This window comes from Planococcus sp. NCCP-2050 (genome assembly GCF_023708025.1).
Lineage (GTDB): Bacteria > Bacillota > Bacilli > Bacillales_A > Planococcaceae > Planococcus.
Genome location: NZ_BRCX01000001.1, coordinates 115,343 through 171,163, shown reverse-complemented (window position 1 = coordinate 171,163; position 55,821 = coordinate 115,343). Strand labels below are relative to the sequence as shown.

General features: G+C 44.6%; 60 protein-coding genes and 1 pseudogene (2 of these 61 only partly in view). 28 read left to right on the top strand and 33 right to left on the bottom strand.

What is annotated here, in order from left to right; translation table 11 throughout:
• Together NFU07_RS00855 and NFU07_RS00850 are read right to left on the bottom strand one after the other, a co-directional pair.
• A protein-coding gene (locus tag NFU07_RS00855) for a Na-translocating system protein MpsC family protein (protein ID WP_246808908.1) crosses the window boundary here: on the bottom strand, positions 1-508 show its 5' portion. The gene continues 200 nt to the left of window position 1, outside the view; the window shows 508 of its 708 coding nt (coding positions 1-508); it begins with the start codon at positions 506-508; the stop codon falls past the left edge of the window.
• Positions 509-550: 42 nt separating this feature from the next.
• Entirely contained in the window at positions 551-1,417 is an 867-nt protein-coding gene (locus tag NFU07_RS00850) for an NAD(P)H-hydrate dehydratase (protein WP_251473303.1), read from the bottom strand.
• Positions 1,418-1,646: 229 nt separating this feature from the next.
• On the opposite strand from NFU07_RS00850, the gene yfkAB reads away from it, so the two are divergent.
• The 3 genes from yfkAB (at position 1,647) to NFU07_RS00835 (ending at position 4,054) form a co-directional block, all read left to right on the top strand.
• A complete protein-coding gene (gene yfkAB, locus NFU07_RS00845; protein ID WP_251473296.1) occupies positions 1,647-2,768 on the top strand; it encodes a radical SAM/CxCxxxxC motif protein YfkAB in 1,122 nt (373 codons plus the stop codon).
• A 130-nt stretch (positions 2,769-2,898) separates the two neighbouring features.
• Entirely contained in the window at positions 2,899-3,825 is a 927-nt protein-coding gene (locus tag NFU07_RS00840; protein WP_251473292.1) for an MBL fold metallo-hydrolase, read from the top strand.
• Between the two features lie 67 nt (positions 3,826-3,892).
• Positions 3,893-4,054, top strand: a complete 162-nt coding sequence (locus NFU07_RS00835) for a hypothetical protein (RefSeq protein WP_251473290.1) — start codon at positions 3,893-3,895, stop codon at positions 4,052-4,054.
• Positions 4,055-4,255: 201 nt separating this feature from the next.
• Here NFU07_RS00835 and ptsP read toward each other — a convergent pair whose 3' ends face one another.
• Entirely contained in the window at positions 4,256-5,971 is a 1,716-nt protein-coding gene (ptsP, locus tag NFU07_RS00830; RefSeq protein ID WP_235199169.1) for a phosphoenolpyruvate--protein phosphotransferase, read from the bottom strand.
• Positions 5,968-6,237 carry a phosphocarrier protein HPr gene (locus NFU07_RS00825; protein ID WP_235199168.1) on the bottom strand — a complete coding sequence of 90 codons (270 nt, stop codon included), beginning with the start codon at positions 6,235-6,237 and terminating at the stop codon, positions 5,968-5,970. Before NFU07_RS00825 ends, ptsP begins: the two co-directional genes overlap by 4 nt.
• A 177-nt stretch (positions 6,238-6,414) precedes the next feature.
• Between NFU07_RS00825 and NFU07_RS00820 the strand changes: the two genes are divergently transcribed.
• Genes NFU07_RS00820 through NFU07_RS00810 form a run of 3 tightly spaced genes read left to right on the top strand, consistent with a single transcriptional unit; the run spans position 6,415 to position 10,006 of the window.
• The gene (locus tag NFU07_RS00820) at positions 6,415-7,167 is read left to right on the top strand and encodes a DeoR/GlpR family DNA-binding transcription regulator (protein WP_251473289.1); all 753 of its coding nucleotides are present in this window, start codon (positions 6,415-6,417) and stop codon (positions 7,165-7,167) included.
• Positions 7,164-8,096: a 1-phosphofructokinase gene (pfkB, locus tag NFU07_RS00815; RefSeq protein WP_251473280.1), complete on the top strand. Its 933-nt coding sequence runs from the start codon at positions 7,164-7,166 to the stop codon at positions 8,094-8,096. Before NFU07_RS00820 ends, pfkB begins: the two co-directional genes overlap by 4 nt.
• Positions 8,093-10,006, top strand: a complete 1,914-nt coding sequence (locus tag NFU07_RS00810; protein WP_251473277.1) for a PTS fructose transporter subunit IIABC — start codon at positions 8,093-8,095, stop codon at positions 10,004-10,006. The genes pfkB and NFU07_RS00810 overlap by 4 nt, the downstream gene beginning before the upstream one ends.
• Before the next feature lie 47 nt (positions 10,007-10,053).
• Here NFU07_RS00810 and NFU07_RS00805 read toward each other — a convergent pair whose 3' ends face one another.
• On the bottom strand, positions 10,054-10,206 hold the full coding sequence (locus NFU07_RS00805) for a hypothetical protein (protein ID WP_251473275.1): 153 nt from the start codon (positions 10,204-10,206) through the stop codon (positions 10,054-10,056).
• A gap of 236 nt (positions 10,207-10,442) precedes the next feature.
• Here NFU07_RS00805 and NFU07_RS00800 point away from each other — a divergent pair, with 236 nt between their 5' ends.
• Positions 10,443-11,669 (top strand): AI-2E family transporter, encoded by a 1,227-nt coding sequence (locus NFU07_RS00800; protein WP_251473273.1) that lies wholly within the window; start codon positions 10,443-10,445, stop codon positions 11,667-11,669.
• 23 nt (positions 11,670-11,692) lie between these two features.
• On the opposite strand, the gene NFU07_RS00795 is transcribed toward NFU07_RS00800, so the two are convergent.
• Positions 11,693-11,896: a hypothetical protein gene (locus tag NFU07_RS00795; protein ID WP_251473272.1), complete on the bottom strand. Its 204-nt coding sequence runs from the start codon at positions 11,894-11,896 to the stop codon at positions 11,693-11,695.
• A 145-nt stretch (positions 11,897-12,041) separates the two neighbouring features.
• Here NFU07_RS00795 and NFU07_RS00790 point away from each other — a divergent pair, with 145 nt between their 5' ends.
• The 9 genes from NFU07_RS00790 (at position 12,042) to NFU07_RS00750 (ending at position 20,111) form a co-directional block, all read left to right on the top strand.
• A complete protein-coding gene (locus NFU07_RS00790) occupies positions 12,042-12,764 on the top strand; it encodes a 3-ketoacyl-ACP reductase (RefSeq protein ID WP_251473270.1) in 723 nt (240 codons plus the stop codon).
• Between the two features lie 131 nt (positions 12,765-12,895).
• Complete coding sequence (locus NFU07_RS00785; RefSeq protein ID WP_251473268.1) at positions 12,896-13,348, top strand: SRPBCC family protein; 453 nt, start codon at positions 12,896-12,898, stop codon at positions 13,346-13,348.
• Positions 13,349-13,778: 430 nt separating this feature from the next.
• A complete protein-coding gene (locus tag NFU07_RS00780; protein ID WP_251473265.1) occupies positions 13,779-14,168 on the top strand; it encodes a type II toxin-antitoxin system HicB family antitoxin in 390 nt (129 codons plus the stop codon).
• 315 nt (positions 14,169-14,483) lie between these two features.
• Entirely contained in the window at positions 14,484-14,996 is a 513-nt protein-coding gene (locus NFU07_RS00775; protein ID WP_251473262.1) for an AAA family ATPase, read from the top strand.
• A 157-nt stretch (positions 14,997-15,153) separates the two neighbouring features.
• Entirely contained in the window at positions 15,154-15,807 is a 654-nt protein-coding gene (locus tag NFU07_RS00770; protein WP_251473259.1) for a Yip1 family protein, read from the top strand.
• Positions 15,808-15,857: 50 nt separating this feature from the next.
• Complete coding sequence (locus tag NFU07_RS00765; protein WP_251473257.1) at positions 15,858-16,490, top strand: YIP1 family protein; 633 nt, start codon at positions 15,858-15,860, stop codon at positions 16,488-16,490.
• Between the two features lie 165 nt (positions 16,491-16,655).
• Entirely contained in the window at positions 16,656-17,477 is an 822-nt protein-coding gene (locus tag NFU07_RS00760; RefSeq protein ID WP_251473245.1) for an MBL fold metallo-hydrolase, read from the top strand.
• Positions 17,474-17,986 carry a GNAT family N-acetyltransferase gene (locus NFU07_RS00755; protein ID WP_251473243.1) on the top strand — a complete coding sequence of 171 codons (513 nt, stop codon included), beginning with the start codon at positions 17,474-17,476 and terminating at the stop codon, positions 17,984-17,986. Before NFU07_RS00760 ends, NFU07_RS00755 begins: the two co-directional genes overlap by 4 nt.
• Positions 17,987-18,104: 118 nt before the next feature.
• A complete protein-coding gene (locus NFU07_RS00750; protein WP_251473241.1) occupies positions 18,105-20,111 on the top strand; it encodes an ABC1 kinase family protein in 2,007 nt (668 codons plus the stop codon).
• A gap of 48 nt (positions 20,112-20,159) precedes the next feature.
• Here the strand turns inward: NFU07_RS00750 and NFU07_RS00745 are convergent, their stop codons facing one another.
• The gene (locus tag NFU07_RS00745; protein WP_251473239.1) at positions 20,160-20,348 is read right to left on the bottom strand and encodes a hypothetical protein; all 189 of its coding nucleotides are present in this window, start codon (positions 20,346-20,348) and stop codon (positions 20,160-20,162) included.
• Between the two features lie 189 nt (positions 20,349-20,537).
• Here NFU07_RS00745 and NFU07_RS00740 point away from each other — a divergent pair, with 189 nt between their 5' ends.
• Positions 20,538-21,383 (top strand): LAGLIDADG family homing endonuclease, encoded by an 846-nt coding sequence (locus tag NFU07_RS00740; protein WP_251473233.1) that lies wholly within the window; start codon positions 20,538-20,540, stop codon positions 21,381-21,383.
• Positions 21,384-21,722: 339 nt separating this feature from the next.
• Here the strand turns inward: NFU07_RS00740 and NFU07_RS00735 are convergent, their stop codons facing one another.
• The 6 genes and pseudogenes from NFU07_RS00735 to NFU07_RS00710 form a co-directional block, all read right to left on the bottom strand.
• On the bottom strand, positions 21,723-22,112 hold the full coding sequence (locus NFU07_RS00735; RefSeq protein ID WP_251473231.1) for a VOC family protein: 390 nt from the start codon (positions 22,110-22,112) through the stop codon (positions 21,723-21,725).
• Between the two features lie 119 nt (positions 22,113-22,231).
• Positions 22,232-22,809, bottom strand: a pseudogene (locus tag NFU07_RS17795) (ATP-binding cassette domain-containing protein); the annotation flags it as partial.
• A 100-nt stretch (positions 22,810-22,909) separates the two neighbouring features.
• Entirely contained in the window at positions 22,910-23,068 is a 159-nt protein-coding gene (locus tag NFU07_RS00725) for a hypothetical protein (protein WP_251473217.1), read from the bottom strand.
• A gap of 115 nt (positions 23,069-23,183) precedes the next feature.
• Entirely contained in the window at positions 23,184-23,576 is a 393-nt protein-coding gene (locus tag NFU07_RS00720) for a hypothetical protein (RefSeq protein WP_251473210.1), read from the bottom strand.
• Positions 23,577-24,147: 571 nt separating this feature from the next.
• Positions 24,148-24,663: a GNAT family N-acetyltransferase gene (locus NFU07_RS00715; protein WP_251473204.1), complete on the bottom strand. Its 516-nt coding sequence runs from the start codon at positions 24,661-24,663 to the stop codon at positions 24,148-24,150.
• Between the two features lie 100 nt (positions 24,664-24,763).
• Complete coding sequence (locus tag NFU07_RS00710) at positions 24,764-25,312, bottom strand: hypothetical protein (RefSeq protein ID WP_251473202.1); 549 nt, start codon at positions 25,310-25,312, stop codon at positions 24,764-24,766.
• Between the two features lie 296 nt (positions 25,313-25,608).
• Between NFU07_RS00710 and NFU07_RS00705 the strand changes: the two genes are divergently transcribed.
• The 4 genes from NFU07_RS00705 (at position 25,609) to NFU07_RS00690 (ending at position 30,550) form a co-directional block, all read left to right on the top strand.
• Positions 25,609-26,529, top strand: a complete 921-nt coding sequence (locus NFU07_RS00705; protein ID WP_251473199.1) for an iron-hydroxamate ABC transporter substrate-binding protein — start codon at positions 25,609-25,611, stop codon at positions 26,527-26,529.
• 166 nt (positions 26,530-26,695) lie between these two features.
• Positions 26,696-28,345, top strand: a complete 1,650-nt coding sequence (locus tag NFU07_RS00700; RefSeq protein ID WP_251473194.1) for an ATP-binding protein — start codon at positions 26,696-26,698, stop codon at positions 28,343-28,345.
• Entirely contained in the window at positions 28,342-29,052 is a 711-nt protein-coding gene (locus NFU07_RS00695) for a response regulator (RefSeq protein WP_251473186.1), read from the top strand. The genes NFU07_RS00700 and NFU07_RS00695 overlap by 4 nt, the downstream gene beginning before the upstream one ends.
• Before the next feature lie 175 nt (positions 29,053-29,227).
• A complete protein-coding gene (locus tag NFU07_RS00690; protein WP_251473183.1) occupies positions 29,228-30,550 on the top strand; it encodes a CitMHS family transporter in 1,323 nt (440 codons plus the stop codon).
• Between the two features lie 55 nt (positions 30,551-30,605).
• Here NFU07_RS00690 and arsC read toward each other — a convergent pair whose 3' ends face one another.
• From arsC to NFU07_RS00655, 7 genes are all read right to left on the bottom strand, one after another.
• On the bottom strand, positions 30,606-31,025 hold the full coding sequence (arsC, locus tag NFU07_RS00685) for an arsenate reductase (thioredoxin) (protein WP_251473180.1): 420 nt from the start codon (positions 31,023-31,025) through the stop codon (positions 30,606-30,608).
• A gap of 37 nt (positions 31,026-31,062) precedes the next feature.
• Positions 31,063-32,499 (bottom strand): DHA2 family efflux MFS transporter permease subunit, encoded by a 1,437-nt coding sequence (locus NFU07_RS00680; protein WP_251473177.1) that lies wholly within the window; start codon positions 32,497-32,499, stop codon positions 31,063-31,065.
• Positions 32,500-32,803: 304 nt separating this feature from the next.
• Positions 32,804-33,517, bottom strand: coding sequence for an HAD family hydrolase (locus NFU07_RS00675; RefSeq protein ID WP_309296761.1), 714 nt, complete (start codon positions 33,515-33,517; stop codon positions 32,804-32,806).
• Positions 33,490-35,085: a long-chain-fatty-acid--CoA ligase gene (locus tag NFU07_RS00670; protein WP_251473173.1), complete on the bottom strand. Its 1,596-nt coding sequence runs from the start codon at positions 35,083-35,085 to the stop codon at positions 33,490-33,492. Before NFU07_RS00670 ends, NFU07_RS00675 begins: the two co-directional genes overlap by 28 nt.
• 319 nt (positions 35,086-35,404) lie before the next feature.
• Complete coding sequence (gene parC / locus NFU07_RS00665; protein ID WP_251473171.1) at positions 35,405-37,834, bottom strand: DNA topoisomerase IV subunit A; 2,430 nt, start codon at positions 37,832-37,834, stop codon at positions 35,405-35,407.
• Entirely contained in the window at positions 37,831-39,801 is a 1,971-nt protein-coding gene (gene parE / locus NFU07_RS00660) for a DNA topoisomerase IV subunit B (RefSeq protein ID WP_251473168.1), read from the bottom strand. Before parE ends, parC begins: the two co-directional genes overlap by 4 nt.
• A gap of 120 nt (positions 39,802-39,921) precedes the next feature.
• The gene (locus tag NFU07_RS00655; RefSeq protein ID WP_235199141.1) at positions 39,922-40,329 is read right to left on the bottom strand and encodes a CoA-binding protein; all 408 of its coding nucleotides are present in this window, start codon (positions 40,327-40,329) and stop codon (positions 39,922-39,924) included.
• Between the two features lie 204 nt (positions 40,330-40,533).
• On the opposite strand from NFU07_RS00655, the gene plsY reads away from it, so the two are divergent.
• Together plsY and NFU07_RS00645 are read left to right on the top strand one after the other, a co-directional pair.
• Positions 40,534-41,127, top strand: a complete 594-nt coding sequence (gene plsY / locus NFU07_RS00650; protein WP_251473165.1) for a glycerol-3-phosphate 1-O-acyltransferase PlsY — start codon at positions 40,534-40,536, stop codon at positions 41,125-41,127.
• 25 nt (positions 41,128-41,152) lie between these two features.
• Positions 41,153-41,452: a HesB/YadR/YfhF family protein gene (locus NFU07_RS00645; protein ID WP_251473158.1), complete on the top strand. Its 300-nt coding sequence runs from the start codon at positions 41,153-41,155 to the stop codon at positions 41,450-41,452.
• A gap of 6 nt (positions 41,453-41,458) precedes the next feature.
• On the opposite strand, the gene NFU07_RS00640 is transcribed toward NFU07_RS00645, so the two are convergent.
• The 4 genes from NFU07_RS00640 to NFU07_RS00625 all read right to left on the bottom strand — a co-directional run bounded on the left by NFU07_RS00640 (position 41,459) and on the right by NFU07_RS00625 (position 45,771).
• The gene (locus NFU07_RS00640) at positions 41,459-41,767 is read right to left on the bottom strand and encodes a hypothetical protein (protein ID WP_251473155.1); all 309 of its coding nucleotides are present in this window, start codon (positions 41,765-41,767) and stop codon (positions 41,459-41,461) included.
• Positions 41,751-42,191 carry an acyl-CoA thioesterase gene (locus NFU07_RS00635; RefSeq protein ID WP_235199138.1) on the bottom strand — a complete coding sequence of 147 codons (441 nt, stop codon included), beginning with the start codon at positions 42,189-42,191 and terminating at the stop codon, positions 41,751-41,753. Before NFU07_RS00635 ends, NFU07_RS00640 begins: the two co-directional genes overlap by 17 nt.
• Positions 42,192-42,425: 234 nt before the next feature.
• Positions 42,426-45,137, bottom strand: a complete 2,712-nt coding sequence (acnA, locus tag NFU07_RS00630; RefSeq protein WP_285835915.1) for an aconitate hydratase AcnA — start codon at positions 45,135-45,137, stop codon at positions 42,426-42,428.
• Between the two features lie 127 nt (positions 45,138-45,264).
• Entirely contained in the window at positions 45,265-45,771 is a 507-nt protein-coding gene (locus tag NFU07_RS00625) for a DinB family protein (RefSeq protein WP_251473149.1), read from the bottom strand.
• 218 nt (positions 45,772-45,989) lie between these two features.
• Here NFU07_RS00625 and NFU07_RS00620 point away from each other — a divergent pair, with 218 nt between their 5' ends.
• The 3 genes from NFU07_RS00620 (at position 45,990) to NFU07_RS00610 (ending at position 48,010) form a co-directional block, all read left to right on the top strand.
• Positions 45,990-46,844 carry a site-specific integrase gene (locus NFU07_RS00620; RefSeq protein ID WP_251473145.1) on the top strand — a complete coding sequence of 285 codons (855 nt, stop codon included), beginning with the start codon at positions 45,990-45,992 and terminating at the stop codon, positions 46,842-46,844.
• 273 nt (positions 46,845-47,117) lie between these two features.
• Positions 47,118-47,660, top strand: a complete 543-nt coding sequence (locus tag NFU07_RS00615; RefSeq protein ID WP_251473138.1) for a cysteine hydrolase family protein — start codon at positions 47,118-47,120, stop codon at positions 47,658-47,660.
• 89 nt (positions 47,661-47,749) lie between these two features.
• On the top strand, positions 47,750-48,010 hold the full coding sequence (locus tag NFU07_RS00610; protein ID WP_251473135.1) for a GlsB/YeaQ/YmgE family stress response membrane protein: 261 nt from the start codon (positions 47,750-47,752) through the stop codon (positions 48,008-48,010).
• Between the two features lie 44 nt (positions 48,011-48,054).
• Here NFU07_RS00610 and NFU07_RS00605 read toward each other — a convergent pair whose 3' ends face one another.
• Positions 48,055-48,702: a lytic transglycosylase domain-containing protein gene (locus NFU07_RS00605; RefSeq protein ID WP_251473133.1), complete on the bottom strand. Its 648-nt coding sequence runs from the start codon at positions 48,700-48,702 to the stop codon at positions 48,055-48,057.
• Positions 48,703-48,850: 148 nt separating this feature from the next.
• Here NFU07_RS00605 and mscL point away from each other — a divergent pair, with 148 nt between their 5' ends.
• A complete protein-coding gene (gene mscL / locus NFU07_RS00600; RefSeq protein ID WP_251473113.1) occupies positions 48,851-49,240 on the top strand; it encodes a large conductance mechanosensitive channel protein MscL in 390 nt (129 codons plus the stop codon).
• A 13-nt stretch (positions 49,241-49,253) separates the two neighbouring features.
• Here mscL and NFU07_RS00595 read toward each other — a convergent pair whose 3' ends face one another.
• From NFU07_RS00595 to NFU07_RS00580, 4 genes are all read right to left on the bottom strand, one after another.
• Positions 49,254-49,796, bottom strand: coding sequence for an SCO family protein (locus NFU07_RS00595; protein WP_251477006.1), 543 nt, complete (start codon positions 49,794-49,796; stop codon positions 49,254-49,256).
• Between the two features lie 109 nt (positions 49,797-49,905).
• Positions 49,906-50,034, bottom strand: coding sequence for a YvrJ family protein (locus NFU07_RS00590; protein WP_251473109.1), 129 nt, complete (start codon positions 50,032-50,034; stop codon positions 49,906-49,908).
• Between the two features lie 57 nt (positions 50,035-50,091).
• Positions 50,092-50,307 carry a DUF2922 domain-containing protein gene (locus NFU07_RS00585; protein WP_251473108.1) on the bottom strand — a complete coding sequence of 72 codons (216 nt, stop codon included), beginning with the start codon at positions 50,305-50,307 and terminating at the stop codon, positions 50,092-50,094.
• Positions 50,308-50,335: 28 nt separating this feature from the next.
• Complete coding sequence (locus NFU07_RS00580; protein ID WP_251473105.1) at positions 50,336-50,554, bottom strand: DUF1659 domain-containing protein; 219 nt, start codon at positions 50,552-50,554, stop codon at positions 50,336-50,338.
• A gap of 121 nt (positions 50,555-50,675) precedes the next feature.
• Between NFU07_RS00580 and NFU07_RS00575 the strand changes: the two genes are divergently transcribed.
• Positions 50,676-51,128: a DUF2621 family protein gene (locus NFU07_RS00575; protein WP_235199128.1), complete on the top strand. Its 453-nt coding sequence runs from the start codon at positions 50,676-50,678 to the stop codon at positions 51,126-51,128.
• A gap of 17 nt (positions 51,129-51,145) precedes the next feature.
• Here the strand turns inward: NFU07_RS00575 and NFU07_RS00570 are convergent, their stop codons facing one another.
• The 4 genes from NFU07_RS00570 to NFU07_RS00555 all read right to left on the bottom strand — a co-directional run.
• Positions 51,146-51,646: a CcdC family protein gene (locus tag NFU07_RS00570; protein ID WP_251473102.1), complete on the bottom strand. Its 501-nt coding sequence runs from the start codon at positions 51,644-51,646 to the stop codon at positions 51,146-51,148.
• A 91-nt stretch (positions 51,647-51,737) separates the two neighbouring features.
• Positions 51,738-52,448, bottom strand: coding sequence for a cytochrome c biogenesis CcdA family protein (locus NFU07_RS00565; RefSeq protein WP_251473100.1), 711 nt, complete (start codon positions 52,446-52,448; stop codon positions 51,738-51,740).
• A gap of 325 nt (positions 52,449-52,773) precedes the next feature.
• Positions 52,774-54,549 (bottom strand): ABC transporter ATP-binding protein, encoded by a 1,776-nt coding sequence (locus tag NFU07_RS00560; RefSeq protein WP_251473097.1) that lies wholly within the window; start codon positions 54,547-54,549, stop codon positions 52,774-52,776.
• Positions 54,549-55,821 carry the 3' portion of an ABC transporter transmembrane domain-containing protein gene (locus tag NFU07_RS00555; RefSeq protein WP_251473094.1) on the bottom strand. 482 nt of this gene lie beyond the right edge of the window, so the window shows 1,273 of its 1,755 coding nt (coding positions 483-1,755); its start codon lies off the right edge, out of view; its stop codon occupies positions 54,549-54,551. Before NFU07_RS00555 ends, NFU07_RS00560 begins: the two co-directional genes overlap by 1 nt.

The following is a 55,821-nucleotide window of genomic DNA, read 5'->3' as shown; positions in this document are numbered from 1 at the left end:
CGAGCTGGATTAAGATTCCGGACCGTTCCACCAAAATCATGCGGTCATTCAACCAGACAAGCTTCGTCTGTTCTGGAGTTTTTTCAGCTTTTGCACTCGCTTTATTGATTTCGCCTTCAAAAGCCTTATGATCAACTTCTTTAGGCCACGGCATCTCTTTTTTTCCGTCATCCGCTTTAATCACACCGATGATCAAACCTGTTTCATTCTGCAAATCCCAGTCTGCATAGATTTCCTGAATTTCAAGGTTGGCAATTTTCCATAATTCCAAAATGATATCCGATCGCAACTCATTCAACAATAGATCCCGGATTTCCATAATGCGTTTCATTTCATTTTGTTTCAATAGAATTTTTTCCATCGGCCCTATAAATCCGCGAAGATGGATGGCTAAATAAGGACCATTGATAGCGACGAATACGGAAGTGGGGCCCTTGCCGAAATTGGTACGCAATAAAGTCGAGAAATAGCCGCCAATCAAAGATTCTGTTGTTTTTACTTTTGCCATAGCAATTCCTCCCGACACACATAAATTTTACTAACAGGTCTATTATTCCTCTGATGAAAGGCCCTCCAGGCTTTTCCAAACTTCCGGAAGCATAGAAGAGAGTTCGTGGGTCAATAAGGTATGGGGCGATTTCGTTTTCGTCCAATGTTCTGCGCATGCACCGTGCAAATAAACTGCATTTAATACCGCATGTTTCCAGTTGTCATGGCAGCACAGCATCCCGAGCATCATCCCAGTCAGCGTATCGCCTGTGCCGCCTTTTGAAAGTGCGGAATTGCCGGTCGGATTTGTCCAAGTTTCACCGTCCGGAAAGGCAATCACCGTTTTGGGACCTTTCAGGACGATTGTGGCATCGAGTTCTTTTGCTAAGCGTTTTGCATATTGTGCCTTATCTTTCGCGATGTGTTCTACCGGGATTCCACTGATTCTAGAGAACTCACCGGGATGCGGCGTCAAGATGGTGGGTGCATTTCTTATGGGATATGTCCGTTTTGATAAAGCTCCGGCATCGAGTATGACCGGAACTGTTGACTGGAATAATTTCATTAAGTTCTGTTCTATCTGGCTATCCGGAATTTTACCGGGACCGATGGCGATCGCTTTATATGCATCTAATTTAAAGTTGTTGGTAGAGAGTGTTTCTTCGATATTTCTTATATAGGTGGCTTCAGGCAGAGAAGGGAGGATCATCGGAATTACTTCCGATTCTGTTGCAATTTCGAGTTTCCCTAAACCGCTCCTCATGGCGCCAAGACCTGCGAGAAGCGCAGCACCGGGCATATCACGTGTTCCGGCAATCAATAAACCTGTCCCGAAGCTTCCTTTATGCCCATCTGCACTGCGAGTAGGCAAAGTGGATTTGACTTGCTGTTCGTCCCAAGCTGGAACGGTCTCATAATGAGCTGGCAATATTATTCAACCGCCTTTCGTATTTTAAAGAAATCTTGATGTTAGAATATACCCGTAAACGCCATTCGTTTAACAAAAGAAAGCCATCCACTGTGAAATCCATCTTAAAACGCTCATAGTAAGAATAATTTTTTGAACAGTATCAAAAAACTGACTTTTTGAATAGCCTTGCGCCGATTAACTTCGAAGCTCATAATTAATAGCTGAAGAAAAGTAAGGAGACTTTAGCATGAATACACCACTGCAAATGAAAAAAATAACGCCGGAATTTGATCCTTGGGAAGCGTATATGGACATCGAACAGCACGGCAAATTGACTTTGTCGAGCATTGAATTTACAACGACGTATCTTTGTAATATGCGCTGTGAGCATTGCGCGGTCGGCTATATGCTGCAGCATAAAGACCCGGATGCCTTGCCGATCGATTTGTTGATCGCCCGCCTTGACGAAATCCCGCATTTACGGACCATCAGCATTACAGGCGGCGAACCGATGTTTTCCAAAAAGTCTGTCGAGCAAATCGTTTTGCCGTTGATGAAATATGCACATGATCGCGGCATCCGTACCCAGATGAACTCGAACCTGACGATGCCGCTTGAACGGTATATGCTGATTGCCCCTTATTTGGATGTCTTGCATATCTCCCATAACTGGGGCACGATTGACGATTTTGTGGATGGCGGATTTGCCAATATGGAACGGAAGCCTCCGCGAGAGCGGCGCGCTGAACAATTTCAACGCATGATCGATAACAGCCGGGCTCTCGCAGAAGCAGGCGTCATGGTATCTGCTGAAACGATGCTTAACAAGCGGACTTTGCCGCATCTTGCAAAAATCCACAAGCAAGTGATTGAAGAAATGAAATGCGCACGCCATGAAGTGCATCCGATGTACCCAAGCGATTTTGCGAGCCAACTCGAAGTGCTGTCGCTCGATGATACACGAAAAGCGATCCACGAATTGCTGGATGAGCGCAATGAAGAGGCCTGGATGCTCTTCGGTACGCTTCCGTTTTATCCATGCAGCATGAATGATGAAGACATCAAATTATTGAACCGAATTCGAAGCAGCAAAAATGTCACAGTCCGGAATGACCCGGATGGACGCTCCCGGTTGAACGTCAACGTCTTCACGGGCGAAGTGATTGTTACCGATTTTGGCGACACTCCGCCAATGGGCAATATCCAAAACGACTCGCTTCCTGAGATGCTTGATCGCTGGCTCGAACGTCCGCTGGCCAAAACAATTGCTTGCCATTGCCCTGCTGTCAAATGCTTGGGGCCGAATCTTCTCGTAAAAGACGCTTATTACGCGGATCAGGATTTTTTGAAGAATAAAGCAAGGATTTAAAATAATATGGAAGCAAGAGGGCCGGACCGGTCTTCTTGCTTTTTTTATTTACACCTTATCCATTGGTCATATTTTGGAAGTTTGCTAAAATGGATGAATATTATATTTATTCAACAGGGGGAGAAAAACTATGCCGCAGCAATTAAGGGATCGGGTTTTTATCATTGACGACTATGATTTGAATGTTGAAGAACGGACGGGTACGTATGTCTTAACCGAAGACGAGCTGACCTTGATCGACACGTGTGCCAGTCCATCTGTTCCGTTTATTAAAAAGGGGCTTGAGGAAATGGGATTTTCTTTGGACCAGGTGAAATACATAATTGTCACCCATATCCACCTGGACCATGCCGGAGGAGCAGGTTTATTGCTTCAGGAATGTCCGAACGCGAAAGTGGTCGTCCATCCTAAGGGGGCGCGTCATTTAGCTGATCCGAGCCGGTTGATTGCTGGAGCAAAAATGGTCTACGGCGATAAATTCGAGCAATTATTCGATCCGATTGTACCCATCCCAGAAGAGCGGATGCTTGTTAAAACAGAAGGGGACCATCTGGATATCGGCCCTGGATGCCGATTGGAATTCTGGGACACGCCGGGCCATGCGAAGCATCATTTTTCCATCGTCCATCCGCCGAGCAACGGGATCTTTGCAGGGGATACAGTGGGCATCCGCTATGAACAATTGGCGAAAGACGGCATTGATTTCTTTCTGCCTTCGACTTCACCGAACCAATTTGATCCTCTTGCCATGCAGTCAGCTATCGAACGTTTTCGAAGTGCCGGGTTTGCTGCGATTTATTATGGCCACTTCAGCATGTCTACCATTCCGGAAGAAGCACTGGTTCAAGTGGAACAGTGGCTCAGCATCTTTGTAGATGAGGCAAAATCAGCAATAGCAGAAGGAGGGAGCCCTGCCGAGTTAGCCGATAAATTAATGAAGCAAGTAAAGATCCATTTGGATGCATTGGGCGTCCCGGAAAACCATAAAGTATATGAAATTATCCAATTGGATCTTGAAGTCAGTTCCATGGGTTTGATGGATACACTCAGCAAATAAGGGATTGCTTCGCTCGATTTCGGGTAAACAGTCTGTAAGAGTGAAAAACAATCAAAGGAGTGAGACGATGGAAGATAAAAAAAAGCAAGAAGATAAAGAACAGGAAGAATTTACAGAAATGCCGAATGCGGATCTTCCGGATTTCGAGCCGGAACAAGATGAAGAAAAGCAGCTGGAGCAGTTCAAGAAAACGGCAAATACCGGAAAAGAAGATCATGAAAAAGAATAAGATGCAAAAAATGGGCTGTCCAATAAGTCAAATAAAGACTTATTGGACAGCCCCTTCGTTTCTAATAAAGCGTGTGATTATACTATTGCTCCTGTCTCTGCATCGCTATGCTAGCTTCGAGACATGAAAAAAATTGCATCGCTGCGCTAGCTTCGTCACAAAAGGGGTTGTCCCAAATTACTTTTAGGACAACCCCTTTTCTTATGAAACGATCGATTTTACATACGCTTCGACTTCATCCGAAGTGCCAAGCGCTAAAATGCGTTCTGTGTGGCTAGCCATATCGGCTTTTGATAATTTGCTGATTTGTGCACGCGCTTTAAGGATGGAAGAAGCGCTCATTGAAAATTCATCAAGCCCGAGGCCGAGCAAGATCGGGATGGCAATTTCATCGCCAGCCATTTCTCCGCACATGCCTGTCCATTTTCCTTCTCGATGCGACGCATCAATGACCATTTTGACCAGGCGCAAAATCGCCGGGTTAAATGGCTGGTATAAATAAGAAACTTGTTCGTTCATACGGTCTGCAGCCATCGTGTATTGAATCAAATCGTTCGTACCGATAGAGAAGAAGTCCACTTCTTTGGCAAACACATCGGCCATAACAGCAGTGGACGGAATTTCCACCATAATGCCCACTTCGATGCTGTCGCTCACTTCAATGCCTTCTTCAAGCAATTTCGCTTTTTCTTCAAGCAACAAAGCCTTCGCATTGCGGAATTCTTCCAAAGTCGCAATCATCGGGAACATGATTTTCAAATTGCCGTGGATACTGGCACGAAGCAGCGCACGAAGCTGGGTCCGGAACATATCCGGCATTTCCAGGCATAAGCGGATAGCTCGAAGGCCTAGGAAGGGATTGAGTTCTTTTGGTAAATCCAAATAGGACAGCTCTTTGTCACCGCCGATATCCAAGGTACGGACAACGGTTGGTTTGCCTTCCATTGCTTTAAGAACCGATGCATACGCTTCGTACTGCTGTTCTTCTGTCGGAAATTCTTCTCGTCCCATATAGAGGAACTCTGTCCGGTAAAGGCCGATCGCTTCGCCGCCATTTTCAAGAACACCTGTCGTATCTTTAGGGGTTCCGATATTTGCGCCGATTTCGACTGCTTGGCCGTCAGCCGTAACAGTGGCTTCATTTTTCAATTTTGCCCATTCGGCTTTTTGTTCTTCGTGCTGGGCTTTTTTCACTTGGTACTCGGAAATGGTTGCCGCGTCTGGATTAATGATGACTTTGCCGTCCAACCCGTCGACAATCACAAAGACGCCGTTTTCAATCGTCGCCATCAGTGATTTTGCACCGACGACAGCGGGAATTTCAAGCGTGCGCGCAAGAATTGCGGAATGCGACGTGCGCCCACCGATTTCAGTGACGAAGCCTTGCACAAATTGCGGATTTAATTGAACCGTATCAGAAGGCGTCAAATCCTCCGCAATGATGATCACTTCTTCTGAAATCATGCTTGGGTTTTGAATCGAGACACCAAGGAGGTGGGCGAGGACCCGCTTCGTCACATCACGGATATCGGCAGCCCGTTCCTTCATATACTCATTGTCCATCGCTTCAAACATTTCAACGAAACCGTCCGCTGTTTCTTTCAAAGCTGATTCAGCATTTTGTTTATCATTCGTAATTTTTTCTTTGATCGGTCCAATCAATTCGGGATCGCTGAGTACGAGCAAGTGTGCACCAAAAATTGCAGCTTCTTTGTCGCTAATCTGCTCGCGCGTCCGTTGTTGGATCACTTCAAGTTCGGCTACGGATTTTGCCAGGGCAGCGTCTAATCGCGAAACTTCTTTTTCAGGATTTTCAACCGTCGTTTTTTCCACATTCAGTTTTGGGTTTTCCAATCTGAATGCTTTAGCAAAAGCGATTCCGTTTGAAGCCGCAATTCCAGAAAGGGAAGTGCTCATTGATCAGCAAGCCCTTCAGATTTCATCACGTTTGTAATTTGTTCGATGGCTTCGTTTTCATCTTCGCCATCAGCTGCGATTGTAACGGTTGATCCTGAAGAAACGCCTAAAGACATAACGCCTAAAATTGATTTTAAGTTTACTTTTTTGCCTTTATGCTCCAATGTGATGTCCGATTTGAATTTAGCTAAAGAGCCGACTAAAGCGGATGCTGGACGTGCGTGGATACCTGCTTCATCTGTAATTGTGAATTGTTTTTCTACCATGTAAAATTCCTCCTAAGAAAATGTGATTGAGTTTGCTTGATATCAAATCATTCGTGAGCGATTTTGAAAGGTAAAATAGCTGTTTGAATGTTTTTGACTGCTTATGAATGATTATGATTGATTTTGGAAGGGTTTTCAAGTATTATCTACTTAACCTTAAATAAAGAGGGTGCAAAGATGCTGACGAATGAACGCCACGAATATATTTTGGGCTTGCTTGACCAAAAAGAGACCATCAAAATTCAGGAAATCGTAGATGAAACTGGAGCTTCTGAATCAACCATCCGCCGAGATTTGACGGAACTTGAAAACCGGCAGCTTTTAGTGCGCGTATTCGGCGGTGCCGTTGCGCCGGGCCGCAACCTTTCTGAACCGAGCATCTCCGACAAGTCGACACGGAATCTTGAAGAAAAAATCAAGCTCGCGAAATTTGCTGCATCGTTTGTCCAAGAAGGCGATAGTGTTTTTCTTGATGCCGGTACAACAACGTTTCAAATGATTCCTTTTCTAAAAGACAAAGATGTGGTCGTTGTCACCAACGGGTTAACCTTAGTGGATTCCCTGAACGAACACGGCATTACGACTTATCTGACGGGCGGATTGATGAAATCCCGTACCGGTGCTATGGTCGGCTCCCAGACCATTCAATCTTTGATGAATTACCGCTTTGACCTTTGCTTTCTTGGCGTAAACGGTTTTCATCCCGATTACGGCTATACGACACCGGATCCGGAAGAAGCGGCTGTCAAAAGGCTTGCCAGTTCTTACGCGCGAAAAACCTACATCCTTGCAGACCATACAAAAGCGAATCAAGTCAGCTTCGCTAAAATCATGGATCTGGACGGTGCTGATTTGATTGTGAATGAAATCGATCAGCAGATGATGGAACAACTGGAAAAAAAGACGACAGTAAAGGTGGAGAAACGATGATCTATACATGTACGATTACGCCGTCGGTTGACTACACCACGTATTTACCCTCTTTTGAAAACGGAAAACTGAACCGTACATCAGAGGTATTCTATTATCCCGGAGGCAAAGGAATCAATGTCTCCCGCGTCTTAAAGCGATTGGGAGCTCACAATAAGGCGCTTGGGTTCATAGGTGGATTTACAGGCAATTATATAGAAGATTTCCTTCTGCGTGAAGGTGTTGAGACAGATTTTATTGAAACTGCTGAAATCACCCGCATAAATGTCAAGATAAAAGCGGCAGAAGAAACGGAATTGAATGGCCCGGGACCTGCGCTTAATGCGGACGACTTGGCTCAATTGACTGAAAAAATAAACAACATGAGTGAAGGGGATTGGCTGGTTCTTGCCGGCAGTTTGCCGGATTCGGTTCCAGCATCGTATTACAGCGGCCTCGCTGAACTTTGCAGGAAGCGGAATATCCGTTTTGTTTTGGATACATCGGGGCCTGCTTTAAAAGAGCTGGTGAAGTTTTCGCCTTTTCTGATCAAACCGAACATCCATGAGTTAGGAGAACTATTCGATGCAGACATTGCTACAAAAACGGAAGCTTTGCAATATGCCAAGAAATTAGTGGCCGGTGGAGTTAAGAACGTGATTGTTTCTCTTGGAGGCGAGGGTGCATTATTCGTCAATGAAAAATTGGCATTTGAAGCAAAAGCGCCAGTGGGGAAAGTTGTCAACACCGTGGGATCGGGAGATTCACTCGTTTCTGGATTTATCGCATCGTTTTGCGAAACGGAAAATCCGCTTGAAGCGTTCAAATACGGCGTAGCTAGCGGGAGCGCCACTGCTTTCCGTTCAGATCTTTGCAAAAAAGAAGATGTGGAAGCGTTAATCGGGGAAGTGCACGTGAAAGAAATTAAACATGGGGATGTGAGCGTATGAGAATCACACAATTATTGACTGAACAAACCATCATATTGGATCTTAAGGCTGGCTCGAAACAAGAAGTGCTTGCTGAAATGATCGGCCAATTGGACAAAGCGGGAAAATTAACCGATCCGAAGCTTTTCCAAGCTGATATCCTAGCGCGGGAAGAACAAAGCACAACTGGAATCGGCGACGGCATTGCGATTCCGCATGCTAAATCGAAAGCGGTGAAATCGCCGGCGATTGCATTCGGACGTTCACTAGAAGGACTGGATTATCAATCACTCGATGGCCAGCCCGCTCATTTGTTCTTCATGATCGCTGCTACAGAAGGTGCAAACGACGATCATTTGGAAGCGCTGTCTCGCCTTGCAACATTTCTGATGGACAGCAAGTTCCGTGATCGAATGCTTGCCGCAACAACCAAGCAAGAAGTGCTCCAAGCGGTCACTGACAAAGAAGCGGAAGTGGACGGGGCAGACGGAGAAACTGAAGCGAGCACACCTGCAGCTTCAGGCAAGAAAATTCTAGCGGTCACCGCTTGTCCGACAGGCATTGCCCACACGTATATGGCCGGCGAGAAATTGAATGAACGCGCGAAAGAGCGCGGCATCCAATTGAAAGTGGAAACGAATGGCTCGAGCGGCGTAAAAAACCGTTTGACGGATGCAGAAATCGCAGAAGCGGATGCCATCATAGTGGCGGCTGATACGAAAGTGGAAATGGCCCGTTTTGCCGGTAAACCGGTGATCCAAACGAAAGTTGGGAAAGCGATCTATGAAACGGACGATCTGCTCGACCGTGCAATTGGCGGAGACGCACCGGAATACAAACACGACCGGACAAAAGAAGACGCAAATGACGGCGACGCTAAAGGCGGCTTTTATAAGCATTTGATGAACGGCGTTTCAAATATGCTGCCATTTGTCGTAGGCGGCGGGATCTTGATTGCGATTTCTTTCTTCTGGGGCATCAATGCATCAGACCCAACGAGCCCGGATTACAATGAATTTGCTGCGATGTTGAACACAATCGGCGGCGGCAATGCCTTCTTCTTGATGGTGCCTGTGCTTGCTGGATTTATCGCGATGAGCATCGCCGAGCGGCCCGGGTTTGCGCCGGGGATGATCGGCGGTTTGATTGCCATTACTGTCACGGGTGTGGAAGAAGCAAGCGGCGGTTCCGGTTTCCTTGGCGGCTTGATCGCTGGATTCCTGGCAGGTTATGTGACGCTTCTCGTTAAAAAAGCATTCTCGGTGTTGCCTGATGCACTCGAAGGGCTTAAACCGGTCTTGTTCTTCCCGGTATTCAGTATTGCCATTACCGGCATCATCATGATGCTTGTGAACCCGCAGCTGACAAAAGTCTATACAGCGATTTCATCATTCCTGGAAAGCCTGGGCGGAACGAATTTGGTGTTGGTCGGCTTGCTCCTCGGCGGGATGATGGCGATCGATATGGGCGGCCCTGTCAACAAAGCAGCTTATACATTCGGCATTGCGATGCTGGATGCGCAGAATTTCAATTTCATGGCAACAGTCATGGCGGCCGGCATGGTGCCGCCGCTTGGCATGGCGATTGCTACGACGCTTTTCAAAAATAAATTCACGAAGCCGGAACGGGAAGCTGGGAAAACAGCTTACGTTCTCGGTGCTTGCTTTATCACAGAGGGCGTTATTCCTTTTGCGGCAGCTGACCCGGCCCGCGTCATTCCGGCGTGTGTTGCAGGTGCAGCCGCTACGGGCGCTTTAGTAATGCTGTTTGATATTGGACTGCGTGCACCGCACGGGGGCGTGTTCGTTATGGGTCTCGTTGACGGCGGCATAACAAAAGTGTTGTTCTATGCACTCGCAATTATTGCAGGTGCTGTCATTACGGCAATCGTTGCAGGGCTATTAAAGAAAAAAGTGGCTGCAGCAGTATAATTAAAAAACCGGCTGGATCTGTTGAGATCCAGCCGGTTTTTTTGCCCTTATTTAGAAAACTTGTTTTTCAACTCTTTTCCTTCTTGTTGGGCTTTGTCTTTACCTTGTTCTTTGTATTCGTCTTTGTGTTCGTCATAATGGTCTTTGCCTTTTTCCGTTGATTGGTCTTTTGCATCTTTAAATTTATCATCCAACGCCATTTTCCTCATCCTTTCTCTATTTTTTATTTGTTTCTGTTATTCCCTTTAGTCAATCAAAAAAAACATTATTATGATAAAAATATGCAATTAATCCGTAGGACCTAAACCCCTAAAACGCTTAAGATTTACTCAGTCGGGTATTTTATCCTTATAGAAGCTATTTAAAAATTGAACAATGCTTTCCCCTATACATAGAGGCGTCAAGCGGTCCTCAAATTTACGAAGGGGGCTTCGTTATGGAAGAGCAAAAGGATAAACAGATGTTAAAGCTCGCTGCCAGCTGGTTTATGAAATGGGTGTTGAACAATAAAGCCGTATCGATTTTGTTCATCCTGCTATTGGTGCTCCTGATTCTCTTGTTGTTGCCGAAAGTCAGCTTTGTATTTCGGCCTTTTGCTGCTTTTTTTGATGTCATGGGGCTGCCGATTGTCATGGCAGGCGTTTTGTATTATCTTTTGAATCCTTTGATCGATTGGATGGAAACAAAAAAGATCCACCGGGCAGGAGGCATCGCGCTCGTCTTTCTCATTATTTTGGGGTTACTGGTATGGGGCGTTGCTACACTGATTCCGATTCTTCGGGAACAGACTTTGAGCCTGATTGACAACTGGCAGGATTATTTGAATCGTTTCATCTCTCAAGTAAATGGATTTTTCCAAAGCGATGTACTCGCTGAGCTGCAAAAGCAGCTTACCGGAGAGGAAGACGGCATATCCGATTCTATCAGCGGGCAGGCGGATGATGTGGTGGATACGACAGTCACGGGGATCGGCAGTGTGGTCGGCGTCCTTTCCACTACAGTGCTTGCGGTAATTACGACGCCGTTCATCTTGTTTTACTTGCTGAAAGACGGGCATCATTTGCCGTACTACCTTATGCCGTTCGTTCCGTCCAAAATGCGGATAAAATCGTATGAATTGCTGAGAGAAATGAATCTCCAAATCAGCCAATATATCCGAGGCCAATTGGTTGTCGCTTTTTTCGTCGGCTTGATGTTCTGGGTCGGCTTCAGCGTAATTGGCCTTGAATACGCGTTGATTCTCGGCATCATGGCGGGGGCATTGAACTTGATTCCTTTTCTTGGCTCGTTCATCGCTTTTATTCCTGTTGTTATTATCGCGATCGTGCTTCATCCGCCGCTTATGCTCGTGAAAGTCGCGGCAGTGTTTTTCGTCGAGCAAACCTTGGAAGGCCGGGTCATCCAGCCTTTAATCCTGGGCAATAACTTGAACATCCATCCAGTCACGATCATTGCGGTGTTATTGACTTCAGGGAATCTGTTCGGGATTCCGGGGGTTATCCTTGGAATTCCAGCCTATGCCGTTATTAAAGTGGTGTTCATTCATTTATTCCTTTGGTATAAGGCGTATACCGGCCTTTACGACGATGATTTCAATCCGGCACCGCAGCCGATCTTTTCCGAAAAAAAGCAAAAGCGCCAATTGAAACTTAAACGCAAATAAAAAATGAAGCCATTGAAATGGCTTCATTTTTTGGATTTTGTTGGAGTTGTTGTTTCTTTAGTGTCTTTATCGCGTTTCCAAAGGTAGAAGGAAAAAGCAAAAAAGAAAAGTGCGGTATTAAAGAAAAAGACCAAGTCGTTCAATGCGCCGTCAAGGAACACGATATTCAGCATGGTTAAAAGATGCATTAAGCCGAGCGTTAAGAGTAAAACGGTTGAAGTTTTCATAGAGCCATCCTTATCTGTCTGTCTTTCCTCTATTGTACCTCAAAAGTGGAATTCAGTCAGATAAGAAAAGCCGTATGGAATTTTTGCGTTTTAATTGAAATTCATTCAAACTGAAACTATTAATAAATGAAAAGGTGGAGATCGAATGGCACAATCGTTGACTGGAAAAACAGCATTTATTACAGGAGCGGGTAAAGGAATCGGACGAGCGGCTGCCCTTGCACTTGCGAAAGAAGGCGTGAACCTCGGTTTGATCGCCCGCACCGAAAGCGATTTGCAAAAAGTCGTGAAAGAAGCTGAAAAAGAAGGCGTCCGTGCAGCTTTTGCGGTGGCCGATGTATCCTCGCTTGAAGAAGTCGAAGCGGCGATTTCGGCATTAACGGAAGCGCTTGGTTCGGCAGACATCCTGATCAATAATGCAGGCATCGGCAAATTCGGAACGGTTCTTGAAACTTCGCCGGAAGACTGGAAACAAGTCATCGATGTGAATTTGACGGGCATGTTTTATGTGACGCGTACCGTCCTTCCACAACTCGTTGAAAAAAATGGCGGAGACGTCATCAATATTTCTTCCATGTCCGGACTGAAAGGCGATCCGGGGTCGAGTGCTTACAGTGCTTCGAAATTCGGTGTGCTCGGGTTTACCCAATCCTTGTCGCAGGAAGTCCGCAAGCATAATATCCGCGTTTTCGCTTTGACGCCGAGCCGGGTTATTACGGAATTCGCCGGTTCGACGGAAGAACCGGAAAACAGCCAAGAAAAGTTCATGCAGCCGGAAGACATCGCGGAATATATCGTGGCACAGCTGAAATTGCACCCGCGTATTTTCATTCCAACGTCTAGCCAATGGGCGACGAATCCGTTTTAAGAGGCGGCGGACAGTATTTGGGCTGGAACCGACAGTAAATCGCCGGCTAAGGACAGTATTTCCAGCCTGACGGATCGTATTTTAACCCGATAGGCAAGTAAATCCTTCATTTGGAAAAAGGAGCAATCACCGTGGTCAAGTGGAAAGAAGAAATCATCATCGATGCACCGATTGAACAGGTCTGGCAATTATTCATGGACCGCAACATCAAAAGAATCATGCCGAAAGTGGAAGAGCATCTGTTGCTTGAAAAAGAAGACGATACACTCGGCGCGAAGCATTCACAAAGCTATTATGCAGGCAGCCAGCTCGAAAGCTATCTCGTGGAAACGACCGCTTTTGAAGACACGCCTGAGCGCAAGCATAAAGCGGTAAAGTTTCTTATGAGCGGCATGTTCGAAGTGGAATACCGATATACGCTCGAAAAAATGGGCGAAAATCAGACGAAGTTCCAATACGAAGGTTCCAATAAAGGCACGAATATGACCGGCAAAGCCATGCTGCTTGCAGGATCAAAGCGAAAACGCGAGGAAACAGTTCATGCATTCATGGAACGGGTTAAAACAGAAGCAACGAAAGCTTAACAAATACCACTAGCGAAGTTTTAGTATTTCTCGTATTCTAAAAAGGCTTTCAAATCTATACAAGGCTTATTACAATAAAGGAAAAAATCCTATAAGAAGACTTCAGGCTTTATGTTAAACGTTATTTCGTGCAGTCTGGCATAAGCATGAATGTGGCTTTAGCGTGAAGTAGTTAAATAACAATATAAGCTCTAAAAAGACGCCCTCCCAGGCGTCTTTTATTATAAGTTTTAAATATACGTATAATAATATATGTAAAAAGACAGTTCTGAAACAATTATAAAAAGACGAGAAACCAAAGGCTGCTACTTATTAAAGCATGGTTGGAATCATGCTGTATGTGCAAATAGAAAAAAGATATGCCTAGTTCTAGACACAAAGAAATAAACGAATAGTTAGCGAAAGCACTATATAGATGGGGGTTTTTAAAATGAGAACGGCTTATAAGATTATTTTGACTAAGGTTGAAGCGGGTTACTTTGTGCGTGTGCCAGATTTTGACTGTAATACTCAGGGCAAGGATATAGCTGACGCAATTTTTATGGCCAGAGACCTGATAGGCTTAATGGGGATTACTATGGAGGATTTGGGGAAGAAAATTCCTGAGCCTGATACAGCCGCTTATGAGTTAGGGGCTGGAGAGATAGAGTCATATGTGGATGTAGACTTTATTGAATATCGGAAAAGAAACGATAATAAAAAGGTGAAGAAAACCTTATCTATTCCATCCTGGTTAAATGAACAGGCTGAGTCTGAACACATAAACTTTTCTAGATTGCTAGAAGAGGCTTTACTGGAGAAACTTCGAAGTAAACAGTGAATAATAAGGACGAAGGGGGCAGGCAGCTAAAAAAATTCGCTTGCCAACCGATCCGCCAAGCTGCATAAAAATTGCAAATAAACTTCATCGTGATAGAAAAACGTGGGAAGAATTGGAACATAGCGGTTTAATTTATACACTAACCGAAAAAGGGTGTTTCATAAAAAGTATCGTATACTAACCATCAGCCAAAGAGTAATTTTCTTTGGCTGATGTATTTTTTTGTCCAATTTCCGCGAACTAGCTTTTTCCCTTAAACGCTTCTGTATAATAAATGAAAGTGAAGTCCAAGTCTGCATAAAGGCGTGAAAATTATTGAAAATCTACATAACAGGTTCGGTAGGGAGCGGTAAAACAACATTGGCAAAACGTTTGGCGGCTGAACTGGGTCTGCTCCATTTCGAGACGGATAATTTCGTTTGGAAACGTGCACCGGGCGGAGATATTCGGAACTCAGAAAAGCAAAGGAATGCTCATTTAGCGGAAGCATTGATGCAGCCGGACTGGATCGTTGAAGGGGTCCACATTGATTGGACGGACGCTGCGATCGATCAGGCAGATTGGATTATCTTTTTGGATCTCCCATTAAAAGAACGGAAGAGGCGCATTATCAAACGCTTTTTTAAACAAATAGCGGGAGTAGAGAGCGCTAATTATGAACCGAAATTCAAGATGCTGCAAAAGATGTTTACCTGGAACCGCTACTATGAAGATAAGATGAAGCCCGTATTTTTAAAGAAATTTCAAGCCTATCCTGAAAAGGCCATTATTTCTAAATCATCTGAAGCAGCATCAAGGATTTTATTCGAAAAAATAAAATCTAGCTGATTGCTTTTCAAGAGTACATGTAAAATATTACATAAGGTATATAAATAAAATAAAAAAACGCAATCAAGAACATTAAAAGTAAAAGATTTCTAATTCATTTGAAACCGATGTGGCTTTGCCACGTATATAAACTATACATAATAGAGGGGGAAGTCTTATGAATGAACAACATGAAACGACTTACAACAACAAACTCAATCCATTTTTTTCTGTGTGGTTGAATACACGCAACACGGTGCGGTATGTAATTGAAGAAAAATCGATGGTCTATGTTTTTCTGCTCATTTTGCTTACGGGAGTCACCAGTACTTTTGTCAGCATGTACCAAGGGACAGATGATATCGGGGTTCCTATCGGGATCTTAATCGTAGGAAGCGCAATTATTTCGCCGATTGCTGTCGCGATCGGGATCGCCATTATGTCGGGCATCTATTTGCTCGTCGGAAAACTGTTTAAAGGGACAGGGACTTATATCGAACTATTCAAAGCGGTTGCCACTTCCATGATTCCGCAAATCTGGCTGCTGCCACTATTCATCATTTTGATGATTGTTTCACCTGATTTATTTTTCGCAGGCAGTGAACCAGCTTCAAATGGAGCGATTTTCTTTATGGCGATTTTCGCCGTGATTTTAGCGGTTGTGACGGTTTGGGGGATTGTGATCCAAAGTAAGGCAATTGGGGAAGCGCACCGTATGTCCAGTTGGAAAGGGTTCTTCACCTTATTGATCCCGTCGGTCATTATCGGATTGGTCGTTTTCGTTTTCATATTCATCATCCTATTCCTGATCATTGGGGCATCAACAATCTAAGAGACTTCGGTCTCTTTTTTTATTAAATGAATACGGAAGGAGTGCAGGGAATGGACAAACTTGAGAAAAAGCGGCACCTCAATCCATTTACATCCATCTGGCTGAATACCCGCGAGGCGATTCGCTGGGTCCTGGCGACTAAAACATGGCCTTATTTTTTCGTTCTGCTTTATTTGGCAGGCATTAGCCTCGGATTTATCAGCTTGTCTCAATCCGCCATGCTTGAACTGCCATTGGAGGCGGCGCTGTTATTTGCTTTTGTTATTGCTCCAGTTCTGCTTTTAATCGCATCCGCTTTTATGTCTGTCCTTTATCTATGGTTCGGGAAGATAATGAAAGGTTCAGCTACTTATATAGCCATTTTTAAAGCGGTGATTACCGGATTGATTCCACAGATTTGGCTGCTTCCGCTCATTTTGCTTTTCTTAATCATTGCCCCCGAAATTTTCCTATCGCAAACGCCGAAGGAGGATCCGTTTAATGTCTTTTTGTACGCAGCCTATTTTGTAATTTTAATGGCTACGAGTCTTTGGAGCATTGTAATCCAGAGCAAAGCGATAGCAGAAGCCCACCGGATGTCATCTTGGAAAGGATTTTTGGCTTTTCTCGTACCAAGCGCCGTAATGTGGGTGATCATGACTTACGTAATTATTATGCTTGTTTTTGCGTTAGCCGGTTTTTAAAGGAGACTTCGGTCTCTTTTTTTTTGCTAAAATTAATCAGTTGTAGGTTCCTACATAAGGAAAATAATATAAAAAACAAAAACGTAATAAAAAAATTCTTCGGGAAGATGACAGAAAATAAAGCGATGCGTATGATGAAAGAAACGCATTTCAAGGGGGAATACGATGTTAAGCAGCTACGTTAAAGAAGGGGTCTTTTGTGCAGAAGGAACTATAGAGAAATACGGAAGAAAAGTATTTGTCTATTTAGTCGATGGCATGCTGATTGATTCAGGTCCTGAGGTCCTCTTAACCGAACTCAAACCCTTTTTTGAAGAACATGATTTTGATCAAGTGATTTTTACCCATAACCATGAAGACCACACTGGGAATGCTGCATTTCTTGCAGAGAATTTTCAAATCCCGCTATTGATGCATGAAAAGGGGATCTCGCTTTGCTTGGCAGACGGGGAGTACCCGCTTTACCGTCAGTTGATTTGGGGACAAAGAAAAGCGTTCACAGCAAAACCGATTCCAGAAGTGATCTATTCAAAAAACTTGGAATGGAAAGTCATTTATACACCAGGGCATGCTGGCGACCATGTATCGTTTCTAAACGAAGAAACTGGGCGTCTGTTTAGCGGGGATCTATACGTTTCGCCCCATACAAAAGTGACGATGGCAACAGAATCAGTTAAACAGATGATGGATTCTCTTGAAACTTTATTGGCCTACCGCTTTACGCATTTATATTGCAGCCACGCCGGCTATTTTCCAAACGGCAAAGAAGTCCTTCAACAGAAACTGGAGAAACTCCGTGAAATGAGCGAGAAAATTTTAAAACTGGATGCTGAGGGCTTATCCGTCGAAGATATCAATGAAGCCTTGTTTCCGGGGAATTACCCAATTGTATTGTATTCTGAAAGAGAATGGGATACACTCCATACCATTCGCTCCGTCATCAAAGAGCTAAAACCGCTTTCGTTAAAGGGGAATCATAACACATGAAGTTTTTAGCAGAATCAGAACGCTTAGGACTTGTCGTCATGGATAAACAGCATATCGAAGGAGCTAAGCATTTTTGGGGCGATCCGGACGTTATGGCAGAATCCGGCGGGGCATCCAAACCGGAAAATCTCCCAGTGATCATCGATGCTTACCGAAAATGCTATGAAACGACAGGAATCACGGTTTTTGGCGTGATTGAAAAGCATTCTGGACAGTTGATCGGGGCATCGGGTTTTAATGGGACAGCCAATGACAAGAAAATCGAATTGATCTATCATTTTGCCGCTGCTTTTTGGGGGAAGGGCTATGCGACTGAAGCTGGTGCCCTTGCTTTGAAACTTGCTCAAAAACAGACCGGCATCCATTTGGTTTACGCATCTGCTGACCCTAAAAACCAAGGTTCACTGAAAGTGCTTGAAAAGCTTAGTTTTCAATACATAGACCACCGCTGGTTTGACGATACCCAGCAAGAAGAGCCGTATTACGAATTGGTCCTTCACCAAAACTGACCCTTCTTAGTGAAGGGTTTTTTTATTCCATCCGAACATGCCAGAATAATTTTGCTATACTGACAATAATGGAATATCGAAAAAGAGCCGTCATTCCGAATTGGAAGGAGGAGTTGCTTTGATCTATGCTATTTTGCTTGCCGAAATCTTACTGATCACCGTCTTCATTTATTTTGTCAGCGGGCGATTGATGGGAGCCAAAGTCAATTTCACAAAACGCGTACTTTCGGTCACGATTGGTGTGGCGCTGACGACATTTGTCTATTGGTATTCCTATTTGCGCTATACCGATTTCATGAACGAAAGCGTTGTGGAAAATGCGGCCAATGTCAGCACAATCATCTGGATCGGCAGTATATTATTGATTTCCATGCTCCTGTATTTGCTTTTTGAATTATTCGATCCCATCGAACTCGGTTCTAGAGGTGAACGGATTACGGGGCGCAAGTTTATCTTGAGGCGCATCCAACACCGCTGGAGAAGGCAGAAACGCTTGAGCCAAGTGGTGGAAATTGCCGTTCGGAACGGAATATCTCGCGCCTTGAAGTACGCGCGGCACCGTGAAAATGACCGGGAACTGGCAATCGCTTTTCGGGACACACTGGAGCAGAGCGGGGGGATATTCATCAAGTTTGGGCAAGTGCTTTCAACCCGGACTGAACTTTTCCCGCAGGTGTTCGTAGAAGAGCTTGGAACACTCCAGCAAAACGTTAAACCGCTCACGACCATCCAAGTCCAGACGATTCTTCAAAACTCTTTAAGCCATAAAATGGAGGATGTTTTCGCCTCCTTTGACATGGAGCCGCTTGCTGCCGCATCAATTGGCCAAGTCCATAGAGCCGTCTTAAAGAAAAATAATCAGCCTGTAGTCGTGAAATTGCTTCGGCCGGACATTAAACGCATCATGCGTGACGACTTGAACATCCTTGTTGAATTTGCAGAATGGGTCACGAGTAAATCCAAATGGGCGGAAAATCTCGGGTTTAAAGAGCTGGCCATCGGATTTGCAGCGGGTTTGCGAGAAGAAATCAATTTTGATATTGAAGCCCGCAATACGGTGCAAATTTCCAACGCCTTAAAAAACAGCCCTTACAAAGTCAAGATTCCCCATATCTACACCGAATACAGTAACAGCCAGCTTATTGTCATGGAACAAGTGATGGGCATGAACTTAGCAAAAGGACAGGAACTTTTCGACCGGTTTGATATTGATTCAAAAGAGTTTGCCCGAACTATCCTATTTTCGTTCTTTGAACAAATGCTATTTTCCGGAATTTTTCATGCAGATCCGCATCCCGGCAATATTTTTATCAACGAAAAAGACGGCTCTCCGATATTGCTTGATTTCGGGGCGGTGGGGCGCCTCGCGTCTTCTCAGCAGGAAGGTCTTAACCTTTTCATCTTAGGCGTCCAGCAAGGGGATTCCAGTGTCATATACGATGCGATTACCTTGCTCGTTGAAGACAACCAGCACATCGACCGCCACCGGTTCGAACAAGCCATTGGCCAATTGCTGCTGCGGATTTCGTATGTGGACCGGATTCCGACAACCGAACTCATTCATTCGCTATTTGACGTCGTAAGGGATTTCGGTTTGTCATTTTATCCGTCGGTGGGTATCGCTTTGCGGTCTTTGATTACACTTGACGGCACCTTGCATTTAATCGATCCGACATTTGATATGTTCACAGAAGCGAAGACTTTCGCGAAGAAATACAAGACTTCTTTCCTCAAAAAGCCGTTTACGGAACCGAAAGCAACGAAAGAAAAAGTCGAAAGCGAAATGGCTGTCTTGATTCCGGAGCTGCTAAAACTGCCGAAGCGCGTCGACCGTTTAGTGGAACGGATAGAAAGCGGCAAAATCATTTTGCACCACGATGTGTTTTCCGATAAGAAAAACGCCAATTTCGTCATTCAATTATTCTCGCGTTTTGTGCTCCTCATGACGGGAATTACGTTCGGATTGGTTTCTGCCGCTTTACTGGCCATTGCCCAGTTCATTGAGACTGCTTATGCCGTCTATTTGAATACCGCAGCTTATACAGGCTTGTTTTTATGCGTAATCTTGCTGGTGCGGTTATCCGTGCAGGCAATACGGGACATGAAACGCAGCAACGACGATTAATCGATAAAAAAACGCCCCTAAACTGGATTCAGTTTAGGGGCGTTTTGCTTAATTGGATTTCCGTTCGGCAATTCGTTTTACTAAAGCATCGGATTTGGTTACATGAACCGGTTGAATGAGATTGCCTTTAATGCTTGGTTTATCAACAGTGCGGCTGCGCGACCGAATGGACGTCAAGCGTTTTTCGGCACGTTCTTTAACCGATTTCTGCTTCAGTGGAGTATTTGCGCTTACCATCTAACATCACTCCTTTTTTTCATCATAAGGCATCGTATTAATACGGTCAATAACATCACCCCCTGGTACTAATCGACCAATAAACTAGACGAAATTTATATATTTAATTGAATTTTCAGTAAAATTAAATTAAAATAATATATACTATTGTGTTTTTAACCGACTAATTCAGTGGAGGTTTTATGATATATGGAAAAGAATCAAACTACTCGAAAGAAATGTACTGTTAGCAAAGAAAAAATAGTTGATATGTATAACTTAGGAAATTCAACATTAGAAATTGCTAGCTTAGCAAACGTTTCAGATCGATATATAAGGACTGTTCTTAAAGAAAAGAATGTTATAATGCGGCCGAATGGCAGTTGGAAAAGAAAATTTCACGTTAATGAGGCTTTTTTTCGCACATGGTCATCAAGTATGGCTTATATTTTAGGTTTCTTCTTTGCAGATGGATGTATTATTAGGAATCAACAATCAATAAGCTTTGCTCAAAAAGAAAAGTATATTCTAGAAATAATTAAAGAAAGCTTAGATTCTAATCATCCAATCATTCAAAATAAGGAAACAAAAGTTTATATATTAAATATTCACAGTAAATTTATGAAGAATGACTTAATCTCGATTCATGGATTGGCTCCTAACAAATCTAAAGATATTAAGTTTCCAGAAGTGCCAGAAACTTATCTTTCACATTTCATTAGGGGGTTTTTCGATGGAGACGGCTATGTTAACTATAAGAGTTACTTTGTAAGTTTTGTAGGAGGTTCATTTAGTTTTATGGATTCACTAAAACTAAATTTAGAAACGGTAGGTTTTGAAACGAACTTTACCGAGCATGAAAATTGTTTTCGAGTTTATATCAGCGGAAGAAAAAGTATAAGTCAATTTGCAGAATGGTTATATAAGGATTCAAGTATTCACTTAGAAAGAAAGTATAAAGAATTTCAAAAAGAAAAATTGCATAGTAATTTACTTCAAAATAAGATCAAGACACATAAAAACGCATTAGAGAAGAGAAGAAGAGATAATATATGAGTCTAAAAACTTTTTTATTTTTAGTAGACATAATATAAATTATCGGAAGTAGTGTTTCATTAATAAAGTATACTTAATACAGTGAGACGAATTCGATTTTTACCTGTATTTTCATGATTTTTGGCGTTTTAGCTGTTTTGCATTCAGTAAGTTCATTTTGCACATGGTGACGTTTATTTTGATATCATTTATTAATTTAACGAAAAGAATTCGATTATAAATAATCTCCAATGAAATTCGCAATGCCAAAAAATCCTCAATCCATCATTCATTTGTTCAACTTTAATCAGCTGATGATGTACTGAGGATTTTCATCGCTCTTCAAAATTACTTTAATCCTTACATAATCAATAAATTCCACCGGTGTCCATCCAGATCGCTGAATCCGGATCCATACATGCCGTTTCGTTCTCCAGGCTCCGCAAAAACCTTTCCGCCTTCATGTTTTGCCTTTTCGGTCATTTCACGGACTTCTTGCTGCGAGTTCACGGATATGGACAATAAAACTTCGGTGCCTTGCTGCGTATCTGCTACCGGACTTTCTGTAAATGACTGGAATGTCTTTTCCGGAAACAGCATAACCATCACTTGATGGTCGCCGACGACTAGTCCCGCCATGTCTTCGCTATCAGCAAAGCGCTCATTCATCGTAAAACCGAGCGTTTTAAAGAATTCTCGCGACTTCTTCAAGTCTTTCACTGAAAGATTGATCCAAAATTCATTGGCCATTTTAACCGCTCCTTTTTCCAATTTAATTAAAGTGATATTCCACCTTTTTTTCACCTTAAAAGGTCTAACCCCCGTAAAAAAGGATAATTTATTGCTTTCTTAGCATTTTTTCGCCGTATTTACAGAGGCTGCACGTTTAAGAAATTTCCAGTAAATGAAGCTGGATTTGCTGCCATTTGCTCCGGTGTTCCGGTTGCGACAACTTCGCCACCTGCTTCACTTCCCTCTGGTTCCATATCAATGACCCAATCGGATTCTTGGATCATTTCCGTCTTGTGTTCGACAATGATCACCGTATGGCCGGCGTCGACGAGTTTATTAACCAACAGCAGCAATTGCTTGACGTCATTTGGATGGAGCCCGGACGACGGTTCATCCAAAATATAAAGCGTCGGGCCTTTTACCGGCTTAGTCAGCTCTTTAGCCAGCTTTAGGCGCTGCTTCTCGCCTCCTGAATTGCCGCTCTTTCGCCTCTAGAAGATTGGCATATAAATTCCGGAGCACCGTATATACGTCCGTATAAGTCGCGATATTGGACCGTTGCATGCGGCTCAGTGCCGCCTGGTCGACCGTCATGTGCTGGATAGAGTCCATGTCCGTAATCTTAGCCCGCTTTTGGATGATTTTCCTCTGCGCTAGCGGCCAGAAGATCGAATAGCAAAGTCGATTTGCCGGAACCGATTGCTTCTTGTATCGATTCGATCCATTTTGCCGCACATTTGCTTGAAAAGACTGGCGAAAAAGCCCCGAACCTTTACGGCCGGGGCTTTGCTTAAACGTCTAGATAGCCGGTGTATTTACTGGGCTACGTCAATGCTTGAAAATGCAGTTTCTTTTTCAGATTTCCGCTTTTCTTCTTTGTATTTTTTGTATCCTTCAAGATGATTCAAGTAAAGCTCCAAGTAGTTGATTGCGTTATCTTCCATCTCGTTTGTTTCTCTTTGAATAATCGTCATTTTCATTTCCCCCTTATAGTGGTCAGTGATAGTCTTGTGCACATACTGAATTTCCGTGGCTGAGGCTAAAATGGACGGATTTATTAAACAAAAATCTGGAATCCCGGTAGGAAGTTCAACTAGCCGCTTGGCCGGTCAATTGCTTGAGTGCCTGTGACAGCCGCTTTGCAAAGTCTTCAGGCGGCTCAGTGGTCGTTAACTGAATGCAAGTCAAGCCGTGAGCCGTCGTCTGTACTTGCGAAAAATTCGTCGGAAACGGAATCGGATGCCGCCAAAGCGCCGTACTGAACGCTGAAATTTCATCAGCCAGCAAATAAACGCTCGCTTGGTTGGCTGCTTCCCCGCTTTTAGCCAGTGGAGCGATTTCAAGTGAACAAAAGAGCCTTTCTGTGCCCTGAAGAATCCGCTTTGTTTGAAACCGGTAATGCCCCTCCAGAAACTCCCCATCTGCTCCCATCCATAAACCGATTTTTTTTACCATTGCTTCTTCAAATGAGATGCATACCATACCAATCCTTCCTTCCTGAAAGCTTGCGCAAATTATCATTCATTCTGAAAAATTTATAATAGAAATTCCTTCACCGAAATGACGACAAATTCAGAAAACTTTAATTAGTAAAAAAATATAATCCTTTGCACTATATCTTTTAGCATATATTTGACTGGTTCCTTCTTTCTTTTTTCTTTATTTCGTTACCAACAGACTATAATATCCTATATCTTTTGTAAATACTTAATTTTACGGTATTTTTCTATTCCTTTCCGTTTCACTAAAAAATGTTATTTTTTGATAGCTTTATGAATTATTAGATAATTCAAACTATTTTAAGATATAGTTCATTATTCTTTGGCCTGTATCGTTTTATAAATTTGGGGTAAATTCTCATTTCAAAAATGAGATTCATCGACGGTAAAAAATAGGGTTTCTCTTGGGTAAATTTAATACAAGATCTTAAGTAAAGGAAAAATAACTCATTTCCCACTTTTAAGGTTTTTGGAAAATAAAAGGAAAACGCTATACTCGGAAAGCAAAAAAAATAAAACTTTTTTTAAATTTTTTTTTGCTTTCGCCTGTTATTTTACTCTTCGTTTATGCATTTTATCGATTTCCATCCGTAAACAGCTTCTTCATATCGTTCTCCCCCAATCGTTTCAACTTCGGTATGGATTTGGACTGCACCCAAACTTTCATAAAAATAGCGTGATCTGTTTTTAGCCAGAACCAAAACAAGCATTGAATTGTATCCTTTCTTCAATAAGCTGTGTGCAACTCGTTTCACCAATGCTTTTCCGATGCCTTGCCCTTGAACTTCTTCCAGCAAGTAAATCGCATACAACTCCCCGTCAAAGTCTGGATAAGCACCGCTGCGTTCTTTTCCGCCAGCTGCAAAGCCGACAATCGTCCCTTCTTCGTTTTCTGCGACAAAAACTTCCTGATCCATGATTTGCCTGCTCCAACGATTTTCCCTTTCGCTATAAGACATGCTGTCCAAAAAACGCTGATGGACAATCTCTTTATACGTGGTCCGCCAACTATCAACATGCACTCTCGCCATGCCTTTTGCGTCACCTGATTCCGCTCTTCTGATCTGCATCGGTATCTTCCTTTCCTATTCGAGTTTCTTCTATATGAAAGAAAAAAGAACAAACCCGTATTGGAGTTGGTTCTGCCTTCTTAAAACGTGCTGCTGCTCATTAATTGATCAGTTCTGTAATTTTCTCTTCATTCGCTAAGTAAAATTGTTCGAATTCTTCTTCGTAGTCTCCTGCATTTTTCTTTTCAAGATCCCCGGAAAGCGTGAGTTGGTTAAACGTTTCTAAAAGCTGATGATAGCCAATTAATTTGTTGTGATACTTTTCTGTCAGCTCTCCGTCTTTTGCATCGTTTATGATTTCTCTAATGCCGATTGGCAAGTAAAAATCAAATTGGTCCTGTACTTTGTAGAAATACTCCATATTCGAAAAATAAATAAAGCCCGGCACCGCTTCGAGACCTGTCGGTAAACCAATCAGTTCATCTGATGCGCCGTAGGCATAGATCAAATCATCCGCAAGCTTCCGGGCATTTTGGGATTGATCGTATTCTTCAATCATGATTTGGAGAGCTTGCTCTACTGATGCATGCTGCAGTACATACTCTTTAATCAAGGTTTTCTCTACTTGCTGTTGTTGCCGGATCACTAAAAAAGCCAATAAAACGACCAGGACTGCTAAAACTCCACAAGCTATCTTCCATTTTTTCATTCCACGCCCTCTTTTCTTCACTTAACAACTTATGTAAAATTTTCCTTTGCTACTAGCGTACCACTCTTTCTCGGTCTGCTTCAATGCCATTTCAAGCAATAAAAAGCCGCTTTTTCAATAGCAGCGGTTATTCGAGAATCTTTTCATGTTGAACCTGTGCCTTTAATCAATGACAGTTCCGTTCTCCCTAATAAATTTAGGATTGACAGCAACGCCCTTTCAATTTATGATTTAAAAGAATCTAATTGAAAATGATTATCATTTTCACGGATAACCGAAAGGGGAAATAAAACAAGATGAAAAAGTTATTATTGCCAATTCTTTTCTTCATGCTGCTTGTGCTTGCTGCATGTGGAAATACAGAAAATGAAGGAACTGCAGCCGATGCAGACAAAGAAACCGAAAAAGACACCTTTACTTACGAGTCGGAAACGGGCCCGGTTGAAGTACCAAAAGAACCAAAACGCATCATTGCATTGACGAATGCACCTAACGTCCTTGCGCTTGAAGGAACGATTGTCGGAGTAGACGAATGGACAAACGCCAATCCGCTTTTCACCGACAAACTAACCGATGCGGAAATCGTTACAGAAGATAACTTGGAGAAAATCCTTGAACTTGAACCGGATTTGATCATCGCAGGCACTCACATGAAAAACTTGGACAAGCTCGGCGAAATCGCACCGACTGTCGCTTACACATGGGGCAACCTGGATTACTTGGATCAGCAAGTGGAAATCGGTAAATTATTGAACAAAGAACAAGAAGCGACGGATTGGGTTGCAGACTTCCAAGAACGCGCTGCAGCTGCAGGTGAAGAAATCCGTGCGAAAATCGGTGAAGATGCGACCGTATCGGTTATCGAAAGCGGCAACAAAGAATTTTATGTGTTCGGCGATAATTATGCGCGCGGCACAGAAATCCTTTACCAGGCCATGAAATTGAAAATGCCCGCTAAAGTTGAAGAAATGGCACTTGAAGCAGGCATCTATACCTTCTCTTCTGAAGTGCTTCCGGAATTTGCCGGAGACTATGTCATCCTCAGCAAAAACCCGGATGTCGATAATTCGTTCATGGAAACAGACGTATGGAAAAATATCCCGGCTGTGAAAAACGGCCAAGTGTTTGAAATCAACACGAAAGCCTCTACTTACAGTGACCCGATCACATTAGAGACGCTTTTGACTTTCTTTGAAGAATCATTTTTAGGAAACTAAGTTGAAACGCCCCTGGATTCCAGCACTTGCAACCAAGTGCCGACATCCAGGGGCGTTTTTCTTTTCTATGGAAGTACCACCGGCATTTTCTACCCTTCCCCTCGTTTCACAGGCCCACATCTATGCTATTATGGCAAAAGCAACTATTCAGGAAGGAGCCAACCGGATGATCCACTTTCCCAAAACCGGAAACACAAAACAGACAGAGCCACCGCGAAATCGGTTGAATTTAAAAATGAGAATGGTCTTGTTGATCGGTCTTCTGATTTTAACTGTTGTGGCAGTCATGGGCATCTTCCTTCAGTATTTCGTCACCGATACCTTAAAAGGGCAACTCGGGGAACAAGCCCTTGCATTAGCGGAAAGCATCGCGCTTAATCCCGAAATTGCGGAAGCGTTCAACGAACAAGATCCAGCCTCCATAATCCAACCGCTCATCTCGCCTCTCCAAAAAGCGACCGATGCAGAATTTATCGTGGTCGGCAACACGGAAGAAATTCGCTATTCCCATCCGGTGCCTGAAAAAATCGGCCAAAAGATGGTGGGAGAAGACAACCAGGCGGCGCTTTCATTCGGCAAATCTTATATATCAGAAGCAACGGGGTCGCTCGGCAGTTCCTTGCGTGCGAAAGTCCCGATTTATGCAGATGGTGAAATCATCGGTGTCGTGTCGGTCGGTTTCCTTGCAACGGATATTCAGACCCTTATTGCAGCTTACAACCAAGAACTCTGGCTCATGCTTTTGCTGATTGCCGCAGCCGGTTTTTTGGCGGCTCTTGGCATTGCTTCTTATATTAAACGCCTTTTACATGGGCTCGAGCCGGAAGAAATTGCCCATCTTTTATTCCAAAAAGAAACGATTCTGCAGTCGACGCATGAAGGGATTATTGCGGTGGACGGAACGGGCCGCATCACATTGCTCAATCAAATGGCCAAGCGTTTGCTGTTCGGTGACGAAGAACCGGGAGAAAAACTGATTGGCGAGCCGATTACAAAAGCCTTCCCTGACTCCGAGCTACCCGCCATTTTGAAGTCTGAAGAAAGCCGCTTTGACAAAGAGCGCATGTACGGCAACACGCCCGTTTACGTCAACTCCGGACCGATTTATGTAGAAGGTGAACTGGCCGGTGCCGTTTCCACTTTCCGCAATAAAACCGAAATTGACAAATTGACGAAAGAACTTTCTCAAGTCACACAATATGCACAAGCGCTGCGGGCCCAGACCCATGAATTCTCGAACAAGCTATATACCATTTCCGGGCTCATTCATTTGAATAAAAAGCAAGAAGTCCTGGAATTTATCCAACTGGAACGCAAGACGCAGCAGGAATGGCATCGCCATCTGGTGGATAAGGTGCAGGACCCATTGATCAGCGGCTTATTGCTCGGCAAATTCCATCAGGCGAATGAACAGCATGTGGCCATCTCCATTGAACCGGAAAGCCGATTAAAGGCAGAACTGAATGCGTCTCAACAGCAAGCTATTCTAACCGCTCTCGGCAACCTTTTGGACAATGCGTTGGAAGCTGTGAAAACAGCTCCTCCCCATTACCGGCAGATTTCATTGTATTTCACGGACGTCGGCGACGATCTTCTGTTCGAAATCGAAGATTCCGGGCCGGGTTTAGCAGATGCAGATGCTGAACGGTTGTTTGACAAAGGCTATTCTACAAAAGCCGGCAATGACCGGGGCTACGGCCTCCACACTGCTCATCGGTTGGTTGAAAGAGCCGGCGGCGACTTGCATCTGGAAGAAAGTGAGCTTGGTGGGGCCTGTTTTGTAATTTCAATACCGAAAGAGGCGACTAAAAGATGAAACCGAACATACATGTACTCATTATTGAAGACGATTTTCGCGTAGCAGGCATTAACCAGGAATTGGTGGATCAAATCGAGGGCTTCCATGTAGAGGCCATCGCTAAAACCGGCGATGAAGCGATCGCTTTTTTACAGCAGGCGGATCCTTTGCCGGATCTTGTGTTACTGGATGTCTACATACCAGACCGCTCAGGCCTTAGCTTGTTTTGGGAAATCCGCAGCGCCTATCCTAAAGTCGACATCCTTATGCTGTCAGCAGCAACGGATGCCGGGACGATTGAAGAAACGATGCGCGGCGGCATTTTCGACTATTTGATCAAACCTGTGGACTTTAGCCGTTTTCAAGAAAGCCTGCTCCGCTACCGGGATCAAAAAACGTTCTTTGCGTCAAAAACGGATTTGAAACAAAGCGACATCGACCGCCTTTTCGGCCGCCAGCAAAGCGGGATTTCTAAGGAAGCCGCTCAAGAAGGAGATTTGCCAAAAGGAATTGACGCCTTGACCTTATCTGACGTGCTCGAAGTGTTAACCTCTTCCCCTGCCCCTGGTGTGAACGCCATGGAAACCGGCAAAGCGGTCGGGGTCAGCCGGTCGACCGCACGCCGTTACCTCGAACATTTGGTGTCGACAGGCGATGCGAAAGCCCAGTTGAACTACGGGGAAATCGGCCGTCCCGAACGGCGATACATTCCGTGGACAAAATGAACAAAACGAACGCAATGCGCTTTAAATGCCTTAATTGAATAATCTTATTTTTCAAACCCCTCTGTGCTAAGTTTATTTCTAACATCTTTAGCAAAGGGGTTTTTCTAAACGCATGAATTGTATGCGTTTTCATTCACCCTTCCATTTACTTTTTTACATAACGGGAGGAATTATTATGTTAAGTATTATCGGCTTATTGACCATTGCCATTATTGTCGGCTTATTGATCAGCAACAAAATCACACCGATTGTGGCATTAGTGCTCGTACCGATTGTAGCGGCATTTGTCGCCGGCTTCGGATTTGCGGAAATCGGCGATTTCTTCAACAGCGGGATTGAATCCGTGATGAGCGTGGTCATCATGTTCATCTTTGCCATTCTGTTTTTCGGCTTGATGCAGGACGTCGGCTTATTCGATCCCTTGATCAATAAGATGATTGCTTTATCGCGGGGGAATGTCATCGCCGTCGCCGTCGGAACGGTGTTGATCGCCGCAGTCGCACAGCTTGACGGCTCAGGGGCCTCCACATTCCTGATCACGATTCCCGCCTTGTTGCCGCTCTATAAACGCTTGAAGATGAATCCGTACTTATTGCTTTTGCTCGTCGGTACCTCAGCGAGCATCATGAACATGCTGCCATGGGCTGGCCCGCTTGGCCGTACGGCAGCCGTTCTCGGAGTCGACGTTACAGAACTCTGGCGCCCATTGATCAAAGTACAAGTCATTGGCCTTCTGCTGTTGGTTGGGCTTGCTATATTACTGGCAATCCGCGAGAAGCGGTTGATTGCTAAGCGCGGTGATTTCAATGAAGAACTTTATAAAGAGGCGGCTTCGCCGATCGACAGCGCAGATGACGAAGCAAATTTGAAAGCTGCTTCTCTGCGCCGGCCAAAATTGCTTTTGGCCAATGCCATCCTTGCACTTGCCATCATCGGCATTTTGGTCTGGGGCATCGTGCCCGCCGGTTTTGCTTTCATGATCGGGGTCAGTTTGGCCTTGCCGCTTAACTATCCAAATATGAAAGACCAGATGGAACGAATCAAAGCACATGCACCGAATGCCTTGCTGATGGCAGCGATCATCCTGGCTGCCGGTTCATTCCTTGGAATTTTGAATGGCACGTTGATGCTAGATTCCATCGCTACGGATTTAGTAAAAATACTGCCGGCATTTGTCCTGCCATATCTCCATCTGATCATTGGGTTTTTCGGCGTTCCGTTTGACTTATTGCTCAGCACCGACGCCTATTACTTCGCCCTTTTGCCGATAGTTGAACAAGTGGCTTCCGGCGCAGGCGTTTCATCGCTTTCTACCGCTTATGCAATGGTAATCGGAAACATCATCGGTACATTTGTCAGCCCGTTTTCTCCGGCACTTTGGCTTGCTCTCGGCCTCGCTGGACTTGAAATGGGCCGCCACATCCGCTATTCGCTTTTGATCATGTGGGGCTTCAGCATCGTTCTGCTTGCCATTTCCGTCTTGATCGGCGTCATTTGAACAGAAAAAAATACCGCTCCCGTTTTGGGGAACGGTATTTTTAATTGCCCTTCAATCAATTGCCGGTCCGGCTAAATTCACGGATCCGTTCACCGATTGCATCGCGGACGCTTTGGAAAACCTGCCATTTTTCTTCTTCTGTGCCTTCTGCTTTTGCGGGATCTTCAAATCCCCAATGAGCGCGTTTTACGTGCGGCGGTGTCACCGGACATTTATCCGCTGCGTCTCCGCATAAAGTAACTACAAAATCAGCGTTAGTGAGAATATCCATATCGATCCGATCCGATGTTTGAGCAGAAATGTCGATTCCGGCTTCATTCATCGCTTTGACTGCATTTGGATTCAAGCCGTGCGCTTCGATTCCCGCACTTAGCACTTGCCAGTCCTCACCTAGAATCTCTTTTCCCCAGCCTTCAGCCATCTGGCTGCGGCAAGAATTGCCTGTACACAAGAAATACAAAGTTCTTTTTGCCATAACGAAAACTCCTTTCAAAAAACAAATGGTTCTGACCTCACTCTTTCGCAGCGAGCGGGGATTTGATGAAGAACGAAATGACCAATCCCACAGCCGCTAAAATCAAGCCGAATGTGAAGGCATTTTGAATGCCCGCTGTCAAAGAAGCGGCAATGGCAGAAGGATTTGCCGGTTCAGCCACACCTTTTAGGAAACTTTCCTGCGATGTGGACATGATCGTAATCGCAACAGCTGTACCGATTGCGCCGGACACTTGCTGCAGCGTATTCATTAACGCTGTACCATCCGGGTACAAGTTTCTCGGCAACTGGTTCAAGCCATTTGTCTGAGCGGGCATCATGACCATCGAAATGCCGATAAATAAGAATGTATGCAGCACGATGATCCAGTAAATGGACGTTTCGGTTGTAACGTTTGTAAATTGCCAAAGCATGATCATCATGAGGATGAATCCGGGTGTCACGAGTCCGCGCGGTCCGTACTTATCAAATAAGCGCCCCGTCACCGGTGACATCAATGCGTTCAAAAGCCCGCCTGGCAGGAGCACAAGGCCCGCGATTAAAGCGGCTAAGCCAAGTCCCGTCTGCAAGTAAAGCGGCAGCAGGATGCTCGTTGACAAAATAACCATAAAGGCTATGAAGACGCTCAATAAGCCCAATGTGAACATGGGAAACTTAAAGACGCGCATATTGATCATCGGCTGCTTCATTTTCAGTTGACGCAATACGAATAGGAACAGGGCGATGACACCGACAAGCAAAGTCGATACAACAATTGAGCTTCCCCATCCTTCTTCTCCGGCACTGCTGAAACCGTAGACGATGCCGCCAAAACCGATCGTCGAGAGAATGATGGAAACCACATCGATTTTGGGCTTGGTGATTTCAGAGACATTTTGCATGAAGACAATGCCAAAAACTAACGCAAAGACTAAGAACGGCAATGAAATCCAGAAAATCCAGTGCCAGTTCAAGTTTTCAATCAATAAACCGGAAATCGTCGGCCCGATGGCAGGCGCTGATACGATGACCAGCCCCATCAATCCCATGATCGCTCCTCGGCGATGGACCGGATAGATGACCAGAATGGTATTGAACATCAGCGGCAGCAATAAGCCGGTGCCGATCGCCTGGATAACACGAGCGATCATTAAAACTTCGAAAGTTGGCGCCAGAGCTGCGAGCAACGTCCCTCCGATTGAAAAGCCGAGTGCGGCCATGAACAGCTTGCGCGTCGTAAACCATTGCAGCAATAGACCCGATACCGGCACCAGGATGCCGAGCGTTAACAGATAGCCGGTCGTCAGCCACTGAACGGTAGCTGAATTGATGTTGAATTGCATCATCAAATCCCCTAATGCCATATTTAAGGCAGTTTCACTAAAAAGCCCGATGAACCCGGCAATCAGGAATGAAACAAGGATAGGGGTCGTTCTGAAAATAGGTTGTTTCGGTAATGCAGTTGTTTCGGCCATGAATAATTTCCTCCAATAATCGTGAATCTACATGTTTCGATTTGGATCATGCAGCGTGTTTGGTGTTCGATGTGGCTATTTACGAATTGTCCAAACAACCATCAAAAGGAACTGGCCTTTATTCAGTTGTTGTCCAAAAATACTTTGGCCATCGGTCAAGAAATTTACTTCCTCAAACTCCAAGGGTGTTCTGCAATCCCCATTTTCTCTTCTTTTTCCATACTACCCTATTCACAGCAAACAAAAAAGAAGAGCCGCTTATGTAAGCCCTTCCTTTACAAAAAAAATAGAGAGCTGCTGAAATTCAAGTCAGCTCCGCTACTTCAATCAAGTTTTCAAAACGGTCAATTTTGCGGTCGAAACTTTCAACTTCCCCAAATCCGTAAGCCGCATAGACAAAAGGAATCCCTGCGTATTCGGCAGCTTGCTGGTCTCCTGCTGTATCCCCTATATAAATCGGCTGCTTGAGCCCGTTACGCTCCATCAGCAATTGAATGTTTTCACCCTTCGTCAATCCGGTTCTTCCCGGGTTTTCAAAATCCTTGAAATACTCCTCCAATTGATGGAATGCCAGAAATGCTTCTATATAGCCTTCCTGGCAATTGCTGACGATATAGAGCGGGTAGCTTTCTGCCAACCGGCTCAATACTTCTTCCACCCGGTGGTAAAGTTCTCCGCCGCTTTTGTTCAAATAAACACATTCAACTTCCCCGCAAGCCTCGATCAATTCAGTCCTTACCGTTTCATCGTATTGCGGAAACAGTTTCTTCATGATGTCTTGCATTTGAAGGCCCATGGTCGATTTTAAATCTTCGACCGTGATCGGCTTCGCGTCCAAATTGTTTTGTTCAATTGCGGCATTCCAGGCAGCAGCGACGGTTTCGCGGGAATCCCATAACGTTCCGTCCAAATCAAAAATGATGCTATCCACTGACAATCCATCCTTTCCTTCTAAAACAAAAACCGGAGCAAATTTGCTCCAGCTTGTCTTCAATTCACTTTTTTCGAACTGTTCCAATACATTTCCCGCAGGCGGAATTTTTGCAGTTTTCCTGTCGCGGTCTTTGGCAGCGCTTCGACGAACTCAATCGACTTCGGCGCTTTAAAATGTGCCATTTTTGAACGGGTGTAGTCGATGATTTCTTGTTCCGTCACATTTGCTCCCGGCTGCAGCACGATGATCGCTTTTGGCACTTCGCCCCATTTTTCATCCGGCACGGCAATGACAGCGACTTCCATTACATCCGGATGCTGATAAAGCACGCCTTCGATTTCAGTGGAAGAAATGTTCTCACCGCCTGAAATGATCATGTCTTTGATGCGGTCCTGGATTTCGATATAGCCGTCTGGATATGTAACAGCTAAATCACCCGTATAGAACCAGCCGTCTTTGATCGCTTCCGCTGTTTTTTCAGGATCTTTGTAGTAGCCGCTCATGACGACATTGCCGCGTGTGATGATTTCGCCAAGTTCTTTGCCGTTCCAAGCGACTTCTCGGCCATCTTCTTGATTGACAACTTTTGTTTCTCCGTTAAACGCCAGTTCAATTCCTTGCCGCGCTTTTATTTCTGCCTGTTCATCCGGCGATTTGCTGTCGAATTCCTTTTTCCACTCACAGTAAAGGATGAACGGGGACGTCTCGGTTAAGCCGTAGACATGCATCATGTTCAATCCGAGAATCTGCTGTGCTTTCGCAATCAACGCTGCAGCAGGCGGAGCTCCAGCTGTCGCCATCCGCGGATTGGTCGAAATCTTTACTTGTTTCGCCTTTGGTTCATTAACAAGCATATTGACGACAGTCGGTGCACCGCAAAGAAGTGAAATATGATGTTTTTCAAAAAGTTCCAAAATTAGTGGAGGATCCACTTTCCGAAGGCATACATGGGTGCCGCCTGCAGCAGTTAGCGCCCAGACGCCGCCCCAGCCATTAGCATGGAACATCGGCAAGGTATGCAGATAGACATCATCGTGCGTGACATTCAAATGATGAAGGAAATTCGCAGCGTTCAAATAATTGCTGCGGTGCGTCAGCATGACCCCTTTAGGATTCGAAGTCGTGCCGCTCGTATAGTTCAACGTCAACATCTGATTTTCATCGATTTCCACTTCAGGCAATTGCCTTTCGCTTTCAGACGAGGAAATGAACGATTCATACGTTTCCCCGTCAATATGAGAATCATGGCCTTCCACTTCGACGACGATGTATTTTTCAATCGGCAATTCTTTTTGGATGCCTTCAATGATTTTTCCGAATTCCGCATCGACAATCAGCATCCGTGCATCACTATGGCGAATGATGTACTCCAAATCTTTGGCTGTCAGGCGGTAATTCAGCGGAACCATCACAGCCCCAAGTTGGCAAATGCCGTAGAAGCATTCGAGCATATAATGGGTATTCGGCAGCATCACTGCCACATGGTCGCCTTTTTGGATGCCTGCGTTATGTAAGGCAAAAGCTAGCTGATCTGTACGTTTACCGAACTCTTTATATGTAAAAGTCTTCTCTTCGTCAATGATCGCCGTTTTATCTGGATAGTACTTGATCGCCCGGCGCTTCCAATCGAGCGGTGTTAAAGGTGCAAACATGATAGACGTTCCTCCCTTATTTCCAAAGATTTTACAACTGTTATAGATCAAGTATATTTCTGCTGTGAAACTGTGTCAATTGAATCGTCGGAATTCACCGACAATTATATAAGGGGATGATTTAATTAAATGAAATAGTATAAATAATGTTTACATAATTATTTTATTAAACCCATAAGCATTTAGTTATATAAAGGTTGGAACTCTAATCTTAATAGTTTACATAACTATTTTATTTATTTAATAAGCAAATGCTTATGTGTAAAAGGCTCGTTGAAATCAAAAAAGCATTGCCCTGGGGCAATGCTTTAAGCTTCTCTTATTCGGTTTTTGTTTCAATCCGATAAGCGGCAATGACTTTTCCGTCCGACCCTTCATCTAAGATGAACGATCCATTCGAGTAACGGTCAACCGTTTTTAAGTTATTGGCCGCTAGGTTCATTCGTATGCCTTTTGCTGTTTCGAGAAGCACTTCTTCCTTCCCTGTCGCTGCCATAACCGCAACCACCCGGTGAGGATTCGATTTCAACTCGCGCAGCATGACAACCCCACGCTTCGCCCGGCTCCCTACTTCGAATTCCTGAAGCTTCATTTTCTTCGCAGCTCCGCGCTGTGTCACTAAGATCAGATCCTGTTTTTCCTCCGGATTGATCAAGACGGCAGATACCACTTCGTCGCCGTCTTTCAAATTAACGCCTTTGACGCCAGCTGTACGAAGTCCCGTAACTGGAATTTCTTCTATCGGGAATCGCACACCGTACGCTTGGTTCGTTCCGATGAAAAGTTCGGTTTCTTTTTTCATCAACCCAGCAAAAATCATCGCATCGTCTTTTTTCAAGTTCATCGTTTTGATTGCCCGAGAATAGCGCTGGACATGGTAATCTTTTAAAGCTGAGCGCTTGACTAAACCGTTTTTCGAAACGGTCAAAATATAAGCATCTTCATCAAAATTCTCAAACGGATACGCCGCAAGAATTGATTCATTCGGCTCCAATTGGACAATGCTTGATAAATGTTGGCCTAAGTCTTTCCATTTGATATCCGGCAGCTCATTCACCGGCTGGTAAACAAAATTGCCGGCTGTCGTGAACAGCAAAATGGTATTTTGCGTGTTCAGATTGCCTTCAAACAGCAAGTGGTCAGTGTCTTTCATCGCAAAGTCCTGGCCATTCGATGCAGCATGTGAACGGGTGCTTGTGCGTTTCACGTAACCTTCTTTTGTTACGGTTACCACCACATCTTCACTTGGAATCATGACTTCGCGTGTAATCGTGATTTCCTGGATTTTCTCTTCAATCGAAGAACGGCGAGGCTCAGCAAATTGCTTACGGACATTCGCCAGTTCTTTCTTGATGACGTTCTTTAGCTTGGTGGCACTCGTCAAGATTCCCGTCAATTCAGCAATCAGCTTTTTCAAGCTGTCTGCTTCCGCTTTCAATTCCGTGATATCGGTATTCGTCAAGCGGTATAATTGCAAAGAAACAATGGCTTCTGCCTGTGCTTCAGAAAACGCATAAGAGGCAATTAAATTATTTTTCGCATCGCGCTTGTCTTTCGAAGCGCGGATTGTTTTGATGACTTTATCGAGAATGGATAAAGCTTTTATCAGGCCTTCTACGATGTGCATGCGGTCATTTGCTTTTTGCAAATCAAATTCCGAACGTTTCGTCACGATCTCTTTTTGGTGTTCGATATATGCATCAAGCATCGACTGCAGCGTCATCATCGTCGGACGGCGTTTGTAGATCGCCACCATATTAAAGTTGTAGCTGACTTGCAGATCGGTATTTTTGTAAAGGTAATTCAAAATACCGTTCGCATCGACGTCTTTTTTCAATTCGATAACGATCCGCAATCCCGTTCTGTCGGACTCATCGCGAACTTCTGAAATCCCTTCCAGTTTACGGTCAAAGCGGTGATCGTCGATTTTCTTGATCATTGACGCTTTGTTGACTTCAAACGGAATTTCGGTGATAACAATTTGCTCTTTCCCGCCTTTTAGCGGTTCAATGGCAGCTCTTGAACGGATGATGATTTTCCCTTTGCCGGTTTCGTATGCCTTTTTGATGCCGTCCACCCCTTGGATAATTCCCCCTGTCGGGAAATCCGGTCCATGGATGACCGTCATCAACTCATCAACAGTCGCTTTTGGATTGTCCATGCGCATCAATACAGCATCCAGTACTTCATGCAAGGCATGCGGCGGGATATCCGTTGCGTAACCGGCAGAAATCCCTGTCGAACCGTTGACCAGCAGGTTCGGGAAGCGGGATGGCAATACCGTCGGCTCCATGTCCGAATCGTCAAAGTTCGGGATGAATTCTACGGTCCGCTTGTCAATGTCCCGCAGCAATTCTGATGAAATCGCGGATAGCCGCGCTTCTGTATAACGCATCGCAGCCGGCGAATCGCCGTCCATCGATCCGTTGTTGCCGTGCATCTCTACGAGCATATGGCGGATTTTCCAGTCTTGGCTCAAACGCACCATCGCTTCGTAGACCGAACTGTCTCCGTGTGGATGGTAGTTGCCGATGACATTCCCGACGGTTTTTGCCGATTTACGGAATGCTTTATCATTCGTATTGCCTTCTTTGTACATGGCATAAAGAATCCGCCGCTGAACCGGTTTCAGGCCGTCTCTAGCATCCGGAAGCGCACGGTCCTGGATGATGTATTTACTATAGCGCCCAAACCGATCGCCGATGACTTCTTCTAATGGCAGATCTTGGAAACGTTCGGTTTGTGTCATACAAGTTCCTCCTCAGCATGAATCAAATCATTTTCTAGAATATTCGCGTCTTCCTCCATGCCGAAGTCGACGTTGTTTTCAATCCATTTTCTTCTTGGTTCTACTTTATCGCCCATCAAGGTCGTAATTCTGCGTTCAGCGCGCGCACCGTCTTCTATGGTCACGCGGATCAAGGTCCGGGTCTCCGGATTCATCGTGGTTTCCCATAATTGGTCAGCGTTCATCTCGCCTAGCCCTTTATAGCGCTGCAGCATATAGCCTTTGCCGACTTTCTTAGTCGAAGCTTCAAGGTCCGCTTCGGTCCAGGCGTAGTCGACCACTTCTTTTTTGCCGATGCCTTTCGATACTTTGTAAAGCGGCGGCAAGGCAATAAATACTTTGCCCGCTTCGATCAACGGCTTCATATAGCGGTAGAAGAACGTCAGCAGCAGCACTTGAATGTGCGCGCCGTCCGTATCCGCATCGGTCATGATGATGACTTTATTGTAGGCGATGTCATCGATCGAGAAGTCTGATGATACGCCGCCGCCAATGGCGTGGATGATCGTCGAGATTTCTTCATTTTTCATGATTTCTTCTAATTTCGCTTTTTCCGTATTAACGACTTTTCCGCGGAGCGGCAAGATCGCCTGGAAGGTCCGGTCGCGCCCTTGCTTCGCTGAACCGCCGGCCGAATCTCCTTCGACCAGGTACAATTCATTTTTAGCTGCGTTGCGGGATTGTGCCGGCGTCAATTTGCCGGACAATAAAGCGTCTGATTTCTTGCGTTTTTTGCCGTTGCGGGCATCTTCACGCGCTTTACGGGCAGCTAGGCGGGCTTGGGAAGCACGGATGGCTTTTCGTACAAGCGACGCACTTAACTCCGCATTTTCTTCAAGGAAATACATCAATTTCTGTGAAACGACAGAGTCGACGATGCTGCGGGCTTCGCTGGTACCGAGCTTGCTTTTCGTCTGGCCTTCAAACTGCAGCAACGCTTCCGGAATCCGGACCGATACAATCGCCGCTAACCCTTCACGGATATCCGAGCCTTCGAGATTCTTGTCTTTGTCTTTCAGCAAATTGATTTTTCGCGCATAGTCATTGAACACGCGGGTCATCGCCGCTTTCGCTCCTGTTTCGTGCGTACCGCCGTCGCGTGTGCGTACATTATTGACGAATGACAGAATCGTTTCCGAATAGCCGTCGTTAAACTGGAAAGCGAATTCGACTTCCATCTCTTCCTGTTGCCCTTCGATGTAAGCGACGGGATGCAGGACATCTTTTTCTTCATTTAAATAGCTCACAAACGCTTCGATTCCCGTTTCAAAGAAAAACGTGTCGTGGGCGTCAGTGCGTTTATCCATTAATTCGATTTTCAAGCCTTTCAATAAAAATGCGGATTCGCGCAAGCGCTCGCATAAAGTTTCATAATTGTATTTTGTCGACGAGAAAATCGTGTCATCCGGCAAGAAATGGATCAAAGTGCCGGTTTCTTTTGTCGAGCCGATTTCTTCAAGTGTCGTCACTGGCTTGCCGCCGTTTTCAAAACGCTGGCGGTATTTTTTGCCGTCGCGGTGAATTGTCACTTCAAGGAATTTGGACAACGCGTTGACGACAGAAGCCCCCACGCCATGGAGCCCTCCACTCGTTTTATAGCCGCCTTGCCCGAATTTTCCGCCGGCGTGCAAGACGGTCAAAATAACTTCCGGCGTCGGTTTTCCGCTTCGGTGCATCCCGGTCGGCATGCCCCGTCCGTAATCCCGGACGCTCAAACTATTGTCTTCATGGATCGTCACATCTATTTTTTCACCAAATCCAGCCAATGCTTCATCGACTGAGTTGTCGACGATTTCATAGACCAGGTGGTGCAAACCTCTCGCATCGGTAGAACCGATATACATACCCGGGCGTTTTCTAACGGCATCTAAGCCTTCGAGTACTTGGATTGCTTCTTCGTTGTATGCCGTATTTTGAATTTTGGCCATTGCTTTCCCTCCATCAAACATCTGTTCGTACATATCTCTCTTTTAATCGTATCGATAACCGTGCTATCTGTCAATAATCACAGAAAAAGAGAGCTTTGCGCCCTCTTCTCCTTCGTGATCTTATTTAAGGATGGCATGTTCCACTTTGATGCACCGGTCCATGATGACCGTGTAGCCTTTATCGGTCAAGTCATTGAAGACTTCTTCATCGACGACGTTCAATTGTGTCCAGAAGACTGGGCAATCGATTTTTTTGAAATCTTCCGCAAGTTCCGGAAGAAATTCGCTGCGTCTGAAAACGTTGACGATGTCGACCGGTTCCGGCAGATCCAGTAGCGAAGCGTAGCTTTTTTCACCCAATACTTCGTCTGCTGCCGGATTGACAGGAATGATCCGGTATCCCGCTTTTTGCATAGCTTCGGAAACCATGTAGGAAGTCCGGTTCACGTTCGGGCTAAGCCCTACAACTGCAATGGTTTTTGCAGTATCCAGTATTTCTTTGATTTCTACACGGCTTGGATTATTCATGCAATTCACCTATCCCTTTTCCGTATTTTCATGCGTTAACAGTATCATGCGGAGCCGATAATTTCATTCATTAACTGCTGTGTCCCTCTATTGTATCATATTCGGCGACGTTCAGCATTTGCAATCCGGCTCTCTATATTGTCGAACGAACGCGCTTCATGTTAAACTTGAACTATAAATATCAGCTGTTTAAAGGAGTTCAACATGGACATATTGCTTCCAGTCATACTAGCTTATCTGCTCGGCTCGATCCCGTCTGCATTGTGGGTTGGGAAAATCTTTTACAAAACGGATATCCGGACAAAAGGAAGCGGCAATTTGGGCGCGACCAATACATTCCGCACTCTCGGCATCAAAGCGGGCATCGTGGTAACCGTTCTTGATATCTTCAAAGGGACTGCAGCTACCATGATTCCGCTTTATATGGAGACAAATGTCCACCCGCTGGTATTTGGTGTGATTGCGGTTATTGGCCATATGTTCCCGATTTTTGCGAAGTTCAAAGGCGGCAAAGCGGTTGCCACTTCCGGCGGCATCTTGCTCGGCTATCAATGGCCGTTGTTCATTGTGGCAGTAGTTGTCCTCTTGATCGCTTTAAAAATCACGAAAATGGTATCGCTGTCATCGATTATCCTCGCCATCGTTGCAGTCATCTATACCCTGATTTACGCACTTAACACCGGAGATTATCCATTCCTTATTGTCATCATCATTCTCGCATCATTTATCATTTACCGGCACCGGGCGAATATCGCGCGCATCAAAGCCGGTACAGAACCGAAGGTCAAATGGCTTTAGCTGAATGAAAGGGCGTGCACGATACGTGGAAATCAAAATCACTGAAGATGCATTTACATGGTTCCATAACGAAATGGAAGTCGAATCTGGCGACACGGTCCGCTTTTTTGTCCGCTACGGAGGGGCAGGAAACCTGCAGCCCGGATTCTCGCTTGGTGTCACAAAAGACGAGCCGGACAATGCGGCCGCAGCCGTCGAACAAGACCAAGTGACCTACTACATTGAAGAACGGGATATTTGGTATTTTGACGGCCATGACTTAGTAGTCTCGGTCAATGACGACTTGCACGAACTTGATTATTCATACGAAAAAGAAAAAGCGTGAGGCTCCTCACGCTTTTTCTTTTTTGAATTTATTCAATTGGTCAATCATGCCTTCCGCTTCCAATATGCGGATTTGGTGTTCCCCGAAAAGATCGAAATGCGGATAATTGCCTCGAAGGTCCATCCATTCCGGTTTCAATCCGTATTGACGGCCCCATTTTTCAAGCTTTTTTAAATTGCTGCAGCCGACCTTCGTGACAGTCGATGCGCCTGGGAATCGCTCATCGATCCAATAATGGGTCAGAAATGCGATTTTTTCATCTTCCACGTCCTGCTTCCACCGATTCAATTCGTCTCGCTTAATTCCGAACGCCATCGGGGGATTTCCTTTTGATTTCCTCGTATTTCGCATGCCATTCCGGGTAGATTTTCTTGATCGATACCGGTCGGAAATTGTCCTTTTTCACGACGACATGCTCGGATGTCGCTTTTGCAGCGAGCGTGCCGTCTTCATGGAGCACTTCGTAGCCGTATGTCGTGCGCAGCCGGTCGTGGCTTTCCACCCATGTACGCACTATCGCTTTCTGTCCGTAGCGGAGCGCTGCCTTGTATTGGATCGAAATGTCCGTCACAGGAGACAGGTAACCGTCTTTTTCCATCCCTGCATATGTAAACCCTAAGTCTTCAATCAATTTTGTCCGGCCGATTTCCAGCCAAATAATATAATTGGCGTGGTAGACAACGCCCATTTGATCGGTTTCCGCATAACGGATTTCAATTTCTTTTTCACTGATGTACATATCCTTTTCACCTCTGTCTGTAAGTATACAAAAAATCCGGATAGAAATAAAAAATAAGCTGCCAAGAACTTCTCGGCAGCTTATTTTGAACGTTTTACATTGCGTTTTTCTTACTTGTCCAGACTTCACCGGCCAAGTCCTCGGGTCATAAGCCGCCTCGCCTGTGCGGCAAAAAGCGCCGCTTCGGCAATTCGTCTTATGCCCGTCGAACTTACACGGCCGCTTGGGCTTTTCTTACGCTTCTACTAATTTTCTGCGCAGTACCATTTGAAGGATACCACCATGGCGGTAGTAATCTACTTCAACTTCAGAGTCGAAGCGCACTAATGCGTCGAATTCTGTTACTGTGCCGTCTTCAGCAGTTGCTGTAACTTTCAAGATGTCGCGTGGTTTTACGTCATCTGTCAAGTTCACTGAAATGCTTTCGCGTCCAGTAAGCCCTAGTGAATCAGCATTTTGTCCATTAACGAATTGCAATGGAAGAACACCCATCATCACAAGGTTTGAACGGTGGATACGCTCATAGCTTTCCGCAATGACTGTTTTAATTCCAAGAAGGAATGTGCCTTTAGCAGCCCAGTCACGTGAAGAACCCATACCATAGTCTTTGCCCGTAAGCACGGCTAGGCCAGTTCCTTGTTCCTGGTATTTCATCGCTGCGTCATAGATCGGCATGATTTCACCCGTTGGCCAGTAAGTTGTGAAGCCGCCAGTTGTACCTGGAGCCACTTGGTTACGGATACGGATGTTGGCGAATGTTCCGCGCATCATGACTTCATGGTTTCCTCGGCGTGAGCCGTAAGAGTTGAAGTTGCGTGGTTCTACGCCGTTTTCGCGCAAGTATTTCCCTGCTGGTGTATCTTTGCCGATTGCTCCAGCTGGTGAAATGTGGTCAGTCGTGATGGAGTCAGCAAATTTCGCAACAACACGCAAATCAGCAAGTGTTTGAATTGGCTGAGGCTCTCTTGAAAGACCTTGGAAGAATGGCGGGTTCTGGATATAAGTCGAAGTTTCATCGAAGTTATATAAAGAATCGTCATTTGTTTCGATTGCATTCCAAGTTTCGTTCTCGTCGAATACGCGAGCATATTCTTTACGGAACAATTCAGGAGTCACTGTGCTCTTAACAACTTCGTTTACTTCTTCAGTTGTTGGCCAGATATCGCTCAAGAAGACGTCGTTGCCTTCTTTATCTTGTCCGATTGGGTCGTTTTGAAGATCGATATCCACTGTTCCAGCTAAAGCATAAGCAACAACTAACGGCGGTGAAGCCAAGTAATTCGCTTTTACAAGCGGGTGGATGCGTCCTTCAAAGTTACGGTTACCCGAAAGAACAGAAGTCACCAATAAGTCGCTGTCTAAAATCGCATCTTCGATTTCAGGAAGCATTGGACCTGAGTTACCGATACACGTAGTACAGCCGTAGCCGACCAAGTTGAAACGGATTTGCTCAAGGTAATCCAAAAGTCCAGCTTGCTGCAAGTAGCCAGTTACGACTTTTGAACCTGGAGCAAGTGAAGTTTTCACGTACGCAGGCGGCATTAAGCCTTTTTCAACTGCTTTTTTCGCAACAAGTCCAGCACCAAGCATTACGTATGGGTTTGAAGTGTTCGTACAAGACGTGATGGCAGCGATGCCGATTGCGCCTGTCTTCATTTCAGCTGTTGAGCCGTCTTTGAAGTTGACAGTAGCTGTCTTGTTGATTTCTTCTTCGCCTAACGCAAAACCGTGCGGGCCTTCAGGTCCTGTAACCGCTTTGTTGAATTCCGTTTTCATTTGAGAAAGAGGAATCAAATCCTGCGGGCGTTTAGGTCCTGAAAGGTTTGGTTCGATAGTCGAAAGGTCCAATTCGATTGTATCTGTGTAAACAGGATCTTTGTCTGCATCGAAGAACATATCGTTTGCTTGCAAGTAAGCTTTAACGATGGCAATGTGGTCTTCCTCACGGCCAGTTAAGCGCAAGTAGTCAAGTGCTTCTTCGTCAACCGGGAAGAATCCGCAAGTTGCGCCGTATTCCGGTGCCATGTTCGCAATTGTTGAACGGTCTGCAAGCGGCAATGTTGTAACACCAGCGCCGTAGAACTCAACAAATTTACCAACCACACCTTTTTGGCGAAGCACTTGTGTAATTTTAAGTGCCAAATCCGTAGCAGTCGCGCCGTTTGGCAATGCATTTGTCAATTTAACTCCGATTACTTCAGGAATCGGGAAGAATGAAGGTTGTCCAAGCATTCCAGCTTCCGCTTCGATGCCGCCGACGCCCCATCCAAGAACACCAAGACCGTTGATCATCGTCGTGTGGGAATCTGTTCCGACTAATGTATCCGGGTAAGCTTCGAACGTACCGTCTTCGTTCGCGATGGCATGAACCACGTTAGCTAAGTACTCAAGGTTAACTTGGTGAACGATACCCGTTTCAGGTGGAACTGCACGGTAGTTGTCATATGCTTTTTGAGCCCAGCTAAGGAACTGGTAGCGCTCTGCATTGCGTTCAAATTCTAATTTCGTGTTGATTTTTAATGCTTCGTTTGTACCGTAGCTGTCTACTTGTACAGAGTGGTCAACGACTAAGTCAACCGGTACATCCGGGTTGATTTTGTTTGGATCTCCACCCATTTCAGCCATAGCTGAACGGAGTGCTGCCAAATCGACAACAACTGGAACCCCAGTGAAATCCTGAAGAATAACGCGGGAAGGCTTGAACGGAACTTCAGCTTCCTTGTTTGCGTTCTTGCCCCATTTAGCAAGTTCTTCAACATGCTCGTCTTTGATGACGTATCCGTCGTGCTGGCGCAGGACAGACTCTAAAAGGACTTTAATTGAGTAAGGAAGTCGTGATACTTTCGCGATTCCTGCTTCTTCTAATGCAGCTAAACGATAATAGTTAAACGTTTTGCCATTTAGCTCAAAAGAAGTACGGCTGTTATGCAAACTGCTTTTTGCCATGATCATGTTCCTCCTTTAAATCTTCTGAAAAGGCTTTTGTTAGCGTCTTTTCTCCTCTTCTATCATAACGAATCCATAAGCATAAGTAAATTACATTAAAATTATAGAATGTGATAAGTTTTTCCAATTACTTATTGGGACTAGCGTGAAGTTTTTCCAATGTCTTCTCCAATTGCTTTAAATGGCGCTTTTCATGCAGCCCGACAAAAGGAAACCATTGAATTAAAGGCACTTTGCCGAACACAGGATGCGGCAATGATTTTGCTTCGAGCGCTTCAGGTGAAGCCTCTTTATAAACTGCATCCAGCAATGCGGCGGATGCTTCCAAACGCTTCTTCATCTCTTCTAGAGACACAAAGTCATTCGTCGGCACCACGTATTTCGGGGCATCCACTTTAATCAACCGGCTGACAGTCAATTGAATTGGCTTTTTCCTCGCTCTTTCGCTTTCGCTTTTCGTAAGTTGTCTTTGAACATTTCCGGCGACCACCGATTCCATCAACTGAAGATGATCGAGGATTTGCATCGGTGACCATTCTTCTGGAGAAGGTTTCGTATTTAATATTTCGTCTGAAATGCCGTCAACCGCTCTTAATACTGCGGTTCGAACTTTTTCGTTGTCTTCTTTATACATTCGAATGCCTCCATTTTCATCGCCAACTAATCTTTTGCCCTCTTGTATGGCATACCCCATTTCAGCCAAAAACAAGCACTTTCGCCTAGTATACAGAAAAAATCGGGATTTCCTATAAAAAACCACGTGATTACAGGGTTTTCAGGGGGAAAGTGCGTTCTATTCAATCCATTTAATGGTATAATTATAGATAAGAATGAGATGAGGAGTGTTGCGGAATGCCTTATGGCTATGAAAAATATCGTTTAAAAAATGGCATCAGCCCGAATACGGTTGTCCATGAAGTCCAATTGATTCGAGCGCTCTTCGCCTTTTTGCGCAATACTTATAAAAAACCGGTGGAACCGCATGAAATCCGGCCGATTGATATACAAAAATTCCTTCAGCAGCAACACGAAACAGGCATTAAAGACAGCACACTTAACCGCAAACTGATCTATATCCGCCTGTGGTTCGATTATATGTGGCAGATCGGCAAGATCCCGGTGGATTTTATGCCGAAATTCAAATTCGCTGAAAAGCTGGACCTGACACCGGCTGATATTCACGTAAACTACGGTGAACTGCTGGAGAAAAAAGATTCGGTGCTCGAATCCAGCCAGTTGTCTTTGAATGCCAAAATCCTTTTCATCTTGTATATGAGAGGACTGCGCTTGCGCGATATGACCACGATTGAAGTGGATGATTTCGAAGACGTGGATGGCGGCCTGTTGCTGCCGTTGGAGAAAAAGGATGGCTACGTCTGCCAACTTGAATTTTCCGGCAAAGAGGTTCCGGTTTTGATGGAAGGAATCGAACGCGCAGTCTTCCGCAATACGCCTTACCTTCTTTCTTCAAAAGTGAAAGACGGCTATTCCATGTTTAAAATGGGTTCCTTGTCAGATTATACAGAAGCCTTAACGGATTTTTTGGGGGTGCCGATCCGCTCCGGAGATCTCCGCTTCGCTTATGTCCACCATCTCTATACGGTCGAACATAAGAACTTGGAAGAAATCCAGGAAATTATGGGAGTCTCACTTGATTCCGCTTCCCGCATGCTGACAGAATCCTTGACTCGCCTTAAACAGGATTGACCTATAAAACGCCTGTCCCAATTTACGGGCAGGCGTTTTTCATTATTAAATAAAGAACTCGAAATCGATGGCGAAATTCGGGATGACCAATGAATGAAGTGCTGCAAACCAAAGGGCTTGGCGATTCAACTTCTGCGTGTTTCCAAAAACCATATTACTCATCTCTTTCAATCAATATACTGAATAGTTTTTTAATTCACAAAAGATTATTTTCACTTTTCATTAAATTGTTTTTATGATTAGATGGAGCCATAGACGATGGGAGGAATTGGGATGAAAAAAGCATTATTGGTCGTGGATTATACGGTGGATTTTGTAGCAGATCATGGAGCTTTGACGGTTGGAAAACCGGGGCAGGCCATTGAAGAAAAAATATGCTCGTTGACCGAGCAATTTTTGGAGAATGGCGATTATGTTGTTCTGCCGGTTGATTTGCATGAACATGAAAATGAATTGCATCCGGAGTCGAAACTGTTTCCGCCGCATAATATTCGCGGAACAGCTGGGCGAGATCTTTACGGGCGCCTTGCAGAAGTTTATGAGCAGCATAAAGAAGAAATTGTTTGGATGGATAAAACGCGGTATAGTGCTTTTGCCGGCACCAACTTGGAAATCATGCTGCGAGAGCGAAATATCACGGAAGTGCATATTGTCGGGGTTTGCACGGATATTTGCGTGCTTCACACAGCAGTCGATGCTTACAATAAAAACTTTGCGATCAAAGTTCACGAAGAGGCGGTTGCAAGCTTCGACGAGGAGGGCCATCGCTGGGCATTACGGCATTTCAAAAACACCCTTGGCGCTGATATACTATAAAATTTACTTGTATATGTTTCAAACGTCCTGAATAAGGTTATATATTCAGTGTAGCAATTATTCATAACCTTAAAAGGAGCTGGAACGAAATGGGATTTCTATTATATTTGATTATGGGTGGTATCATCGGATGGCTTGCGGGTCTAATCCTCGGTAAAGACATTCCTGGAGGCATTATCGGAAACATTATTGCAGGTATTATCGGCGCATGGCTTGGTAGCTTGCTGCTTGGAGATTGGGGTCCTGAAATTTGGGGCGTATTCATCATCCCTGCATTAATTGGTGCTTTAGTACTTGTCTTTGTATTGAGCTTGATCTTAGGTTCAATGAGAAAAGGCCGCAGAGCTTAATAACAAACAAAAAAAAGAAGCGAGGCATCTGCCCCGCTTCTTTTTTATGGTGTTTTAAATTGCTCTTCATACAAGTGATAATAATGCAGAATGTCTTTCACGTAACTATCGCTATGGTTGTATTGGAAAATCGCCTTTTCCAAATCGCCGTCTGCTGCGCCGTATTTCGATAAGAAATTGGCTGCGCTATACAAAGCGTCTGTCAGATCATAGGGATCTGCCACTCCGTCCCCATTCCCGTCTACACCGTAACCACCGTATTCTTCGATGACAGCCGGATCGGTTTTTTCCTTCTCGGGAATTTCCCCTCCCCCTAATCCAGAACAGGTCGGGTGCTGCCAACCAACAAATGTACAGGGCATGAATTGCAGATGGCCTTCTGCGCCAACCGGCGATAAAAGCGGATCCATCGTCGAAAATTTGGTTTCAATCCGATGATGGGCGGCAAGCAATGTCCACGGAATGCCATACGTTTCTGCCGCTTCTTTATACAAGGGGATGTTTTCTTTTGGAACTTCCAATTCAAATAATTGCTGGGGCGTCTCTTTGATCGTGTGCACGACATCCCCTGGGTTAAACACATAAAAAACCACAATCGCGAGTGTGGTTATTACTAGCATTACCGGCACCAGAATGATCAAAAACCAAATTTTAATCCGAGTCGCCAGGCCCTTTTTTTTCTTTTTCTTCATTTTCCCACACCTATCACGTATTTCCCCTAGTTTACCATAAAGTTTTTTATTTTTCTTTTGGAAAATAAAAACAGTGTCCATCTTTCCTTTAAATTTTCCTAGCCAATAGAGGCCATTTCGGTATACTTAAAGAAAGGTGGTGTTAAACATGTGGGAAGATTTTAAGAAATTTGCCTTAAAAGGAAATGTCTTGGATCTGGCTGTAGCGGTTGTCATCGGTGCAGCATTCGGTAAAATCGTCTCTTCTCTTGTAGAAGACATTATTATGCCGCTTGTCGGAATCTTAATCGGCGGTTTCAGCGTCGAAGATTTAACTTATTCTTTAAATGGCGTAAATCTTCGTTACGGCGCTTTCGCCCAATCGGTCATCGATTTTTTCATTATTGCATTCTCTATATTCTTAGTGATTCGATTGTTTACGAAATTCAAGCGCAAAAAAGATGTACCAGCAGAGGAAGAGCCAGAAGTGCTCGACAAAAAAGAAGAGCTTCTTATGGAAATCCGCGATTTGCTGAGCAAAGAAAAAACCGGTCTTTAACGACCGGTTTTTTTCATTCGATTAAATTTTGCAGATCTTTTACAATATCATCGACCGGCACTTCTTCAAAACCATCATAATTATTGGTGACTTTGCCTTCCTGGTCGACTAGATAGAAAGAAGTTCCATGCACAACTTGATCGCTGTTAGGATCATCTTTTACAAAAGCTTTAAAATTTTCTTTAGCGAAATCCGCGATTTCCTGCTGGCTGTATCCAGTCAACAAATTCCACTTGGAGTCGTCCGGCACCGAGAAATTCGCTAGGTATTCCGCCATTTTCTCGGGAGTGTCTTCTCTTGGATCGACGCTGAAAGCGATAATTTTATAGTCTTCGATTCCTTTTTCGATCAATTCTTCTTGAATACTTGCCATATTAAACGTCATCGGCGGACAAACCGTTTCACAATTTGTAAAAACAAATGTCGCAAGCCACGGCGTTCCTTTTAAACTTTCCAAAGACACCGTTTCGCCTCGCTGGTTAGTATGTGAAAAATCGTCGATCGGCTGATCACCACATGCTGAAAGCAAAAAGACCAAAGCTAAAAGCACGAGCATTTTGAAACCTTTCAATTGCCTGCCCCCATTCTTCTGCTCTATCCATCTTAACGAATGAGGCTGTTGAATTCAATATTTGCAGGCCTCCCTTTATCACAATTCTGTGAAATCAGGATACTTTCAAAGTGATGAGGGCGTCGTGTATCGCTACTAGTTTTGCCTCCACCCGGTGCATCAAATAAAATGACACAAAGATCGGAAATCCCACTTCTTGGATTAAACGCATCCATTCATCCATCGTTTTCACCTCACTCCTATTTTAAAAAGCTCTCCCGTTAAGGAGAGCTTTTGTTGCTTATAGCGGATAATCTGTGACATTCCGTTCAACGAGCCGGGCAGCCTTGGCTTTTGCAAAAGCAGAGCCTTCCACTTCAAAGATGTTTTGCGTAATGATGGTCTGCATGCCTGCATTTAATTCTTGCGTCGTAACGTCTTCACGCGGTTCCTCGATCGATAAAGTCACATCTTTTCCTGCAGCTGTTTCAAAAATCAATTCCAATGTTTTGGCCATTTCCTATTCCCCCTCATTAGTAGTTGAATTACGCGAAGATGTTCAAGCCGGATTGTTTTTCAACAAGCATCATCGGTTTTGTACCGAAGTCTGCCAATACGACTGCCACTTCAAAGATTTGTGTTGCTCCTGCTGCTTCTGTAACATTGTGGTACGCTTTTACTTTTTTCTTCGGCTTGCCTTTGCTATCCAAGCCAAGATCAAATGTGCAACGGATGCTTGCACTCTTAAATTCGCTGACTGCCATGTCGATCACCTCCTTTCATTCGCTATATAGACACAAATGAAAAAAGAAGATACCTTTTTAATGAATTTTTTAAAAAACCCTTCTATAATAGGAACAGGTATGAATAAATGAGGTGAACAAAATGGCACTTGAAGGTTGGTTTTTATGGTTTATCTTATTCTGGGGCGCTGTTTTAATCGGTAGTTTTGCCATAGGCGGATATTTCATGTTCCGCAAGTTTCTTAAATCGATGCCAAAAGAAGACGGGCTTTCGGATTTGAACTGGGAAGAATATTATGTCGATAAGACGATCCATTTATGGGGCGCAGAAGAAAAAGCGATGTTGAACGAATTGGTCCAACCTGTTCCAGATCTTTTCCGTCCTGTCGCCAAGCAGAAAATCGCTGGCCGGATCGGACAGATTTTATTAGAGGAAAAAGTGAAATCAATGAAACTTGAACATATCATTCGGGGTTATATCCTAGCTACGCCAAAAAGGGACCATAAATTCCTCCGCAAAAAGCTGGCTGAGATGCAGATCGATGTCCATCCCTATGAAGTCTATTTCAATCAGGAAAATCAAAAGACCGTATAATGAAAAAAGCGCAGCCCTCAATTCGGGACTGCGCTTTTTACTTTATTCGTCATTTTCTTATATTGCAGATACATGGCTAAGCGCCATGGCACAATCATGCTGAAAGCCAGGATAAAGAACATGCCCCCGAGCTCACCTACATCAATTGTTGCACTCAGCACCACTTTTGCAATCACCCGGATCAGCAATAAACCAAATAAAATGAACATGAATGCCTTTGATTGCTTTAAATAAATATCGCCGTCCCGCACTTCAAATTTCGAAGTCCAGATGAGAACCGTCGAAAACAGCATTCCCACTAAACAGGCTTCAAGAATCTGCATGGGGTGCACCCGAAAAAATGGAAAGACGAACATCAGCGCACCTGTCGACATGAATAAAGGCGGCAAAATAATCTTTTTGGCCGAGGCCGGTTTTTTCGCCGATTTATTGCGGACAAATATTGCCAAAATCCCCATTCCGAGCGCTCCGACTGTCGTCACAATCAGCATGAGTTCAGGAGAGATCATTTCAAACATCGAAGCTCACCTTGCTTACTATTAAAATTTTTTTACTTTCCATACTTACACCCGCTTACTCCGCTTTTACTGATGATAATCATACCATCATTTAAAACCCTTGGAAATCTCCAAATATCGGGCTTAAAATCCGTATAATATAAGTCATGCCGTCGAAGAACAAGAGAATTCCGACTGCAATCATGACATAGCCGCCGATTTTCATGATTTTGTTGCTGTTTCTGCGCAGCCAGCCTGTTTGCGCAACGAAGAAGGACAATACAAAGAACGGAATCGCAAAACCAAGAATATAAGCGATCATATACCAGATCCCAGATCCCGGATTTGTTGCAGCTAAGGCATAAATTGCCGCTGTGATTGGCCCTGTACAAGGCGTCCATCCAGCTGCAAAAGCAATCCCGATAACAAAAGTACCGAGAAAACCGGATGGCCGGTTCTTAAATGAAAACTTGCGATCTTGCATAAGAAACTTCGGTGTAAAGACGCCAACGATCATCAAGCCGAAAACCACAATGAAGATAGCGCCTAGTTGGCGGATCAAATCATCGTAGCGCAAAAACCATTCGTAGAAAAATGAAGTGCTGAATCCGAGCGCAATAAAAATGGTTGAAAAACCGAGAAGGAAAAATAAGGTATGGTACATACCTCGGCGCTGCATTACCTTTTTATCATTTTTAATCTCATCAATCGTCATGCCTGTTATATAAGATAAAAATGCTGGATACAGCGGCAGCGTACACGGCGAAATGAAACTCAGAAATCCTGCCCCGAACGCCAAAAACAAGTTTATATCTGCAGCCACTATTGGTCACTCCTTATCCTCGCTTTAACCGCAAAAATGAACTTGCGAATCAAAGTCCAATTGAATCCACTGCTGCTCGATGATACCCAAAGAGCATAGTTTCTCTTTTTTACTCCTCCCATCTTACCAAATAATCTCGAGCAAAACCGCCTCTTTGCTTGTGACATATTTGTGGACAATGATTTTGGCCCCTTTTTTCACTTTTTTTGTTACGTTTTTTTCTTTTTTTAGATAAACCTTATGTAGTTTTCTACATGTATAATTAAAAACGAGCTATGCTTTTAATTATTAAATTTTTTCACAAAAAAAAGCGGCCGGAGCCGCTTTACATAGCTTCTACTATTCCGTTTTGCAGTAAATACATTTTATGGTAAAGTCCGCGTTCTGCAAGCAATTCTTGATGTGTCCCGCGTTCAACAATTTCACCGTGATGCAAAACTAAAATTTGGTCTGCATCTTGGATCGTACTAAGCCGGTGTGCAATGGCAATCGTCGTCCGCCCTTTTCGCATGCGTTCGAGCCCTGCCTGGATTGCGATTTCGGTTTCAGTGTCAATATTCGCTGTTGCTTCATCAAGCACCAAAATTTTCGGATCGGTCGCCATCGTCCGCGCAAATGCCACCAGCTGCCGTTGTCCGCTCGAAAAAGTCGAACCGCGTTCTGTCACGTCTTGCTGGTATCCATTCGGCAAAGCATTGATAAACCGGTCAGCCTGGACAAATTCAGCGGCGGCCCTCACTTCCGCGTCCCCCATCTGTTGGTTATGGAGGCGAATATTGCTTTCGATGCTTCCATAGAATAGAAACGGATCTTGCAGCACCAATCCAATTTTCTTGCGGAGCTCTTGTGATTCGTAATTCTTAACCGATTGCCCATCGATTAGAATGTCCCCTTTAGAGAATTCATAGAAGCGCATCAATAAGTTAATGATGGAACTCTTGCCGCTTCCCGTATGCCCCACTAACGCGACCGTCTCACCCGGCATCGCTGTGAATGAAATATGCTTTAAAACGTCTGTAATGCCGTCATAAGAAAAACTGACATCGTTAAATTCGATCCGGCCTTCTTCAATAGTGCCGGCCGTGTTTTTTTGAGCGGGCGCCAAGTCTTCTTCGTCCAATAGCGAAAATACGCGCGCTGCAGCGACAATGGCTTGCTGGAAAATGGAAAGCCGCTGCATAACTTGATTGATTGGCTCAAAAAAACGGTCAATATACGTCACAAACGCATAAATCACTCCGACTTCCACAGTATTCGAAAAAGAAGTGATGCCGAAATAGCTTAATAGAATAATCAACGCCAATGCATAAACCAAATCGATTGCGGGCCGCAAAAGCAATCCGTCAATTTTAATATTGCGTTTTCCGGCTTTCCAATGCTGCTCGTTGATTTCGCTGAATTCGTCTTTCAACCGCTTTTCCTGGCCAAATGCTTGAATCATGCCCATGCCTTGGACAGACTCTGAAATCTTTGCATTCAATTGCCCAAGACGCTCGCGCAAATCCTGATAAAATACGGAACTGTATTTGCGGTATAGGTACATGATCCAAAACAGTATCGGCAATAGGACAAGTGAAATAGCTGCCAGTTTAACATTCAGGAAGAACATCGCGATATAGACGCCGATAATCAAGAAAGCGCTTTGGATAAATCCGATCAATACACTGACAAACATTTCCTTGATTGCTTCCGTATCATTGGTCACTCTCGATACAATGCTGCCGGCAGGCGTCTTATCAAAATAGCGCATGCCAAGATTCTGGACTTTAGCAAAAACGTCGATGCGCATTTGCTGAATGATTTTTAAAGCCGCTTCCTGGAATTTCAGCAATTGAAAATAACTGATGACCACATTGGAAATCTGGATAAACAAATAAGCTAATGCCAGACCCACTACAGGCCCTGTCGGAAAATTGCCTGGGGTCAAAAAATCATCGATAAACATTTTAATGAGAAATGGCCCCAACACATCTCCGACAACGGTGAGTACCAGTAAGCCTAAAGCAAATGCCAGCATCTTTTTGTGGGGAACCAAATAAGTGAGCAGGCGTTTAAATACTTTCCATTGGTCTTTGCCGGTCAACGATGGTTGCTTTTCCATCATAACTCGCCTCCTTGCTCGACGAGCGCCTCTAATTGCTGGAGCTCATACATTTCATAATAACGGCCTCTTTTACTCATCAATTCCGCGTGTGTTCCAATCTCTGCCACTGTTCCTTCGTGCATGACGAGAATTTGATGCGCATGTTGGATTGCACTGAGGCGGTGCGACGTAATAATCGTCGTCTGGCCGCTGCGCGTTTCTTTTAAAGAAGTCAAGATGGCTTCTTCCGTTTTCGCATCAACCGCAGACAAAGAATCATCCAAAATCAGCAATTCCGGCTTCATCATTAACGCACGGGCGATTGAAATCCGCTGTTTCTGGCCGCCTGAAAGAGAAACGCCGCGTTCTCCGACTACCGTTTCGTAGCCGTTGGTGAAATTCAGGATATCTTCATGGATATAAGCAAGCTTAGCAGCTTTCTGTACTTCTTCTAGCGTGGCTTCTGGTCGGGCAAATGCAATATTGCCCGCGACGGTTGTTGAAAACAGGAAATGCTCTTGCGGCACATAGCCGATCGCTTCACGCAAATTCTGTTTTTTGTATTCATTGATCGGAATGCCGCCAAATGTAATTTCGCCTTCGTACTGATCAAATTCCCTCAATAGCAAGCGCAGGATGGCAGACTTTCCAGATCCGGTTTTCCCTGCGATTCCAAGCGTTTCTCCTTGTTTTAAACGGAAATGAATGTTTTGGAGAGCCGCTCGTTCGTCGCCTGTGAAATTAAAGCGTTCGAGTGCAAAAACAAGATCTCCTTGCGGCTTGAAATCGACGGCATCTTCCTGGTCTTCGATTTCCACCGGTGCTGCAAGCAAGAGGCGGATGCGGTCATAGGATGCCCGGCCGCGTTCGACGATATTGAATAGCCACCCGAAAGCGAGCATTGGCCACACCAGCAAGCCGAGATAGGCAGTGAAAGCGACCAAATCCCCAATAGTCATGCTTCCTGAAACGACAAAATACGATCCGAATCCAATAGCCAGAAGATAACAGACACCGATGATGGCTGAAATGGTCGGATCAAACAGAGAATCGACACGGGCCACTTTAATATTTTCATCGACTACAGTATGCGACAGCCGCTTGAAATCTTCGATGTCTTCTTTTTCTTGGCCAAAAGTCTTTATCACTTTCATGCCTGAAATGCTTTCCTGCGTTTTATCGTTCAAACTCGAAAAGGCTTCTTGGGCTTTATGGAAACGTTGATGCATCAATTTCCCGTAATAATTCGTCATATATGCCATCAATGGAAGCGGAAGCAAGACGATTAAC

What these genes read in the sequence shown, in the direction of transcription:
- yfkAB (WP_251473296.1), top strand. Translation starts at nt 1,647, where the DNA reads ATGAATACACCACTGCAAATGAAAAAAATAACGCCGGAATTTGATCCT.
- NFU07_RS00840 (WP_251473292.1), top strand. Translation starts at nt 2,899, where the DNA reads ATGCCGCAGCAATTAAGGGATCGGGTTTTTATCATTGACGACTATGAT.
- NFU07_RS00835 (WP_251473290.1), top strand. Translation starts at nt 3,893, where the DNA reads ATGGAAGATAAAAAAAAGCAAGAAGATAAAGAACAGGAAGAATTTACA.
- ptsP (WP_235199169.1), bottom strand. Translation starts at nt 5,971, where the DNA reads ATGAGCACTTCCCTTTCTGGAATTGCGGCTTCAAACGGAATCGCTTTT.
- NFU07_RS00825 (WP_235199168.1), bottom strand. Translation starts at nt 6,237, where the DNA reads ATGGTAGAAAAACAATTCACAATTACAGATGAAGCAGGTATCCACGCA.
- NFU07_RS00820 (WP_251473289.1), top strand. Translation starts at nt 6,415, where the DNA reads ATGCTGACGAATGAACGCCACGAATATATTTTGGGCTTGCTTGACCAA.
- pfkB (WP_251473280.1), top strand. Translation starts at nt 7,164, where the DNA reads ATGATCTATACATGTACGATTACGCCGTCGGTTGACTACACCACGTAT.
- NFU07_RS00810 (WP_251473277.1), top strand. Translation starts at nt 8,093, where the DNA reads ATGAGAATCACACAATTATTGACTGAACAAACCATCATATTGGATCTT.
- NFU07_RS00805 (WP_251473275.1), bottom strand. Translation starts at nt 10,206, where the DNA reads ATGGCGTTGGATGATAAATTTAAAGATGCAAAAGACCAATCAACGGAA.
- NFU07_RS00800 (WP_251473273.1), top strand. Translation starts at nt 10,443, where the DNA reads ATGGAAGAGCAAAAGGATAAACAGATGTTAAAGCTCGCTGCCAGCTGG.
- NFU07_RS00795 (WP_251473272.1), bottom strand. Translation starts at nt 11,896, where the DNA reads ATGAAAACTTCAACCGTTTTACTCTTAACGCTCGGCTTAATGCATCTT.
- NFU07_RS00790 (WP_251473270.1), top strand. Translation starts at nt 12,042, where the DNA reads ATGGCACAATCGTTGACTGGAAAAACAGCATTTATTACAGGAGCGGGT.
- NFU07_RS00780 (WP_251473265.1), top strand. Translation starts at nt 13,779, where the DNA reads ATGAGAACGGCTTATAAGATTATTTTGACTAAGGTTGAAGCGGGTTAC.
- NFU07_RS00770 (WP_251473259.1), top strand. Translation starts at nt 15,154, where the DNA reads ATGAATGAACAACATGAAACGACTTACAACAACAAACTCAATCCATTT.
- NFU07_RS00765 (WP_251473257.1), top strand. Translation starts at nt 15,858, where the DNA reads ATGGACAAACTTGAGAAAAAGCGGCACCTCAATCCATTTACATCCATC.
- NFU07_RS00760 (WP_251473245.1), top strand. Translation starts at nt 16,656, where the DNA reads ATGTTAAGCAGCTACGTTAAAGAAGGGGTCTTTTGTGCAGAAGGAACT.
- NFU07_RS00755 (WP_251473243.1), top strand. Translation starts at nt 17,474, where the DNA reads ATGAAGTTTTTAGCAGAATCAGAACGCTTAGGACTTGTCGTCATGGAT.
- NFU07_RS00745 (WP_251473239.1), bottom strand. Translation starts at nt 20,348, where the DNA reads ATGGTAAGCGCAAATACTCCACTGAAGCAGAAATCGGTTAAAGAACGT.
- NFU07_RS00740 (WP_251473233.1), top strand. Translation starts at nt 20,538, where the DNA reads ATGGAAAAGAATCAAACTACTCGAAAGAAATGTACTGTTAGCAAAGAA.
- NFU07_RS00735 (WP_251473231.1), bottom strand. Translation starts at nt 22,112, where the DNA reads ATGGCCAATGAATTTTGGATCAATCTTTCAGTGAAAGACTTGAAGAAG.
- NFU07_RS00725 (WP_251473217.1), bottom strand. Translation starts at nt 23,068, where the DNA reads ATGACGATTATTCAAAGAGAAACAAACGAGATGGAAGATAACGCAATC.
- NFU07_RS00720 (WP_251473210.1), bottom strand. Translation starts at nt 23,576, where the DNA reads ATGGTATGCATCTCATTTGAAGAAGCAATGGTAAAAAAAATCGGTTTA.
- NFU07_RS00715 (WP_251473204.1), bottom strand. Translation starts at nt 24,663, where the DNA reads ATGCAGATCAGAAGAGCGGAATCAGGTGACGCAAAAGGCATGGCGAGA.
- NFU07_RS00710 (WP_251473202.1), bottom strand. Translation starts at nt 25,312, where the DNA reads ATGAAAAAATGGAAGATAGCTTGTGGAGTTTTAGCAGTCCTGGTCGTT.
- NFU07_RS00705 (WP_251473199.1), top strand. Translation starts at nt 25,609, where the DNA reads ATGAAAAAGTTATTATTGCCAATTCTTTTCTTCATGCTGCTTGTGCTT.
- NFU07_RS00700 (WP_251473194.1), top strand. Translation starts at nt 26,696, where the DNA reads ATGATCCACTTTCCCAAAACCGGAAACACAAAACAGACAGAGCCACCG.
- NFU07_RS00695 (WP_251473186.1), top strand. Translation starts at nt 28,342, where the DNA reads ATGAAACCGAACATACATGTACTCATTATTGAAGACGATTTTCGCGTA.
- NFU07_RS00690 (WP_251473183.1), top strand. Translation starts at nt 29,228, where the DNA reads ATGTTAAGTATTATCGGCTTATTGACCATTGCCATTATTGTCGGCTTA.
- arsC (WP_251473180.1), bottom strand. Translation starts at nt 31,025, where the DNA reads ATGGCAAAAAGAACTTTGTATTTCTTGTGTACAGGCAATTCTTGCCGC.
- NFU07_RS00680 (WP_251473177.1), bottom strand. Translation starts at nt 32,499, where the DNA reads ATGGCCGAAACAACTGCATTACCGAAACAACCTATTTTCAGAACGACC.
- NFU07_RS00670 (WP_251473173.1), bottom strand. Translation starts at nt 35,085, where the DNA reads ATGTTTGCACCTTTAACACCGCTCGATTGGAAGCGCCGGGCGATCAAG.
- parC (WP_251473171.1), bottom strand. Translation starts at nt 37,834, where the DNA reads ATGACACAAACCGAACGTTTCCAAGATCTGCCATTAGAAGAAGTCATC.
- parE (WP_251473168.1), bottom strand. Translation starts at nt 39,801, where the DNA reads ATGGCCAAAATTCAAAATACGGCATACAACGAAGAAGCAATCCAAGTA.
- NFU07_RS00655 (WP_235199141.1), bottom strand. Translation starts at nt 40,329, where the DNA reads ATGAATAATCCAAGCCGTGTAGAAATCAAAGAAATACTGGATACTGCA.
- plsY (WP_251473165.1), top strand. Translation starts at nt 40,534, where the DNA reads ATGGACATATTGCTTCCAGTCATACTAGCTTATCTGCTCGGCTCGATC.
- NFU07_RS00640 (WP_251473155.1), bottom strand. Translation starts at nt 41,767, where the DNA reads ATGGCGTTCGGAATTAAGCGAGACGAATTGAATCGGTGGAAGCAGGAC.
- NFU07_RS00635 (WP_235199138.1), bottom strand. Translation starts at nt 42,191, where the DNA reads ATGTACATCAGTGAAAAAGAAATTGAAATCCGTTATGCGGAAACCGAT.
- acnA (WP_285835915.1), bottom strand. Translation starts at nt 45,137, where the DNA reads ATGGCAAAAAGCAGTTTGCATAACAGCCGTACTTCTTTTGAGCTAAAT.
- NFU07_RS00625 (WP_251473149.1), bottom strand. Translation starts at nt 45,771, where the DNA reads ATGTATAAAGAAGACAACGAAAAAGTTCGAACCGCAGTATTAAGAGCG.
- NFU07_RS00620 (WP_251473145.1), top strand. Translation starts at nt 45,990, where the DNA reads ATGCCTTATGGCTATGAAAAATATCGTTTAAAAAATGGCATCAGCCCG.
- NFU07_RS00615 (WP_251473138.1), top strand. Translation starts at nt 47,118, where the DNA reads ATGAAAAAAGCATTATTGGTCGTGGATTATACGGTGGATTTTGTAGCA.
- NFU07_RS00610 (WP_251473135.1), top strand. Translation starts at nt 47,750, where the DNA reads ATGGGATTTCTATTATATTTGATTATGGGTGGTATCATCGGATGGCTT.
- NFU07_RS00605 (WP_251473133.1), bottom strand. Translation starts at nt 48,702, where the DNA reads ATGAAGAAAAAGAAAAAAAAGGGCCTGGCGACTCGGATTAAAATTTGG.
- mscL (WP_251473113.1), top strand. Translation starts at nt 48,851, where the DNA reads ATGTGGGAAGATTTTAAGAAATTTGCCTTAAAAGGAAATGTCTTGGAT.
- NFU07_RS00595 (WP_251477006.1), bottom strand. Translation starts at nt 49,796, where the DNA reads ATGCTCGTGCTTTTAGCTTTGGTCTTTTTGCTTTCAGCATGTGGTGAT.
- NFU07_RS00590 (WP_251473109.1), bottom strand. Translation starts at nt 50,034, where the DNA reads ATGGATGAATGGATGCGTTTAATCCAAGAAGTGGGATTTCCGATCTTT.
- NFU07_RS00585 (WP_251473108.1), bottom strand. Translation starts at nt 50,307, where the DNA reads ATGGCCAAAACATTGGAATTGATTTTTGAAACAGCTGCAGGAAAAGAT.
- NFU07_RS00580 (WP_251473105.1), bottom strand. Translation starts at nt 50,554, where the DNA reads ATGGCAGTCAGCGAATTTAAGAGTGCAAGCATCCGTTGCACATTTGAT.
- NFU07_RS00575 (WP_235199128.1), top strand. Translation starts at nt 50,676, where the DNA reads ATGGCACTTGAAGGTTGGTTTTTATGGTTTATCTTATTCTGGGGCGCT.
- NFU07_RS00570 (WP_251473102.1), bottom strand. Translation starts at nt 51,646, where the DNA reads ATGTTTGAAATGATCTCTCCTGAACTCATGCTGATTGTGACGACAGTC.
- NFU07_RS00560 (WP_251473097.1), bottom strand. Translation starts at nt 54,549, where the DNA reads ATGGAAAAGCAACCATCGTTGACCGGCAAAGACCAATGGAAAGTATTT.